The organism is Amycolatopsis iheyensis, assembly GCF_024703995.1.
In the GTDB taxonomy this organism is placed as follows: Bacteria; Actinomycetota; Actinomycetes; order Mycobacteriales; family Pseudonocardiaceae; genus Amycolatopsis; species Amycolatopsis iheyensis.
The window spans coordinates 1-56,501 of sequence record NZ_JAMXQV010000027.1 but is presented as its reverse complement, the minus strand read 5'-3'; the positions used below and the strand labels follow the sequence as shown (position 1 = coordinate 56,501).

Here is a 56,501-nt window from a genome sequence, read left to right as displayed (position 1 = left end):
GAGCCCGGCCGGCTCCGGTTTCCCGGCTTGTACGGGATTTTGCCGGTGCGGCGGCCACGATGGGGGCATGGGGTTCACCGAGGCGCCTGATCCCGGCCGCGCCGGGTCGCTGGCCGAGCTGATCGCGCAGTTGCGGTTGTTGAAGGCGTGGGCGGGCGGTCCGTCGTACGCGCAGATCGCCGAGCGCGTCAACCGGCTCTGGACCGCCGCCGGACGGCCGCCGGGGGAGCGCACCGCGCGCACCACCGTCGCCGACTGCTTCCAGACCCGGCGTGCGCGACCCAACACCGATCTCCTGCTCGCCGTGGTCGAGGCACTGCACCCCGACCCGGCGTACGTCGCGGCCTGGCAGGACGTGCTGCGGGTCGTGCGCGGCCGCACCGAGGCGGCGACCTTCGTGCAGGCGCAGCTCGGCCTGCCCGAAGCCGTCCCGCACTTCACCGGGCGGGCGGCGGAGCTCGCGGCACTGGGCGGCGCCGCGAGCGTGTCCGTGATCGCCGGCATGGCCGGGGTGGGCAAGACCGCGCTGGCCGTGCAGGCCGGCCACCAGCTCCTGCGCACCGGCCGGTTCGAGAACGCGCTTTTCGTGAACCTGCGCGGGTTCCACCCCGACCCCGGCCGGCCGCCGGTGGAGCCGGCCGCGGTGCTCGACTCGTTCCTGCGGCTGCTCGGCGTCCCCGGCCACGCCGTGCCCGCCGACCTGCCGGGCAAGACCCGGGTGTACCAGGAGCGAGCGGCCGGACGGCGGCTGCTGGTCGTCCTCGACAACGCCCGCGACGAAGACCAGGTCCGGCCCCTGCTGCCCGGCGAACGCGGCGGGGCGGTGCTCGTCACCAGCCGGATGGCGCTGACCGGGCTGACCGCGGCGCACGTGCGGCTCGACGCGTTGAGCCCGGACGAAGCGCTGACCTACCTGCGGCGCACGGTCGGTGCGAGGCGGGTCGACCAGGCGCCCGCCGTGGCGCGGCGGATCACCGCCGAGCTCGGCCGGCTGCCGCTGGCGCTGTCGCTGGCCGCGTTGTGGATGACCGCGCCGGACCACCGCTCGTGGCTCTTGGCCGACCACCTGGAACGGCTCGAGCAGCGGCGCGCGAACCTGCGCCTGGACAACGCCGTCGACGCGTCGATCAGCCTGTCCTACGACCAGCTCGGCGAGCCGGAGCGGCGCGCGTTGCGGCTGCTCGCGGTGCACCCGGGCGCGGACTCGGACGCCTACGGCATCGCCGCGCTCACCGGCACCGCGTTGCCCGAGGCGAAGCGGATCGCGGACCGGCTCGTCGCCGCGAGCCTGGTGCGGCGCGGCGAGGCGGGCCGGTTCGAGCTGCACGACCTCATCCGCGCGTTCGCGATGGCGCGGGCGCAGGACGAAGACGCCCCCGCCGACCGGCGGAGCGCGGTGACGCGACTGCTCGGCTACTACGCGTTCGCCGCGGCCACCGCGATGTACCACCACGCGCCCCGCACGCGTGACCACCGCCCGCACGTCACCGACCCCGGCTCGCCGATCCCGCCGCTCACCGACCGGGAGACGGCGACCGCGTGGCTGGACGCCGAACGCGCCAACCTCGTCGGCGCCGGCCTGCAGGGGGTTTCGTCGGGGCACGCCGGGGTGCTGTCGCGGATCCTGTTCCGGTACCTGCAGACCGGCGGCCACACCCGGGAAGCGCTGGCCCTGCACACGTGCGCGACGGAGTCCGCGGACCCGGTCGCCCGCGGGCACGCGCTGGTCAGCCTCGCGGCCACGCACAGCCAGGTCGGCCGCTACGAGGTGGCGACGCGGCACGTCGAAGCGGCACTGGACTGCTTCCGCGGTGCGGAAGACCGCTTCGGCGAGTGCCGGGCGCTCGGCACACTGGGCGCGATCGCCTCCTGGAACGGCGACTTCCTGCGCGCGGCGGAGTTCGTCGGCGAGGCGCTGACGCTGTCGCGCGAGATCGGCGACCGGACGGCCGAACGCACGGCGCTGACCAACCTCGGCTACGTCTACGGCCGGCTGGGCTGGTTCGCGGAGGCGCTGGAGATCCACATGAAGGCGCTGGCCATCGACCAGGAGACGGGCGACCTGTCGGACACCGGCCGAACGCTGCTGAACATCGGCGACACGCACCGGCGCTCCGGCCACCACGCGGAGGCCTGCGGGCATTTTCATCGCGCGAGCGCGATCGCCGAGGAAGCGGGCGACCGGGACCTGCGCCTGGAAGCGTTGCTGTGCCTCGCGGAGGTGTCATCCGAGCTGGGCCGCACGGCCGACGCCCGGACGACGCACGAGTGCGCGCTGGCGATCGCGGCGGAGCTGGGCAGCCTGCACCAGGCGGCCCGCGCGCACATCGGCCTGGCGAGGGCATGGACGGACCTGGCCGACCCGGCCCGCGCCCGCGCCCACTGGCTCGCGGCCCGTGCCCACCACCGCGAGCTGAACCTCCCGGAGTCCCCGGAGATAACGACCGGAATCGAAGCCCCGGCAACAACAGTCGGCTAACGCTCGGCCCGGTCCCAAGCGCCCCAATGTGGCGTTGGGTGCGTTGGGCGCACCGAACGCCACATTGGGTGCGTTGAGCGCACCGAACGCCACATTGGGTGCGTTGAGCGCACCCAACGCCACATTGGGGCGCATCCGCCCGGCCCGCTCGCGCCTGCCTGCCGATCGCGCCCGCTGGTGCGAGCGCCCCGCCCGGCGGTCGGGCGCGCGGTGGCGTCCGGGTTCGTCCGGGATTGCTGCTCCGCACCACATTCGCCCGCGATGCTCGCAGCCGGTGCGGGACCGCCGAAAGCCGTTCCGCACCTTGGACATCCACCGTCGAAGGGAGAAACCATGGGGCGCCTGATCGACCGCGTGCTGGCGCGGATCGTGCTCACCGCCGAGGCCTCCGCCTGCGCGGGCAACTACTTCTGCAACGCCGCGGGCCACCCCGGCTACTGGTACCGGTTCTGCTGCCCGCAGACCGGCTGCGAGTGGTCCAAGGTCCGCAGCACCTGCTGACCCGGCCGGGCGGTGTCCCCCGCGGACACCGCCCGTCACGGAGGGAGTGACATGGAGTACCTGCGGGCCGCCTGCGCGGCGCTGGTCGCCGTCGTGTTCGCCGCCTCGTCGGTGGCGAAGCTGCGGGACTTCCGCGGCTTCGCGCGCTCGGTGCCCGTGCTGGCGCCGATGCCGACGCGCCTGGTCAGGCCGGTTTCGGTGACCGTCGTGGCCGCCGAAGCGGGCATCGCGGTCCTCGTCGCCGTGCCGGCCACCGCGGCGGCCGGCTTCGTCCTCGCGACGGCGTTGCTGCTGGCCTTCTCCGCGGCCATCGGCACGGCGCTGCGCGGCGGGCGGCGAACGCCGTGCCGCTGCTTCGGCGCGGCCGACACCCCCATCGGCCCGCGTCACCTGGCCCGCAACGCCGTGCTTGCCTGCTTCGCCGTCCTCGGCGCGCTCGCGCCGGAGCACCTGCCGTCCGTCGCCGGGGCCGCCGTCGCGGTCACCGCGGGCGTGGTGGTGGCCGTGCTCGTCATCGCGATGGACGACATCGCCGTCGTGTTCGCAAGGAGTTCCTGATGCCCTTCGTCGTCGCCGCCCTGGTGCTGCTCGGCCTGTTGTGCCTGCTGAACCTGCTCCTGACCGTCGGGATCCTGCGCCGCATGCGCGCCCAGGCCCCCACGGCGCCGCCCTTCGCGCTGCGCCCGGGTTCGGCCGTCGGCGAGTTCGCCGCCACCACGCTCGACGGCGAGCCGCTCACCGCCGCGACGCTGTCCGGCACGGTCGCGTTCTTCTCCGCCGACTGCCCGGCCTGCCACGACAGCCTGCCGGACTTCCTCGCCTACGCCCGCGAACAGGGCCGCGACAACGTCTTCGCCGTCTTCGGCGGCGACGACCCGGAGACCGTGCGCGCGCTCGCCGAAGTCGCGCGAGTCGTGCCGGCCGACCTCGACGGCGGCCCGGTCGCCGCCGCGTTCCGCAACACCTGGACGCCCGCGCTGTACGTCGTCGCCGACGGCCGGGTGGTCGCGACCGCGGGCCGGGTGCGCGAGCTGCCCGTCCCCGCCGGGCGGTGACGGTGGCCGAACCCGATCGCCGGATCGGCGCGGACCAGGTGCGTGCCGCCGCCGGGGCGGCCGCGGGGCTGCTGTGGCGGTCCGGCCCGGCGCGGCTGGCCGGGCTCCTGGTGATGACCGCGGCCGCGGCCACCGCGCCGATCGCCACCGCCTGGCTGACGAAGCTGGTCCTGGACCGGCTCGTCGACCGCACCGGCGCGGTCGGCGGCCTCGCCGTGGCGCTGGTGGGCACCGGGCTCGCCGTCGCCGCGTTGCCGGTGGTGGTCCACTACGTCCGCGCGCAGATCGGCCGCGCGGCGAGCACCGTCGCCACCGACGGGCTGTTCGGCGCGCTGGGCCGGCAGGTCGGGTTGCGCACGTTCGAAAACCCCGCCTACCAGGACCGGTTGCGGCTGGCCCAGGAAAGCTGCGGCCGGATGCCGGAGATCGTCGACGGCGTCGGCGGGGTCCTCAGCGGAACGTTGTCGCTGGCCGGGTTCCTCGGCTCGCTGCTCGTGCTGAGCCCGGCGATGACCGGGGTGGTGCTGGCCGCCGCGATCCCCGCGTTGCTCGCCGAGCTGCTGCTGGCCCGGCGCCGCGCCGCGGTGGAGTGGCGCATCGAGCGGTTCACCCGGCGCGAGTTCTTCTACAGCCAGCTGCTCACCGGCATTCCCGCGGCGACCGAGATCCGGTTGTTCGGCATCGGCGCGTTCCTGCGGGCCCGGCTGATGGACGAGCGCCGCAGCGCCAACGACGCCCAGCGCCGCATGGACGAGCGCGAGCTGTGGACCATGGGCGGGCTGACGGCGCTGAGCGCGGCGGTCGCCGGGGTGGGGCTGTGGTGGGCGATCACGTCGGCGCGGGACGGCTCGCTCAGCGCCGGCGACGTGTCGATGTTCGTGGCCGCCGTCGCCGGGGTGCAGGCCGCGCTGGGCACGCTGGCGTCGTCGATCGCCAGTGGCCAGGCCCGGCTGCTGTCGTTCGCGCACTACGTCGCCGTGGTCCGCGCGGAACCCGATCTGCCGACCGGGTCCCTGGCCGCGGCTCCGGCGTTGCGGCAGGGGATCGAGCTGCGGGACGTGTGGTTCCGCTACAGCGACGAGCACCCGTGGGTGCTGCGCGGGGTGGACCTGACGATCCCGCACGGCGCGACGGTCGCGCTCGTCGGCCTCAACGGCGCGGGCAAGAGCACGCTGGTGAAGTTGTTGTGCCGCATGTACGACCCGACCCGCGGCCGGATCCTCTGGGACGGCGTGGACCTGCGCGACCTGCCGCCCGCGTCGGTGCGCGAGCGGATCAGCGCGGTGTTCCAGGACCACATGAACTACGACATGACGGCGGCGGAGAACATCGGCCTCGGCGAGCTCCCGGCGATGACCGACCGCGCCCGGCTGGTGGCGGCCGCGACCCGTGCGGGCGCGCACGACCGGATCGCCGCCCTGCCGCGCGGCTACGACACACCGCTCACGCGCATCTTCGAAATCGGGTCCGAAAACACCTCCGGCACCTCGACCGGCGTGGTGCTTTCGGGCGGGCAGTGGCAGCGCCTGGCGCTGGCCCGCTCGCTGGTCCGCGAGGGCCGGGACCTGATGATCCTCGACGAGCCGAGCTCCGGGCTGGACCCGGAGGCCGAACACGAGGTCCACGACCGCATCCGCGAGCACCGGCGGGGCCGCACGAGCCTGCTGATCTCCCACCGCCTGAGCGCGGTCCGCGACGCCGATCGGATCGCGGTGCTCGAGGAGGGCCGCATCACGGAGCTGGGCACGCACGAAAGTCTTCTCGAAGCCGACGGCGGCTACGCGCGCCTGTTCCGCCTGCAGGCCGACGGTTACCAGGCGGTGCCATGAGACTGCTGGTGTTCGTTGTCGCCTTGCTGGCCTTCGCCGTGCGACGGCTGCTCATTCTGACCACAGTGGACGGTTCGAGCATGACCCCGGCGTTGCGGCCGGGCGACCGGGTCCTGGTCCGCCGCACCCGCCGCGCCCGGCGGGGTCAGGTGGCGTTGCTGCGTTACCCGGCGTTGCCGAGCGGAGCGCCGACGGGGGAGCAGCTGCTGCTGAAGCGAGTGGTGGCCGTCGCGGGCGACCGCGTCCCGCGCGATTGGTCCGATGTGGACGCCGAAGGCCTGGCGGGCCGTCGGGTGCCACCGGGAAACACGGTGGTCCTGGGCGACAACCGCCCGTCGAGCTGGGACTCGCGGCACTACGGGTTCGTGCCGCGGGAGCGGCTGGTCGGCGTGGTGGTGCGGTACGTTTCCCGCGGGCCGAGCCGAGGGGGACCATGTCAGCGCCAGAACACGATCCGGAGCTCTTCGACGAGCTGATGAGCGCGGAACTGCGCCGTCAGCCGGTCAGCGGTTACGCGATCGCGACGCTCGTGGTCGGTCTGCTCGGCGGGTTGTTCGCGCCGTTCCTCGCGATCGTCGCGCTGGACCGGATCCGGAAGCGCCGGGAGCGGGGCCGGGTGCTGGTGATCTGCGGGCTGGTGGCGTTCGCCGGCTGGGCGGGCGTGCTCGGTTACCAGGTCGCGAACGGGACGGCGTGGTGGCAGCAGCGGCCGAGCCAGGACCGGCTGCCCGAAGGGACGGTCCACGGGCTCGACCTCACCGTGGGCGACTGCTTCTGGTCGCCCCCGGCGTCCGGCGCCACCGACGTGCTGCGGACGTCGTGCACCACGCCGCACACCGCCGAGGCGTTCGAAGTGCTCCCGGTGACGGGTGGCCCGATGCCCGACATCGTCGAGGTCTACCAGCGCACACTGGCCCGCTGCGAGGCCGACGCCCGCCCGCTGCCCGACGTCCGCGTCCAGGTCGTGACCCCGACGTCGCAGAGCTGGGCCGAAGGTAAGCACCGCGTGGTCTGCTACTACCGCTTCGCGACCGAGATGACCGAACCCGCGCGGTGAGCGGGTCCGGCCGGTCGCGGCCGGTCAGGTCCGGGGCTCGTCCTCGAGCACGCCGACCTGAGCCGGGTCCTCCGGCGCCGGCATGTGCCGGATGCTGTCGCTGCCCTTGTGGTCGTGGGCGCGTTCGTACCGGGATTCCAGCACCCGCCCCAGCTTGTGCGCGGCTCCGGCGTACGCGTCGTCCACTGTGGTCGCGTGGTGGGTGACGGCGACCGGCTGCTTGCCGCCGGGCCGCGCCTCGATCACGCACTTCTTGTCTTCCGGCTTGCCGCCGGCGTCTTCACTGAGGTGGACCTCCACCCGGGTCACCCAGCCGCCGAACCGGGACAGGCTGCTTTCCAGCTCGGTGGTCACGTAGGTGGCCAGCCGTTCGCCGCCGGGGATGTTGTGGTCGGTGTTGACCTGGATCTGCACGAGCACCCTCCCAATAAGCGATGATCTCCGTCAGTACCACGACACTCGCCGGATCAAACCCGGCGCCGCTAGAGTCGCCCCATGGGGCTGGAAACCTTCGAGCGCATCGACTGGTCCTCGTTCGTCGCGGACCTTTCGGCCGCGGAGGCCGCCCGGATCCGCGCGGCGGCCGAACGGGTCGAAGCGGCGAGGCCGCCCGAGGACACCGGTCAGTGGGACTGGTGGCCCGAGCACGTCGGGATCGACCCGGGCGGCAAGACCACCCAGCTGATCATCGCCGGGACGACCTTGACGCCGTCGAACAACGGCGTCGACTGGCTGGAGCTCGACTTGAGCATCGTCCGCGAGCAGCGGCCACGCCTCACCGTGTCGGCGACGCTGGAGGTGGCGTGCTGGTGCGACCCCGACCACGGCATCCACGTGGTGCACAGCGAAGAACACCTGGTCGGCGCGGCACCGGCGCTGACCGCGGCGATCGAGTCGGCGGCGGCCGCGCTGGAGCGCTGGGCGGCGGGAAGCCGGGACCCGAGCGTCCACCGGGCGACGGCCGGCCTGCCGAACCCGCCGTAACGGCGTCCGGCCGCGCAGCGACTAACCACCACGCCGACGTGCGGGCGAACGGCGCGGGTGGAGGTTCGCGGTGGACGTCGACGACTCGAAGCCGCAAGCGACGGTCGGCAACGCGGTGCACGGTGACGTGCCGGGAACCTTGGTGCAGAGCGGCGCCATCCGCGGTGACGTGCACATCCACCAGCACCGCCCGGCCGACCCTCGCGGAGCGCCGGACCGCCGGGTCCGGGAAGCCGATCCGATCGTGCTGGGGGTGCACCCCGCCATCGACGCGGTCGGCGGCCCCGACGTCCTGCCCGGCTACGTGCTGCGGGACCTGGACTTCGGTCCGGCCGGTCTCCGCACCTTGCTCACGGCCGCGGTCACGACCGACGGCGGCTTCATCGTCCTGGTGGGTGCCCCGGCCTCGGGGAAATCCCGCAGCGCCCACCAGGCTGTTCGCGTGGTGTGTCCCGACTGGTGGATCGTCGATCCCGATCCCGCCGAGCTGTCCGACCCGAGGTTCGCCGACACCATCCGGCCCCGGACGATCGTCTGGCTGGACGATCTCAAGCGGTACCTGCTGGGACCCGGGTCGGTGAGTGGTCCGGACCTGAGCCGGCTCACCGCCGCGGGGCGGGACACCGTGCTGATCAGCACGCTGTCGCGGCAGGACTACACCTCGATGACCGGCCCCCGCGACAAAAGCGACAGCAAGTCCCGTCGGGCCCGGGATGCACTGTCGCGGGCCAGTATCGTGGATATATCCAGGAAGTGGACGGCGGCCGAGCTGGAACGGGCTGGGGACCGCGGTGAGCTCATCCGGTACGCGGTCGGCATGGCGAACGAGAACTACGGTCCGACGGAAATCCTGGCCGCCGCGCCCCAGCTGGCCGATTTCTGGGAACACGACGAGGATCCGTACCCGCGCGCGGTCCTCACCGCGGCGGTCGATGCGGTCCGGCTCGGCCGCACCGCGCCGCTGTCGGCCGAACTGCTGCGGGACGGCGCCATGGACTACTGCGGTGTCGTGGCCCGGGGCCGGGCGCCCGCCGACTGGTTCGAGTCGTCGGTCGCCCGCCTGGTCGAGCCGATCTTCGGCAGCGCGTCGCTCCTGGAGCCCGTCGGCGGCGACCGGATCGGTGACCTCACGGGTTATGCCGTGCACAGCTGGCTCGACCAGTACGCCGTGCACAAGCGCCGACGGGAGCCGATAGCCGCGTCGCTGTGGCACGCCGTGGTGGCCGACGCGCCGCACGCCAAAGATCTCGAACGACTGGCCGAGGAAGCCGACCGGCGCGGGTTCCTGCGGCTGCGCCACGACATCCTGCGTGAGGGCAGCCGCCGCGGCGACGAATCGGCCACGGTGAGCCTGCTGGTCTGGGCGGCCGAGAACGGTGACGACGACGCGTTGCGGCGGCTTCGTGATCTCGCTGACGAAGGTTGGCGGCACGCGGCGGACGGCGTGGTGCTCGCCTTGGCCCGCCGAGGCGGCGAGGACGCGCTGAAGCAAGTGCGTGACTACATCGAAAGCAACGACCAAGAGGGTTACCACGTCGTCCTTTACGTGCACGCGCTGGCCGAGCGGGCCGATGATTTCGCGCTGGCGGAGTTGACCCGCCTGGCCGAAGGCGGCAATGGGTACGCCGGCGTGCACCAGGCACATCTGCTGGCCGAACGGGGGACGAGTGAGGCGATCGCCCGGCTTCGGCAGCTGGCGGCCGAAGACAGCTATGCGGTGTGGCCACTGACGTATTGGCTCGCGCGCAAGGCCGATGACACGGCAGTCGCGGAACTCGCGACCCGGGCTGCCGCGGGCAACGAGGACGCGCGGGTCTTCCTGACGGTGGCGTCGGCTCAGCGGGGTGATCCAGGCGCGATGGACGCACTTCGCGAGGAAGCGTTCGACCCGACGTCGATCGCTTGCGAGGAACTGGCCCGGCTGCTGGCCGCCCGAGGCGACGACGCCGCGCTGGACGAACTGCGCGAACTCGTCCGAGAAGGCTATGACCAAGCCACGAAACACCTGGTCCGTGTGCTGACCGGGCCGGACGCGGTGGCTGAGCTGCGGACGCTCGCGGAGGAACGCGATCCGCACGCCGAGAAACGGCTCGCCGAAATCCTCGCCGCCGACGAGGACGAATTTCGGGCGATGGACGAGCTGGTCCGGGAAGTGCACGCCGGCAACGCCGCCGCGGTCGAACAGCTGTATTCGCACTACGCCGACGGCGATCCGGCTCAGCTCGCGCACCTGCGACGCTACGGTCTGGACCTCGACGGCCGGCCGGCCGGAGCGTGGCCGTTCCGGTTCGATCCGCCGTGAGCGGCAGGCCGTCTCCCCCGGCTGGGGGGAGACGGCCCGCCCGAGCTCAGCCGTGCGCCGCGGCCACCGCGGCCGTGGCCGCCTGGTCAGCCGGCGGCATCAGCTTCGGGTACTCCTTCTGGAACTTCTCGATCATCGTCGCGGTCGGGACGATCCGGTTCGGGTTGCCCTGGCTGGTCGCCTGCTTCTCGCCCCACGCGCCGGCCGCCTTGCGCTGGTCGGGCGTGCCGTGGCTGTGGAAGCAGTCGCCGATCGACGCGTCCAGGTACGTGACCTCCTGCTGCGTGCGGGCGTTCCACGCGTAACCCTTGGCGTGCGCGACGAAGTAGCCGCCGTAGGCGTCGGGGCCCATCTCGGACGACTCGTTGCGCGGGTAGTTGTCGTGGGCGAAGTCGACCTGGTGGCCGTACTCGTGACCGACCACGGACTCGACCGAGACGTCGTCGAACCCGAGGATGTTGACCGTGTCGAGCAGGCCGTCACCGAGCGCCACGCGCTTGCCGCCGAGGCTGCCGGCCGGGGCGGAGAACGCGTTCAGGGTGATCAGCGGGTTGCGGCCGCCCTGCATCCCCGGCACTTCGTAGAGCACCTTGGTGGCGAGCGCGGCGGCGGCCTTCACCTTCGCCGGCGGGAGACCGAGGCTGAAGGTCTGTGCCATCTTCGCCTGGCTGCCGAGGTCGGTGCCCTTCCAGGCGACGAGCTGGATGTTCCAGCTCTCGATGTCCCAGAAGCCGCGCAGCTTGTCGATCGTGTCGGTCGCGCGCGGGGTGTACTGGCCGTCGGTGCCGAAGACCTGCGGGGTCTTGTCGGACGCGACGCCCTGCACGTAGAGCTGGCTGAGCCCCGACAACGCGTCGAGCGCCTGGCCCTCGAGCGGGGTGAGCTGCGACGCGAGCTTGTTCGCGTACGTCAGCAGCGAACCCTCGGTGCAGCCCGGGATCGGGCCGGCCTTGGTCCGCGGGCCGAACTGCGGGACGGGTGACTCGATGAGCCGGTCGACGCCGCGCAGCGCGTCCGCCGGCAGACCGTTGTAGAGGTCGATGACGTCCTGGTACAGCTGGGCGACATCCTGTTCGACGGTGGCCGGTGCGGCCGCCGCGGGCACGGCGGTGGCGAGCACGAGTGCCGCCGCGGTACCTGCTGCCGCGAGTGTTTTGCCGAAGAATCTGGTCCGGTCGGGCAAGGTGGTTCCCCTCTTCTGTTCCGGTTCAAGATCACCGAACACCGCCACAGTAGGGCGGTGGTTGGCGGTCGAACCGGCTCCGGATCACGAACCCCGGAATGGCTCACGTCCTTCGGAGGGTTTTCGCGCTGCGGACATCGGCCGAAAGTACTAGGCGCGCGGTCCCGTCAGGCAGTGCTGCACGAGGGGGCCGAACCGGTCGACCAGTTCGTCGACGGAGGACGACGCGATCGGTTCGATCCGCATGATGTACCGCGCCACCGTCAGGCCGAGGATCTGGACGTTGACCATCGCGGCCCGCAGCGCGGCGTCCGGCGTGCCGAGCAGCGCCGCGAGCCGGTCGGTGATCTCGCGGTCGATGAACTCGCGCAGCAGTGCTTCGGACCGGGCGTCGGTCGGCGCCGACCTGGTCAGCAGCACCAGCGGGGTGCGGCCGGACTTGTCGAGGTTCTCCACCAGGGTCCGGACGACGCGCTCGCCGAGGGTGTCGAGGCCGCCGTCGAAGATCGACTCGATCGCCGGCGGGACGGCGCCGGACATCTCGATCGCGGCGCCGAACAGTCCCTGCTTGGTACCGAAGAAGTAGAACACCATGGCCGGGTCGACCTCCGCCGCGGCGGCGATGGCGCGCACGGTCGTGGCGCGGTAGCCGTGCTCGCCGAACAGCTCGCGCGCGGTCCGGAGGATGCGCTGCTTGCTTTCCGCGCCGGACCGCCAGCGTCCGGGGCGGCCGTGGGTGTCGTCTTCTGCCATGACCACCGCAGCCTAGCAACCCTTACTTCATCAGCTGGTGGAGTTTTGCCGCGAACGTCCGTAGCGTGTTCTTCATCGGGTGGTGAAGAAAGGGCGAGTGAGATGAGAGTGATCGTGATCGGCGCCGGTCTCGGCGGGCTGACGCTGGCCCACGCGCTCCTCGGGGCGGGGATCGACGTCGCGGTGTACGAGCGGGATGCCGGCCGTGCGCAGGGCGTCAGCCTGCACCTCGACGACCGGGGCCTGGAGGCGCTGCGAGCGTGCCTGCCGCCGGCGCACTTCGCGCTAGTCGAGGCCACCGCGGGCGGCCCGCGCGAGCGGACCCTGACGCTGGCGGAAGTGGGGGACGAGCTGGCAGTCGTGGACAGCCGACCGTCCGACGGTCTCGCCGGGCGGGCGCGGCCCGGCCGGCAGGTCCACCGGCCGTTGCTCCGGGCGGTGCTGCTGACGGGGCTGGCCGGCGTCGTCCGGTTCGGGGCGGAGTTCACCCGGTTCGAGCAGCGCGCGGACGGCACGGTCCGGGTGTGTTTCGCCGACGGCGGCACGGACACCGGCGACGTGCTGGTGGGCGCGGACGGCGTCGGTTCGGCGGTGCGCCGCGGGTACCTGCCGGACGTGCGGGTGACGGACACGGGCCGGCGCATGATCATGGGCGCGACCCCGCTGCGAGCGGTGGCCGGCACCGGGGTGCCGGGAATGATCGGCGACAGCCCGGCGGCGGCCCGGGTGCGCGGCACGATGATGGCACTGGGCGTGCTGCGGTTCACCAGACGGCCGATGACCGCGCGGGCGGAGTTGTTGCCCGCGCTGAGTCTCCACGCCGACGTCGAGGACTACGTGATGTGGGCGTTGCCCGGCAGTTCCCTCTCGACGGCCACGGTGTGGCGCCAAGCCCAGGACCTGCCCCCGGCGTTGCGGCTGATCGTGGCCGAGGCGTGGCCGGACGTCACGACCGCACTCCGGATCGGGACGATCCCACCGATGCCGGCGTGGCCGGCCACCCGGGTGACGCTGATCGGCGACGCCATCCACCCGGCCCCGGGATTCGGCGGCAACCTGGCGATGCGGGACGCCCATCGCCTGGGCGCGGCCCTGGCCGAGGCGAACCGCGGCGGGCTCGGCCTGCTGGAGGCGATCGGCGGCTACGAGGAAACGATGCGCCGCACCAGTTTCCCGCCGATCCCGGCGAAGGCGGGCGCATGAGCCTCGACGTGCTGACCCGCAAGTCCCTGTCGGTGTTCGAAGCGGTGGGCGGCTGGCGCACGGTCGCCGAGGGTGTCGCGTCCAGGGTGGTGTTCCTGATCGCGTACCTGCTGACGGGCCGGGTGTGGCCGGCCGCGCTGATCGCGGTCGCCGGAGTGGCGGTCCTGGCGGCAGCACGAGCATGGACCGAACGCCGCTACTGGTCGGCGGCGATCGGACTGGCCATCGTCGGAGGCTCGGCCGTGCTGGCCGGCGCAACCGGCCAGGCGATCAACTTCTACCTGCCGGCGGTGGTCATCCAGGCGGCTCAGGGTGCGGTGTTCCTGCTGTCGATGGTGATCGGGTGGCCGCTGGTGGGAGTGGTGCTGGGCCTGGTGCGCCGAGAACGTTTCGCCTGGCGGCGGGATTCGCAAGCACGGCGGCGCTATCAGCTGTGCACGGCGGTGTTCGTGACGAAGTGCGTGATCGCGACGGCGGTGCAGATGCCGCTGTACGTGGCCGGCCAGACCACGGCGCTCGCCGTTGCGGCGACGCTGCTGGGAGGTGCGCCTTCGGCGGGTGCCTGTCTCTACGTGTGCTGGCGAGTACTCCGCTACAAACCGCAGACTGTTTAGCGCGAACGCGGCACGACGCGCCTACATGTTGGGGCGGGCGGACTACGTCGAGCATCTGGCGGGTATCGTCGGTGCGAAATTCGAGTACGGAGGACAAAGTGCCCGCTCTGACCTTTCCATTGAAATTTGAACGCCGGTTTGATGTCTGGTCTTACGCGATATCCCACAGTGTGTTGCTGTTGCGTTCGGGTCGGACTTCCGCGGCTCCCACCCGGATTGATTTGATGTTTCGGGTCGTGCAGGAGATGCGTCTGCGGCAGTGGATGGACGATGTCGAAATTCAGCTTCTGACAGAGGGGGTCTCGGACAGGTTTGCGGATGTTCAGATCTCTGGAGACAGAGCGCTTTTTGTAATCCTGTCAGCGGGGTCGGTTTGCGGGTTCGTGGTTGCCGGCGCCCTGTACATGTCCGAAGATGATCTCGAATATGGAGAACGTTCGACGATCGACACTTCTGAATTGAAGGATTCTGTCATAAGATCGGGGTATTACTTGTTGGGGTAGGGTACCGATGGGCCGACAAGCGATCGCGACACTTGTGACGGGTTTGCTCGGCGGGTTGATCGTCCCGGTGTTCGCGGCCGTCGCGGGGTGGATGGGCGTCGGCGGGTACAAGATCGGCGGCGTGGCGGCGGCAGCGAGCACGTCAGGACCAGCTGAATGACACACGTACGGCAGTCCCGAGCGATGGAGATACCCCGGGTCGGCCGTGGCAGTGCTCAGGAGCAGGGCGCGACCTGAATCTCGACTCGGTGCCGGAGGTAGTCGTCGGGTGAGGTGCGGGCGATCCGCACGGCCTGGGTCACCAGGTCGTGCATTGCAGCGGGATATATCTCCGGATCCAGTGGCAGGCCCGGCAGGATGCACCGGCGAAGGTCGAGGTCGTCGTCGGTGACGAACCGGCGTAATGCGGTGTGGCGGTACAGCTCGCTGAGCGCTTTCTGCCCGGCACCCGTGGGGGCACGGTGCGTCCAGTACCAGGCGCGGGCGGCGCCCGCAGCGTCGGGAGCGGAGCCGGTGTCGAGGATTGCGATGAGGGCGAGCCGGACGCGATCGCGGCCGTACGCGGCGACGAGGGGGTCGACGAGTTGCCGGTTGAGGCTCGGGTTCGGTTCGTGGATTGCGGCCCGCAGCAACGGTTCGAACCACTCCTCCGGTGCCGGAGCGGCTTCCTTGGCGTGGCGCGTGACGGCTTTGCCGATCTCCCGGCGGGCTTGGTGATGCCAGGCTGTTCGGGCGGCCGGCGGAGGTTCGACACCGATGAGGTCGAGCAGGCTTTGCAGGAGGGCCTCGTACGCCGCTGATCGGTCGACGGTTCGGCCGGGCAACGGCTGGAACGATCTTGGCGGGTCGTCTCCCGACGTCATGAGTGAAAGTCTAGGGGCGGCCGCACGCGGAACTCATTGCCGTCCGGATCCGCCAGTACGACAGTGCCGTCGTCGAGAGCGTCGAGCCGAGTGGCGCCGAGGGAGATCAGCGCGTCGACCGCCGCCCGCTGGTCGCCGTCCGTCGGGAGTAGCTCGAAGCGCTGCTGGTTCAAAGTCTCGGGCGTGCCGTCCCAGGCGTCCCAGGCGAGTTTCGTGCCGCCGCGCGGCGACTGGATCGCGGTCTGCTCGCCCTGGTCCCACACCAGGGGCCAGTCCAGCGCCTTGCTCCAGAACAGACCGGCCTGCCGGGTGCCAGCACAGGTGAGCTCGCCCAGCGGGCCGCACCCGGCGAGGTAGCCGTTGCCGGGCTCGATCACGCAGAACTCGTAGCCCGCCGGGTCGGCCAGGACGACGTGCCCCTCCTCGGGTCGTTGCCCGACGTCGAGGTGGCGGCCACCGAGCCCGAGCGCGGTGGCCACTGTGCGCTGCTGGTCGTCGAGGTCGGTGCTGGTCAGGTGCAGGTGCATCCGGTTGGCGCCGAGCCGTCCGGCGCGGCCCGGTACGAATCGCAGGCCGAGCTGGGTGTCATCGCCCGGTAGGAGCACGCCGCCGGTGACCTCCCGGTCGAGCAGCCCGGCCCAGAAGCGTGCTACTTCGGCCGGCTTGTCCGCCTCGAAGGTCACCGCCAGCAGTCGCGAAGCCATCACCGGAAGGTAGCCACCGCCTCGACGACGCGGCAAGCGGATATGAAACCGACGCTGCCATACCGACCGGATGGTATGTTGACCCGGTGATCGAAACGTCGCGGCGGACCTGGCGAGTGCTCGAGCCCTACCACGGAATGATCTACTTCGCCCCGGAAGCCGTTGCCGCGTACGGGGAACTCGGCCTCACCGGCCGCACCGGCTACTTCGCGTCGAGGTCGGCGGCGCTTGGCGCGGTCCCGACGCCGGTCGTCGTCGCGACCTTCTACAACTTCAACCCGGCCCTGGTCGAAGAGTCGATGGCCGGCGCGTGGTCGGTGACCGACCCGGCCACGGTCATCGCCGCCCGCTACGCCGCGGCCGATCAGGCCCTGCGCGGCACCCTGGGTGACGCGATCACCGCACCCGAGATGCGCCGAGCCGCCGAACTCCTGCGGGCGGCCGCCGAGTCGATCACCGGCGACGTCACCGGCCGTCCCCTGTTCGCCGCGCACGCGGCCCTGCCGTGGCCCACCGAACCCCATCTGGTGCTGTGGCACGCGCAAACCCTGCTCCGCGAGTACCGCGGCGACGCCCACGTGGCCGCCCTGCTGACGGCCGGCCTCAGCGGTATCGAAGCCCTCGTCACCCACGCCGCCTCCGGTGCTGTCCCCGCCGAGACCCTGCGGACGTCCCGGGCGTGGTCCGCGGAGGACTGGAGCCGAGCGGTCACCGGCCTCCGCGAGCGGAACTGGCTGACCGACGACGCGGACCCGACGTTCACCCCCGACGGCGCGGCCCGCCGAGCGGAAATCGAGAAAGCGACCGACGAGAACAGCGTGACTCCCTACGCGCACATCGGCGAGTCCGCGTGTAATGAACTGCAAGATCTGGTGCGGCCGTTCAGCCGGGCGCTCGCCGAGAAACTCATGCCCTGGGCACTCGCGAGGCAGTAGCCTACCTCGACGCGCCGGCCCGAAGCTGGGCTTGCTTGGGGCAAGGTGAGGGTTGTGGACGTTCTTCGTGACGTGGTGTGGCGGCACGCCGCGGGGATGGTGTACCCGGAAGACCTGCCCATGGTCGCGGCGGAGGCGTTGGCCCGAGGTGTCGACTCGCCCGCATTGCGAGAGCTGGCGGGGCTCGGCAAGGGATCGGCCACGACGGAGATCGAGAATCTCTACCGGGACGCCTTGGCCGAGCTGGGCATCACGGCCCCCGGCCGGCGGGAGGCGGTTCGGTGGTGGCTGGGTGAGCTGGCCGAGGAACTGGTCCAGGGCGGGCTCTCGGTCGCCGGGCTCGCGCGCAAGATCGTGCCCGGCGAAGAGTGGATGGCCGAGGATGAGTACCGCTTCGCGGTTCTGGCCTACTACTGGCAGGAGACGGTGGACCTGATCTCGGCACCACAGGCCCGCGCCGCCGAGATCGACTTGCTCGACGCGGCCAGGGCGATCCTGCGCCAAAACAACTCGTCACGAGCGGGCGCGAGAGAGCATCCTTGACACGTGCCCGACGAGACTCGCTATTCATTCCAGCCCAGTAGCGCCGTAATACGGGGGCCGGGCGATGATCCGTCGCTGTCGGACGAGGAGCTGGTCGCCCGTCGGACGGCCTGGTTCGAGGCCTACACCAGCCTGAAGAACGTCTTCGCCCCGCTCGAGGGCGGGCCCTACACGTGTCCCTGCTGCGGCCACCCGACTCTCGGCGAGCGAGGCAGGTACGACATCTGCGACGAATGCTCGTGGGAAGACGACGGGCAGGACGACCACGACAGTGCCGTGGTCCGCGGCGGTCCGAACGGCCCGACCAGCCTCGACGCGGCGCGAGCCAGGTACATCGCCGGCGGCGGTACCCGGTTGCCGCACACTCCGCCCAACCCACCCAGCTGACCACTGAAGGCGGATCACGACCGCGGCTCTGCCGGAAAACGAATGGGCCTTTCGTGCCGGTAGCGGAAGACTGCGTCGATGAGCAAGGAGGCAAGACGCGCTGCGGTGGCGGCGCTGGTCGAGCTTGCGGGAAGCCCTGACCATCGCGACAGGGCGGACGCAGGCCGTGGCCTGGCGAGCTTCGCCGAGCTGCCCGAGGCCCAGGGACCGTTGGTGGGGCTGGTACTCGACGACCGCGATCGCGGTGGTTGCCTCAGCTCGCCACTATCGGCCCCGACCAGCCCACTCCCAGCCGGATCGACTGGATTCACACCGCTGTGGACGACGTGTTCATGGTGTTCTCCCACGAACGGGATGACTCGCAGTATGTCGGTGCGGTGCTTGGCCGACTTCATCCACGCCGCGGTTGGCGGAACGCGTTCTCAGCCAAGGCGTAGAGCGATACACCCGGGATCGGCGAATCGCCCGTGCGCTGCCTGAGGCTCGGCGTTCATGTCGCCATTGTGCGCACGGGCTCCGTCCCGACGCATGCCGATTTCCGCGCGTGCTGAGCGGAGCGCCGTCAGGAACTGCCGACGGCCGAGTTGCCGAGGCACTGGCCCTGGAGTCCGGGCTGCTGCCGGCCGGTCAGCGGAGGGTGGCCAGAAATTCTTTGACGGCAGTGGCGAAGCCCTGGGGGGTCGGTGGTGTGGACGAAATGGTCGCCGTCGAGTTCGGTGAGGTGGGTGTTGGCGCGGCGCGTGACGATCTCCCGGCCTGCCTCGGGGGTGATGACCTGGCTGTTGCGAGCCAGCACGAACAGGGCGGGACAGGCGGTGGAGGTCCAGTCCGCCCAGTGGTCGCCGTGCGTTCCCTGCTCTGAGGCGATGGTGTCTTGCGGGTGGAACGGCAGGCGCCAGTCGCCGTCCGGGGTGGGGCGCAGCTTGTCGCCGAGCATCGGGGCCAGCGGGCCGATGGCGTCCAGGAGCGCTTGCTTCTCGGGAGCCGTGTAGGGCAGTGACAGCACGAACGACAGTGCGCTGGGTCCGTCGTCGAGATCGCAGACCGGGCCCTCGACGTTGACGATCGCCGACACGCGCTGCGGGTGGCGGGCGGCGATCTGGAAGGCGGTGATGCCGCCGCCGGAGTGTCCGAGTGTCACGGCCTGGTCGATGCCCAGGTGGTCCAGCAGGGCGATCGCGTCGGCCACGTAGTCCTCGCGGGTGTAGGAGCCGGCCCGGTCGGAGTCGCCGTGTCCGCGCTGGTCGGGTGCGATGACCCGCCAGTGCGGCGACAGCGCCTGGGCCAGCTGCGCCCAGGTCCGGCCTTCGTAGAGGTGGCCGTGCAGAGCCAGCAGCGGCCGGCCGGTCCCGCCGAAGTCCAGGTAGGACAGGCGGCGGCCGTCGATGTCGAGTTCGCTGCGCGTTCCGGTGATGTCGGTGCTGGTCATGATGGATCCTCCGGCAGCTGTCCGTCTTGATGAACAGCACTTTGTCCGTGTCCGCTGACCATCGGCGCACCAGTCGCTGTCAGCCGCGGTGCCCGCGTGCATCGCCCCGCCCGGCAGGTGCCGGGGACGGAGCTCGGTTGGCACTCTCGGTGTCCGCTTCTCCGGGGCGAAGGCGGCTGCCCAATAGCCGACCTCGGCCACGACGTTCATCCCCACGTGACCGAAGGACGGCCGGCACCATCCCGATCCAGCTGAGCGTGATCGCTGCCGCGGCGGTCACGGCCCCGGGCATGTGGTGTTTGATGATCGCGTGGAGCAGAAGAAGTCCTCCGAGCGGCTGGTGTTCTTCACCGACGCCGTTGTCGCGATCGCCCTGACGTTGCTGGTCCTGCCGCTCACCGACCTGGTGCCCGAGCTGGTCGCGGAGCACAAACCGGCGGTCGAAGCGGTCACACGGAACTGGTCGAAGATCGTCAGCTTCCTGCTCAGCTTCGTCGTGATCGGCCGCTTCTGGGGCGTGCACCACCGGATCTTCGAGCACGTGCGGTCGTACAGCCCCGCGCTGATCCGCGCCAACTTCTGCTGGCTGCTGACGATCGCGCTGCTGCCCTTCCCCACCGAGCTGATCGGCGCGTACCAGTCCGAGCGCTTCACCGTGCTGTTCTACCTGGGGACGCTGTTGGCCAGCAGCCTGTGCCACACGACGATGGTGTCCATCATCCGCCGGGACCCGGACATCCGAGGGGACGCCGAACCGGTGTCGGACGAGGTGTTCTGGAACCACGCGCTGAGCTCGGTCGTGTTCGCGCTCGCGGTCGTGGTGGGGTTCATCAAGCCGCCTTTCGGCTACTACGTCCTGTTGCTGCTGCTGTTCCCGGCGAGGATCGCCTTCTGGCTGCGGGCGCGCCACGCCGACCGGTAGACCGGAAACGCCGATTCGATGCGGATGCTCCGTCGTCACATGGCCGGAGCGGCGCGCGGATGTGGTCTCCGCACTCGGAGTCCTCGCGGCAGAGCGTCCTGCGCTGGACGGCCGGGACACGGGGTTTCCCGACCTCACCAACGCCGTCCACTGGCTGGTGGATGACACTTCTTGGGATTCGCAGGATCCGGCCACGTCCGTCGGGACGATCCTCCGCAACGCCGCCGAAGCCGAAGTGATCCGCGCGCTCGTGGCCGCGGTCGTCGCGGTGTCGGATCGTCAGGGGGCCGAGGCTTCGGACGCCGCGTGGTTCGGTGACAGCGGCTGGCACGACGTCCGGCGCCTCGCCGCCGAGGCGCTGACCTGTCTGGCACGGCCCGCCGATCACTGACCATAGGAGAACCGGAGGTCGGCGAACAGCAGCTGGTTGAGCCGCCGCCGGAGGTGTCCCGTCTTGCTCTCGTCCGGGGCCTCCGCGGGAGTCAGCAACGTGAAGCGCAACAACGTCCCGCCGTCACGCGAGGGGGACAGCGCGAACTGGACCTCGTCATCCGGCCGGCTCGGCCACAGCGACGACCACACCACCCGGCCGGGCTTCTCCGCCGCCAGGACCCGCGGCTCGACTTCGTCGGCCAGCAGAACGAGCCACGAACGGCTTCCCGGCCGATGCGGCTCGACAAGCGAGTCCCAGACGGCGGCCAGGGGTGCGGGCAGGGTGCGCGCCCGCGAACCGATCTCGATCACCCGGGCAGCGTACCCGCGTTAACCGGTTGATCGAACCGACAACGGCCGGGCATGCTCGTCGGGAAACCACACCCCGGAGGACGCCGGTGATCGACGACGCGCTCGCGAGGCGGCTGGTCGACGCGCAGTTCCCGCGCTGGGCCGAGCTTCCGCTGCGACGGCACGCCCCGGCCGGCTCCGATCACGTCATCTACCGGCTGGGCGAGGACCTGTCCGTTCGGCTGCCTCGGCACGCCGGCGCGATCGGGCAGGCGCGGAAGGAAGCCGAATGGCTGCCCCGGCTCGCGCCGCACCTTCCGCTCGCCGTGCCCACCGTGGTGGGCGTGGGGGAGCCGGACTTCGGTTATCCGTGGCCGTGGGCGGTGTCGCGCTGGCTGGGCGGCGAGGTGGCGAGCGTCGAGGCGCTGTCCGGTTCGCACGAGGCCGCCGATGTGCTGGCCGGGTTCCTGTCCGCGCTCCACCGGTTCGACGCCGAACCGGCCGGGGAACTCGCCCGCCACCCACTGTCCACACGAGACACAGCGACGCGAGCCGCGATCGAGGAAGTCGGCGACGCGGCGATGACCGAACTGTGGGAGGCCGCCCTCGACGCGGAATGGGACGGTCCACCGGTCTGGTGCCACGGCGACTTCCACACGGGCAACCTGCTGACGACGCGCGGCCGGCTCAGCGCGGTCATCGACTTCGGCGAGCTGGGGGTCGGCGATCCGGCGTGTGACCTGATCATCGCCTTCACGCTGATGTCGGCCGAGACGCGGGCGACGTTCCGCGCCGCGTTCGGGGCGGACGATCGCTTGTGGACTCGCGGCCGTGGGTGGGCTTTGGCCACAGGCCTGAACGCTTACGTGAACTACGCGGCGGTCGACTGCCGGGTCGCCGCGCAGACGACGCGCCAGATCGCCGAGGCCCTCGCCGGCTGACTCACGGCGCCCTTCGCGGCGAGTGATCGACATCAGTACCCCTCTTGTACCCCTCCTCAACTCGGGCTAACGTGCCACCTCAACAAGTAGCATGCTACTCAAATAGAGTGGCCTGCCAGACCACGACGACGTGGGTTCGGAGGCATGATGTCGCGTGTGCTGCCCAGAGCTGGGAGCCCGATCGAGACCAGCGCGATGCGGAAAGTGACCCGCCGGGTCGTTCCGCTGCTCGTGCTGGGGTACTTCGTCAGCTACCTGGATCGGATCAACATCAGTTTCGCCAAGTTCGGCATGGAGCACGAGTTCGGGATGAGCGCGACCCAGTACGGGTTCGCCGCCGGGATCTTCTTCGTCGGGTACATCCTCGCCGAGGTCCCCAGCAACATGATCCTGGCGAAGGTCGGCGCGCGGGTGTGGCTGGCCCGCATCCTCGTGACCTGGGGCCTGGTCGCCGCCGCGACCGCGCTCGCGCCCAACCTGACCACCGTCTACGCCCTGCGGTTCCTGCTCGGCGTGGCCGAAGCCGGGTTCTTCCCGGGCATTCTGCTCTACCTCACCCAGTGGTACCCGAACACTCGCCGCACCAAGGTGGTCGCGACCGTCATGGTGTCCATTCCGGTCGCCAGCGTCATCGGCAACCCGGTCAACGGCTGGATCCTCGACACCTTCGACGGCGCCTTCGGGATCGACGGCTGGCGCTGGGTCTTCATCCTCGGCGGGATCCCCGCGGTCGTCCTCGGGGTCATCGGCTTCTTCGCGCTCACCGACCGGCCGGAAAAGGCGCGCTGGCTCACCGAGCCCGAACGCGAATGGCTGACCTCGACCCTCGCCGCCGAGGACGCCGAGCGGGCGACGAGCGCGCCTCGCGGGCACTGGGCCGCCTTGAAGGACAAGCGCGTCATCGCCCTGTGCGCCGTCTACTTCTTCGTGCTGTGCGGTGCTTATCCGCTGACGTACTGGATGCCGTCGGTGATCAAGGGCGTCGGCCACGGGCTCAGCAGCACCCAGGTCGGCTGGCTGTCCGCAGTGCCGTTCCTGCTCTCGGCGATCTGCATGTTCGTCACCGGCCGGGTCGTGCGCCCCGGCGGGTCGGCGCGGCCGGTCACCGTCGCGCTGCTCGTCTCCCTCGTGACGTTCATCGGCACCGCGCTCCTGCTCGGCGTCCCCGCCGCCGCGTTCGCCGTGATCACCGTCGCGACCATGGCCGCGCAGACGGCCAAGCCGCTGTTCTGGGCCGTGCCGACCGCGTACCTCGCGGGCGTCGGCGCCGCCAGCGGCCTCGCGCTGATCAATTCGCTGGGCAACGCCGCCGGGTTCGTGAGCCCCTTCGCGGTCGGGTGGATCGAGGACGCTTCGGGTGGCAACACCGGCTTGTCCATGACCGTGATGATCTCGGCCAACGTCGTCGGACTGGCGGTGCTGGCCGGGCTGGCGGTCGCCGCCCGCCGCCGCCGGGCCGCCCGGCTCGTGGCCCCCTAGGCGATATGCTGGCGGGCGCGGCCCGGTGACCCACCGTGCCCGCCAGCATCCCGGAGAGGCCAGTGACGCAGGAGACCCAGGCGGACAGCAAGTCCGAGCAGATCGCCGCCGACATCCGGGACGCGATCCGCGCGGGCAAGCTGACCCAGGGCGTGCTCTACTCCTCGCGCGAGCTGGGGGAGATGTTCGGCGCCTCCCGCACGCCGGTGCGCGAAGCCCTGCTCAAGCTCGCCGACGTCGGTCTCGTGCGCATCGAGCGCAACCGCGGCGCCCGGGTCCTCGGCCAGGACGGCCGCGGCATCGTCGAGCTGTGCAGCCTGCGCCTGCTGCTCGAGCCGCCGGCCTGCCGCAACGCCGCGGCGGTGCTGACCTCGCGCGACGACGAGGCGATGCTGGCCGAGTACCGGATCATGGAGTCACTCGCCGACGCCAGTCCCGAGTACTTCGCCGCCGACGAACGCCTGCACGACCTGATCCTGCGGGCCGGCGGCAACGCCCGGCTCGCCAAGATCGTCAGCGAGCTGCGGCAGACCCTGGCGCTCGACGGCCGGCTCAGCGTGCCGCGCTACCAGCCGGTCGAGACGGCGCTGAAGGACCACCGGGACATCGTCGAGGCGCTGCGCAAGCGGGACGGCGTGGCCGCCGAGCGCGCGATGCGCAAGCACATCTTCCGCTCGGGCGACCTGCTGGTGACGCACAGCAGCGACGACAACCGCGGCCTGGTCGCGGAATGGCGCCGGTGGGTCGAGATCGCCGTCCCGGCCGGGGAGCAGATCGTCCTCTGACCCCGCGAGTGTGCGGGTAGTGATCCGATATATCCACCAGTTGCATGCTACTTGGTATCAGTAGTACGTTACTCGCATCTGGAAGGAGTTCAATGGCTTCGACGACCTACGCGGCTTCGGTCGCCGACGGCATCCGCGCGGCGAAACCCGACCTCATCGGCTACGTCCCGTCCGTCAGCGTCGCCCCGGTGATCACCGATCTGTCCGAACAGGACGGCGGGGCGCGGGTCTTCCCGCTGTCCCGCGAAGAAGAGGCGATCGGGGTGCTCGGCGCGCTGCCACTCGCGGGCGGGTTCGGGGCGATCGTCATGCAGGACAACGGCTTCGGCAACGCGCTGACCGCGCTCACGACGTTCTCGATCGCCTACCACCTGCCGCTGCTGATCGTGGCGAACACCCGCGGCGGCCTCGGCGAGTACAACTCGATGATCCACACCTTCAGCCAGTACGCGCCGGCGCTGCTGGCCCGGATCGGCGTGCCCGTGTTCGAGCTCGACCGGCGCAGCACACCGCAGGACTGGGCGGCCGTGGTCGAGGAAGCCGGCACGCACGCGCGCATGACGTTCCGCCCGGTCGCCGTCCTGGCGCACTTCTGGGCCACCGACGGAAAGGGGGCCTGAAGGATGAAACGCCTCGACGCGCTGACCGTGCTGGCCGAGCTCACCCACGACGTCCCGGTCGTGGTCACCTGCGCCGCGTCCAGCCGGGAGCTGGCCGCGATCGCGGACCGCCCCAACCACCTGTACCTGCTGGACTCGATGGGACTCGCCGGGTCCGTCGCCACCGGTCTCGCCCTGCACCTCGACGACGCGCCCGTTCCCCGCGTCGTCACCATCGAAGGCGACGGCTCGCTGCTGATGAACCCGAACGTGCTCGGCACCGCCGGCTACCTGCGGCCGCGGAAACTGCTGATGGTGTTGCTGGACAACGCCGTCTACGGCGCCACCGCGAACCTCCCGACCCACGCCGGGCGCCTCGACCTCGGCCGGATGGCGGCCGCCGCGGGCTGGACCACCCGGGTGGCGGCCACCGCCGACGAACTGCGCACGGCGTGGACGGAACTGGAAGACGTCGACGGGCCCGCCCTGCTGCACGTGCGCCTCGAACCCGGCAACGCCGTGGACGTGCCGAAGCTGCTGGAGGATCCGGTGATTCTCGGCCGGCGGTTCCAGGACTGGCTGCTCGCCCGCACGGGAACCGGCCGATGATCACCACAGTCAACCCGGCGACCGGCCGTCCTCTTGCGACGTACGAGCACACCAAGCCGGAGGACGTCGAGCGCGTCCTCGGCCGCGCGGCCGCCGCCGTCGCGGAACCGGGCGGCGATCGCGCGAAAGCGTTGCGGCGCCTCGCCGATCTCTTCCGGGCGCGAGCCGCGGAGAACGCTCTGCTGGCCACCACCGAGATGGGCAAGCCGCTGCGCGAGTCCCTCGCCGAGATCGAGAAGTGCGCGTTCGCGTGCGAGCACTACGCGGGCCAGTTACCCGCTTTGCTTGCGCCACAACCGGTCTCGGTCCCGCCGGACACCGCACACCTGCGGGTGACGCCGCTCGGCGTGGTGCTGGCGATCATGCCGTGGAACTACCCGTTCTGGCAGGTCGTCCGCTCGATGGTGCCGGTGGTCGCGATCGGCGGCGCGGTGGTGCTCAAGCACGCCGACAACGTCTCCGGGTGCGCGGGCCGTCCAGGAGCTGTTCGACGAAGCGTTCGGCGAAGGCACGTTGACGTCGGTGCTGCTGCCACCGTCGCGGATCGGGCCGCTCATCGACGACCCGCGCGTCGCGGCCGTCGCGTTCACCGGCAGCAACAAGGTCGGCGCGCTCGTCGGCGCCCGGGCCGGCGCCGCGGTGAAGAAGGCCGTGCTGGAGCTCGGCGGCTCCGACCCGTTCCTGGTGCTGAGCGACGCCGACGTCCCCGCGGCCGCGGCCGCCGCGGTGCGCTCGCGGTTCCTCAACACCGGGCAGAGCTGCATCGCCGCCAAGCGCCTCATCGTCCACCAGGACGTCGCCGACGAGTTCGTCGACGCGGTGGTCGACGGCGCCCGGCGGCTGGTCGTCGGCGACCCGGCCGACGAACGCACCGAGATCGGCCCGATGGCGCGCGCAGACCTCCGCGATGAACTGCGGCACCAGCTGTCCACGGCATTGGCCGGGGGAGCGCGGCTGCTCACCGGCGGCCACCCGGACGAGCGGCCCGGGGCGTGGTTCCCGCCGACCGTCATCGAAGTCCCGGACGCCGATGACGTCACCTTCCGCGAAGAAACCTTCGGGCCGCTCGGCGCGATCCTGCGCGTGCGGACCGACGCCGAGGCGGTCGCGGCGGCGAACGCGAGCCGGTACGGGCTCAGCAGTTCCGTGTGGACCGCCGACCCGGGACGCGCGGCCGACGTCGCCGCCCGGCTCGCCGTGGGGTCGGTGTTCGTCAACCGGATCTCCGAGTCCGACCCCCGGCTGCCCGTCGGCGGGGTGAAAGCCAGCGGCCACGGCCGTGAGCTCGGCACCGCCGGCGCCCTCGAGTTCGCCAACCTGCGCACCATCCGCGCCGCCTGACCACAAAGGACTTCTCCCGTGAAGATCAGCACCATCCGCACCCGCGCCGTCAGCGTCCCGGTGAGCCGGGCGACCCGGATGTCCAACCGCGTCCTCGCCGACCGCCACTACGTCCTGGTCGAGGTCACCGACTCCGACGGCCGCACCGGCCTGGGCTACACCTACGCCGGCACCGCGGGCGGGCCGCTCACCCGCGGGTGCGTCGACGAGCTCCTCGCGCCGGGCTACCTGGGCGCCGACGCCGACGACATCGTCGGCCTGTGGAGCCGGGCCTACCAGGAGACCCTGCTGGCCGGCCGGCGCGGCGCGGTCCTGCGTGCGCTGTCCGCGCTCGACATCGCGGTGTGGGACCTCAAGGCCCAGCGCGCCCGGCAGCCCCTCGCGGTCCTGCTCGGCGGATCGACCGAGCCGTTGCCCGCGTACGCGTCCGGCGGCTACTACCGCGACGGCGACGGCGACTGGGCCGACGCGGTCACCGCCGAGATCGCCTTCAACCGGGGCCAGGGCTTCACCGACCACAAGATCAAGGTCGGCGGCCTGAGCGTCGCCGAGGACGCCCGCCGGGTCGCGGCCGCGGTCGAGGCGATCGACGGCACCGGACGGCTCGCGCTCGACGCCAACAACGCGTACCGCTCGGTGGCCGAGGCGCGCGCGGCGATCGCGGCGTTCGAACGCGCGGCGGGGGACGCCGGCGTCTGGTGGTTCGAGGAACCCCTGGCGCCGGACGCGATCGCCGGGCACGCCGAGCTGGCCCGCCACACCGCCACCCCGGTCGCGACCGGGGAGATCCACCAGACCCGCTGGGAGTTCCGCGGCCTGCTGGAGGCGGGCGCCGCGGCCATCGTCCAAGCCGACGCGGGCGTCGCGGGCGGCGTCACCGAGTGGCTGAGGATCGCGCACACCGCCGACAGCTTCGGCGTGCCGATGGCCCCGCACTGGCACCACAACCTGCACACCCACCTCTGCGCCGCCATCGCCAACACGCTGGTCGTCGAGTACTTCGCCGCGGAGAAAGGCATCTACAACTTCGAGACGCTGCTGACCGAAGACACCCGCCTCCGCTACGCCGACGGCCACGTCCTCGTCCCGGACCGGCCGGGCCTGGGCATCGACCTCGACGAAGCCGCCGTCACGCGGCACGAGCTGCCCCGCTGAGCCGATGGCGGCCCGGCGCGTCCTCGAGCAGGCTCGCCACGACCTGGTGGGCGTGCCACGCCTGGTGCGTCCGCGCCTCGACGGCGGGGCGAGCTTCCGTGAGACCAGCCGGGCGTATGCCCGCTTGGTCAAGGCGAAGCGCCAGGTGCGGCCGTCGCACCCGGCCGCGCCGGTGCTCGCGAGCGCCGTCGCGCACTTCGAGCGCTGGCGCGGCCTGAGTGGCGCGGTGGACGAAGCGAAGCTGTTCGCCGCGCACGCCGAGCTGAGGATGCGCTTGTGCTGGCTCGAACGGGATCTCTCGCACGTGATGGGGTGGCGTCCGCTGGCGGATGAGCCTCCGAAGCTGAGCGAGGGTGAGGAACTCGCGCTGTGGTACCGCACCCAGGGCCCGGCGTTGTGACCTGCCTGGCACGATCACCGGTATGACAACGGAGCCGGCCGCAGCCGCGGTTTCACCGACGCTGACGCCGGTGGCACGTCTGCACGTCGGTTGCGCGATGTGGAACCACAAGGCGTGGCCCGGCCGGTTCTTCCCGCAGGCGCTCCCGGCCAAGGAGCGCCTGCGGGCCTACGCCGGCTGGTGCACGGCGGTCGAGGGCAACACCACGTTCTACGCGACCCCGGCCCGGAGCACGGTCGAGACGTGGGCGCAGCAGACCGGCCCCGGCTTCCGGTTCGTGGTCAAGGTGCCCAAGCTCGTCACGCACGAGCGCCGGTTCGCCGGGGTCGAGGCCGAGATGCGGGCGTTCCTGGACGCCGTCGAGCCCCTCGGTGACCGGGCGGTGCTGTGGACCCAGCTGCCCGGCTCGTTCGGCCCGGCGGACGTCGATGCGCTCGGCCGCTTCCTGCGCCGGCTGCCCGCGGGCCTCCGGCGCGCGGTGGAGGTGCGCCACCCGGAGTTCTTCAGCGACGCCGGTTCGACGTCACTGCTGGAACGGGCGCTCACCGACGCCGGCGCCGAGTGGGTGCCGTTCGACACCACCGTTTTCTTCCAGCGCCCGCCGGCCGGCGAGGCCGAGCAGGACGCCTGGGCGAAGAAACCGCGGCTGCCGCGGCGGACGCGGGCCCTGACCGACCAGCCGATCGTCCGCTACCTGGGCCGCGACTCGGTCGAGGAGACGGTCGAGGGGTGGCGGCCGTGGACCGAGGTGGTCTCCGGCTGGCTAACGGAGGGCCGGACGCCGACGGTGTTCGTGCACACGCCCGACAACGAAGAGGCGCCGGCCCTGGCCCGCCGCTTCCACGACGACGTCCGAGCCCTGACGCCCGGCGTCGAACCGCTGCCCGAGCCGGAGCCGGTCGAGCCCGCGACCCTCTTCTGAGCGCTACAGTGCCGACCATGGTCGACGGTCTGCGCCCGGCCCTGGCCGGATTGGCCGCGAACCCGGCTGCCCCGGTGGACGTGCTGTCGCGGCTCACGGCCGACCGCCACGCGGCGGCGAAGATGGCGTGGCGGCAGCCGAACCTGCCGGACGTCGTGGTGACGCGGCTGCTCGACCTCGGCGACCCGGCCATCGCGCTGGCGCTGGATTCACCACGTCGGTCCCCGGCGTCGCGGCAGCGCGTCGCGGCGCACCCGGACGTCGAAATCCGGTGCGCGCTGAGGAACTTCGTCGACCACACCATCCGGTCCGGTGTCCGGGTGATGCCCGACGAACTCGCCGAGTACGCGGGGCCGGGCGGGCTGGCCGGGCTGGCCGGCCACGAGGACCCGGTGCTCCGCGCGGCGGTCGCCAAGACGTGGGAGGCGATGCCGGTCGCGGTCCGGCGGGCACTGCTGGCCGACCCCGACCCGCGCGTCCGCGCGGCCGCGGCCGGCTACCCGCACCCGCCGGCCCCGGCCGACCTGCACGCCGCACTGATGGCCGACGCCGCCACCCGGCCCGCGGCGGCGGCGTACGCGACGTTGACGGCCGAGTCCCTGCGGGAATGCCTGGCGGGCGACGAGGAGCTGCGCGCCGAAGTCGCGATCAACCCGGCCCTCCCGCCGGAGGCCGTCGACCGGCTGGTGGAAGACCCCAGCCCGGTTGTCCGCGCACGGGTCGTCCTCCGCCAGGACCTGCCGGAGGACCGCCGAAGGCGACTGCACGCCGCGCTCCTCGCCGACTCGTCCGACGTGGTTGCCGTGCTGATGCTGGACCACGACCAGCCGACCTGGCTCCCGGACCGGCCACTGGCCGAGCGCGTCGCCCACCTCGACTCCCCGATCCCGTGCTTCCGGCGCTGCGCGGCGAGATCGCCGGACCTGCCGGCGGCGGTGGTGCGGCGCCTGCACGAGCACGAAGACGTCGAAGTGCGGCGGATCGTCGCCTGGCGGCCCGACACGCCGGGGGAGGTGCTCGAGGGCCTGGTCAGCGAGCACGGTGAGAGCCCGAGGCGCCGGCCGGGCCTGACGAAGCACCCGAACTTCCCGCCGGAGGGTTTCGTGAGGCTGGCGGGAGCCGATGACTCGCGTCGCCGGGCGCTCGCCGCCGAGGGGCCGGACTTGCCTGAGGCTGTGCTGGCGGCGTTGGCCCGGGATCCGGTGGTGTCCGTGCGTGCCGCGGCTGCTCGTCATCGGCGTGTCCCGGTGGCGGCGCTGGAGGTTCTGTTGTCCGACTCCGCCAAGGTGGCCGAGGCGGCGGCCGCCAACCCGGCGTTGCCGGCCGATCGCATGCGCGCGTTGCTCGACGAAGCCGGCCTCTAAGCCGTCTCCTTCTCCGCCGCAACAGCGGAAGTGGAAACGAGCGTCGCGGCGGCAAGGCCGCCCCACAGCACACCCGGCCCACGAGAAGCGAGAGCCGTGATCACCGCCGGTGAGACGGCGAGCCCGAAGCCCGTCGAAAGCTGAAAGCGGGCCAACGCGCGCCCCAGGAGGTGGGGCGGCGCGAGGACCGTCACGAGCGCCGTCGCACTTCCGGCGTAGATGATCTCGCCGAGCGTGCACACCACGGACACGGCCGCGACCGCTGCCGCGCCCCAGCCGGTCGCCGCGAGGAACCCGAGGTACGACGCCGTGAGCACGACGCCGCCGAGGACCAGCGCCGTCCGGCGGGTGAAGCGGGCCAGCAGGACCGTGACCGGTACCTGCAACACGACCACCAGGACCGTGTTGGCCACGAAGACGGCCGCCGACCACACCGGCGACGCGTGCAGCTCGGTCACCAAGACCAGCGGGAGCGCGACTTCGGGCACGTTCAGGCAGAAGACGTAGATCACGTTGGCGGCCAGCAGCGCGCGCAGCCGGGGCGCGGGCCCGTGGGCCGCGACGGCGTCGGACGGCTGCGCGCGCAGCCGGACCGACCACGCCAGCGCGGCCGCGACGAGATAGGCCAGCCCGGTGACGGCGGCCAGTGCCTGCAACGCGCCGGCGCCGCCTGCCAGGCACGCCGTGGCGAGCAACCCGCCCGCGCCCAGGCCGGCGTTGCGCAGCGCGCGGCCGCCCGCGAGCGCGGCGTCGCGTTCGCGGCCGTGGGCGACCGTGGCCACGAGTGCCGCGTGGGCGGCCGGCCACGCCTGGTTGCCGATGCCGAGGAAGAGCGCCGCCGCCGCGAACAAGCCGACGTGGCCCGCGGGCGCGGCGAGCAGCAGCCCGGCCCCCAGCACCCGCACCAGCATCGACGCGGCCACGACCGTGCTGCGCGCGCCCCGGTCCAGCCAGCGCCCCACCGCCGGCATGCAGCCCAGCCCCACGACGATCCCGGCCGTCATCGCGACCCCGGTGGCCGACGCGGACAGCTTCAGCACCAGCACCCCGTACAGCAGCAGGAAGGGCCGCAGCAGACCGGTGCCGAGCGCGTCCACGACCAGTGCGACGGCGTAGCGGGGACCGCCGGAAGCCCGGACGAGGGCACGCGGCCGGATCTTGGTGGGGGTTGCCATGGCGTCCACCGTGCGGGCGGCCGGCCACACGGCCACGTCGATTGACGAACACCGTCAACCGGCGTGGTCGCCGGCCACCCCACCAGCGAGAATGCGGGGATGACGTTGAGGATCGACCTCGGCGGCCGGCCGGAGCAGCTGCGGTTCGCGGCGTCCCCGCTGGCCGAGCTGACCGCGATGCTGCACGTCCTGGCCGAGCCCGGGCACCACCCGCAGCTGGCCGGCTGGGCCGGGGACGTCTGGACCGGGCTGCGGCCGGAGCTGGCCGAACGGCTCCGGGAGGCGGAGTTCCTCTGGCGTTCCTCACGGGCGGACTTCCTGGTCCCGGCCCGCCCGCGGCCGACCCTCGCCGAGGAGCTCGACGACGTCGACCGGATCGACGACGAAAGCTACGTGACCGCGGCGCTCATCACGACGTGCGGCAGCAACCGGGTCCACTTCGCCGCGCCGTCCCCACTCGCCGACGCGACGGCGCGCGAGCGGGCCCTGGACCTCGCCCAGGCCCGCGGCGCGCTCCAAGAGGCCTTCGCGGAACGGCTGCTCGAGGACCCCGCCGCGGTGCGGGCGCGGGTGCGGCAGACGCTCGAGGAGTGCGCCGAGGCGTTCTTCGACGCCGCCTGGACGGGCATCGCCGGCCGGCTCGCCGCAGACCTGCGCCTGAAGAACGACTTGCTGAAGCGCCAAGGCGTCGCGGCGGCCCTCGCGTCGGTCTCGAGCGCCGTCACCCTGACCCCGGACGGCACCTGCATCGTCGTGGACAAGCTGCAGGACAGCGCGACCGCGGCCGACGGCGCCGGCGTCACGTTCGTCCCCAGCGTCTTCGGCCGCCCGCACCTGGTCGCGGTCTACGCGCGCGGGTGGCCGCCGGTGCTGCAGTACCCGGTCGCCGAGGCCGGGCCGGCCGAGCCGGTGTCCCTGGAAACGATCACGCACCGGCTGGAGGCGCTGGCCCACCCGGTCCGGCTGCGGCTCCTGCGCACCCTGGCCCGCGGCCCGCACACCACCGGCGAGCTGGCCCACGCCTGGCAGCTCTCGCCGCCGGAGGTTTCCCGGCACCTGGCGGTCCTGCGCCGCGCGGGCCTGCTCACGTCGCGGCGGGAAGGCCGGTACGTCCGCTACACCGTCAACGTGCCGGATCTGACGGCGCTGGGGACCGACCTGCTGGCGGCCGTGCTGCGCTGAGCAGCGACTCACTCCAGCCAGATCGGGACGACCGAGACCACGAGCAGCGCGGCCAGGACGGTGTTCGCGACGCGCCAGTGGTGGTCTGTGGTGAGCTTGGCGGCGAGCAGCTGTCCGCAGGAGCACCACAGCAGCAGGTTGGGGACGATGACGGCGGCGAAGACACCGCCCAGGATCGCCGCGAGCACCAGCGGGTCGGCGGCGATCGCGGAGTAGCCGGCGACCGCGCTGAGCGCCAGCACCCAGACCTTCGGGTTCAGCCAGCTCACCAGCAACCCGGTGGTGAAGGTGCGGGCGTCCCGCGCGGCCGCCGGTCCGGGGCGGCCGGAGCGCAGGATCCGCACGGCGAGCCACAGCAGGTACGCGGTGCCCAGCGCCCGAAGGACGGTTTGGGTGTGCGGCACCGCGGTGACGACGAAGCCGAGCCCCAGTGCGGCGAGCACGACGAGTGACACGACACCCAGCCCGAGGCCGGCCAGCAACCGCAGGCTGGCGCGCAACCCGAACCGCAGCCCGCTGGTGGTCGCGAGCACGTTGTTCGTGCCGGGGCTGACGACCATGACCACCGCGAACAGCAGCAGCGGCCCGAGCAACTCGGCCATCCGAGGACCTCCGTTCCGTTCGCTTGCCATCGTCGCGAGCGCACGGGTCGCCGGTCCAGCAATCATCGAGCCTTTATTGCCTGATTTACCGCGGATGCGCAATTATCTTGCGCATGGCGTTGGACAGCATCGACAAGGAGATCCTCCGGATCCTGCAGCGCGACGGCCGGCTGTCGAACCGGGACCTCGCGGCCGCGGTGGGCTTGTCGGCGGCCCCGTGCCTGCGTCGCGTCCAGCGGCTGGAGGAGCAGGGCTATATCAGCGGTTACGCGGCCCTCGTCGACCGCGACCTGGTCGGCCGCGGCCTCACGGTCTTCGTCACGGTCCGCCTGGCGCAGCACACCAAGCACGCGATCGAGCGGTTCGAAGCGGAGGTCGGGAAGGACCCGGCGGTGCTGGAGTGCCACTGGACGGCGGGCGAAACCGACTACCTGCTGAAGGTGGCGGTGGCCGACCTGCCCGGTCTGGATCGGTTCCTGCTCGACCGGATGACCCGGATCCCGGGGGTGGCGACCCTGCAGTCGGGGATCGCGATCCGCACGGTCAAGCACACGACCGCGGTCCCCGTCGACTAGGCAAACGTCAAGCCGGGACGACGATGACTTTGCCGTGCACCGCGCCTTCGGCGGCCCGCGCGTGCAACGCCGCCAGCTCGGCCAGCGGCACCCGCTCGGCCACGTCGACCCGCAGCTCGCCCCGGTCGACCTGGGCCACCAGCTTCGCCAGCTGCCCGGCGTCACTGCGCACGAACAAGTCGATCCCGCGCACGCCACGCGCTTCGTCGGTGGGCGCGGGCATCCACACCGTCGTGTTGACGACGACCCCGCCCGGCCGGACCAGGGTGACCAGCGCGGCCAGCTCCGCCGGGTCGACCGGCGCCAGGTTGAGCACGACGTCGACGGGCTCGGTCACCGCCGCGGTGATCGAGGTCGTCGTGTGGTCGACGACCTCGTCGGCGCCGGCCGACTCGACCGCGTCGGCACTGCGCGGGCTCGCCGTCGCGATGACGTGGGCTCCGGCCCCCTTGGCCAGCTGCACCGCGTAGCCGCCGACCGCGCCACCGGCGCCGTTGATCAGCACGCGCTGCCCGGACCGCAGGCCGGCGTGGTCGAACAGCGCCTGGTACGCGGTCAGTCCCACCACCGGCAGCGCGGCGGCGTCGGCCAGCGGGAGGCCCTTCGGCGCGGGCGTGAGGACCTCGGCCGGCGCGAGGACGTACTCCGCGGCCGCGCCGTCGCCGTCCATCGGCAGGAAGCCGACGACCTCGTCGCCGACCTCGAGGCCGCTGACGCCCGCACCGAGCGCGTCGACCGTGCCGGCCACGTCGATGCCGGGGGTGTGCGGCAGCGCGACCGGGATCGGCTCGCGCATGAAGCCGCCGCGAATGTTGCCATCGACGGAGTTGAACGACGTCGCGGCGACGCGCACCCGCACCTGCCCGGCGGCCGGCGCCGGCTGCGCCACGTCCTCGTAGCGCAGGACGCCGGGCTCGCCGTACTCGTGGAAACGCACTGCCTTCATCGGAGTCTCACCTTCACCCAGCTCGATTCGCTTCGAATTCGAAGCAACTGTGGGCCACGCTACAGCTGCTTCGAATTTGAAGCAAGTGTGCTCGGTCACGTTGATCCACTGGGTTCAGGATCGTGGCCGCGGGTGCGCTCAGCCTGGGCCGGTTTGGCCCACCCTGGCGCCGCGGGTCCCCCGAGGCGGGTCGCATTGGCTGAGCCTGGCGCTGCGGGCGGGTTCAGCTTTGGCGGCCTGGCCATGTCCTCCCGGAGGCGGGTCGCGTTGGCCGAGCTTGGCGTAGCGGTGTGCTCCGCTTGGGCCGGCTTGGCCCAGCCTGGCTACGGCCGGCCGCGCGGGCGACCTCCCCGAGCTGGGCCGCATCGGCCGAGTCCGACGCCGCGGGCGGGCTCAGCTTGGTCCGGTCTGGTCCACCCTGAGCACGCCCACCCGGCCGGTCTCCCCGAGCCGGCCCGCGTCGGCCGGGCCCGTGGCCGCGGCGGGGCTCAGCTCGGGCCGGCCTGGCCCACCCTGAGCACACCCGCCCGCCCCGCCGCGCGAACGACCTCCCCGAGCCGCGCCGCGTCGGCCGAGTCCGGTGCCGCGGTGAGGACCACCGCCATCAGGCCGTCGCCGGGTACCTCGAGCAGGGCGCCGTCGAGCGTGATGGCGGTGCCGTCCGGTAGCCGGAACGCGGCCCGGTTCTCCGGGGCGGAGACCGTTTTCGGGGTGCGCCAAAGGATGTCGAAGCGACGGCTGGTGCTCCGCAGCTCGTCGACCAGCTCGGCGAGCGCCGCGTCGGCGGGGTAGCGCAGGGACGCGTCCCGCAGCCGGGTGGCGAGCACCGCCCGGAACCCGGCCTGGTGCTCCTCGCTGCGATCGATCTCCGCGCGTGCGTCGCGGAACGTGCGCCACGCGACGTTCCAGTCCCGGGCGGAACCGGCCGACGCGCCGCCCAGTGCCAGCCACGCGCCGTTGACCGCGATGACGTTCCACGCCGCGTCGGTCAGGAACGCGGGGGAGCTGTCGAACCGCTCCAGGAGCCGCAGCGCCGCCGGCCCGGCTTCGCGCGGCACCTGGCCGTCGACCGCGGCGTACCCGGCGAGGGCGCAGAGCCGCTCGTAGTCCGCCCGTCCGATCCGCAACGCGCGGGCGATGGCGGAGATCACGCCGGCCGACGGGTGCCGCCGGCCCTGCTCCAGCCGCCGGATGTAGTCCGCGGACACCCCGGCGAGCTCGGCGAGCTCCTCCCGGCGCAAGCCGCGGGCCCGCCGCCCGGTGATGCGCAGCCCGCCGGCCGGCAGTCCGGCGGCCGCGGGGTCGGTGTGTTCGCGCAACCAGCGGACCGCACTGCCCAGCTCGGACGAGGACATCGCGCCAGTGTGCCGCACCGGAGCGGCCGCTTCCGCCGCGACCCTTCGAATTCGAAGCAGTAGGCTGCGAGCATGTCCGACACGCCACCGTCACTCGATCCCGTGCAGCTCGGCGCCTACTTCGACCTCATCGAGGTGACCAGCCTGCTGCGGCACGCGGTCGAGCAGCAGCTGCGCGAGGCCGGCGAGCTCAGCTACGTGCAGTTCCAGCTGCTGGCCCGGCTCGGGGACTCGCCGACGGGCAGCCACCGCATGACCGACCTGGCCGACGGCGTCGTCTACAGCCGCAGCGGCCTGACCTACCAGGCCGGGCTGCTCGAAAAGGCGGGCCTGGTCGTGCGCGCTCCTTCGCCGGACGACGAGCGGAGCACCACGGTCACCATCACCGACGCCGGGCGGACGCGGCTCGCCGAAGTGCTGCCCGGCCACATCGAGGTGGTCAGCGGCCTGCTGTTCGAGCCGCTCTCCCGCGACGACGTCGAGGTGCTCGCCGGCCTGCTGGCGCCGGTGCGCGACCACATGCGCTCGACGCCACCCCGGTCCGCGGCGCCCCGCCGCCGCTCCGGCCGGTGAGGCTCACAGCCGGTCGTACTCGTCGCCGTTTTCGTTGAGCAGCAGGTATTCGGGCGAAAGACCGGTCAGGCATTCGCTGAGCGACGCCAGCACGTCCTCGGCGGCGACCGTGCCGAGTTCCAGCTCCGCGGCGACGTCGGCGCGGAGCCGGTCGATCTCGGGTTCGTCTTCTCGCAGCTCGGCATAGGAGGACTCGAAGGAGGCGCGCATCGCGTCGAGGTCGGGGGCGTCCGACACGACGTCGTGCCAGGTGGGCACGCCGACGACGAGCCGGACCGCGGCCGTCAGGTCGGTGGCGATGATCCCGGCGGAGCCTTCGGAATCGGCGTAGAGCACGGGTCCGTTGTCGCAGACGAAGAACGTCCCGCCCGCGGCGTCACCCGCGACCACCCGCAACTCGCCACCCGAGGCCAACCGCACCGGTTCGACGGGATCGAGCCGGGTGAGGTCGAAGTCGAAGACGTCGGCCAGCAGCGCGGCCGCGCGGGCGTTCCTCCGGAGGCGATCCAGCATGGCGAGAAGATAGACCATGCGCCGACGCGGAAAGCGCGTCGTGCCCCGGAGCTCGCGCCCCGGAGCACGACGTGCCTGCGGCGGAGTTCCGCCGCCGACGATCAGCGCGACGCGTCCAGCTGGAGCAGCGTCGTCGCGTCGCCGGGCGGGGTGGCGGCGATGCCGACCTCGGTGTCGGAGTTCGGGTTGATGTCGACCGAAGAGTGCACGCCGGCGTCGGTGGTCAGCTGGGCCTTGAGCTTGTGGCCCGCGGTCGCGGACGTGCCGTCCCCGCGGACCGCGAACACGTTCGGGATCTTCATCGTGAGGTGGCCCTCGGCGGCGGTGACCTCGAAGCAGAGCTTCCCGTTGCCCGCCGCGCCGATCAGGTCGGTGCTGCGGACGATGATCAGCCCGGGCGTTTCCGGGACGGGGCAGCGCTTGTAGAGGATGTGGCCGTCGCCGCTGATCAGCTGCACGTGGTCGCTGGCGAGGATGGCGTCGGCGCCGGGGTAGCTGTAGTCCTCGACGGTGGAGGGCTGTTCGTCCGCCGGAGCGGCGGCGCCGCTGGCCGGGGTGACGGCGACGGCCACCGCACCGGCCGCGATCGTGGCCGTGGCCGCGGCGACAAAGATTGTCTTGTAAGTCCGGTTCATGGGTCCCCTCTCGAAAGGTGATATTCCGACATATCACCCGCTTTGGTTGTCGGCGTCGAAAGACGACCGGCAGCGCGAGATTAGGCATGGATCACGAGAAGCGACATTGTGATGTCGATCACCGCCGATCGGCGGACAGTCACCGCTCGCCTTCGGCCGCCGTCGGGCAATCCGTTCGGGTGACAATCCCCCGCGACCCGGTTAGCGGCCGCCGAGGTGGGCACCCCTCTGGTCCGGGGCCGCGCGGTGAAGGAGGTTCCCGTGTTGCACGACCACGAACGGCGAGCGCTCGAGCGGATCGAGGCCGAGATCGCCGCCACCGATCCCACCTTCGCCGACCGTCTTCGCCGGCCACTGGCCGGCTGGCGGTTCGTCCTCGTGCTGGTCGCGGTCACCGGTGTCTGCGCGCTGGCCGTCGGGATCCTCGCCGACCAAGCCGTCCTGGCGCTCGTGGGCGTCGTGACGATCGGGACGTTCGTCGTCCAGCACTTTTCGCGGCGGACGCACCCCACCGGGGACTGAGACGTCCATCCCGTTGCGCACCGCGGCCGTTCATGGCTGCCGCGGCCGCAGCCGCGCCATGTCGGTGCTGTGACCTGCGAAGAACCCCCTTCCGCGGTGGACCGCACGCCCGAATTCCGGTCACCTCATTGCGACAACCGGAATTTCGTGCCTTTGCCGACCCGTCGCTAGCTTCGCATTCATGGAATCGACTTTCGCCTCCGCCGAAGAAATCCTTGCCGCATTGCGCACCGGTGCGGTGACCTCGGTGGAACTGACCGACGCGGCGATCGCCCGCATCGAGCGTGCGGACGAAGTGGTCAACGCGATCTGCGTGCCCGACTTCGACCGCGCGCGGGCCGCCGCGCACCGGGCCGACCAGGCACGCGCCCGCGGCGAGAACCGGCCGCTGCTCGGCGTTCCGGTGACGGTCAAGGAGTCCTACGACATCGCCGGGCTGCCCACGACGTGGGGCATGCCGGCGCACCGGGACTTCGTGCCGGTGCAGGACGCGGTGCAGGTGTCGCGGCTCAAGGACGCGGGCGCGGTGGTGCTCGGCAAGACCAACGTGCCGTTGGGGCTGCAGGACATCCAGACCTTCAACGAGATCTACGGCACGACCACCAACCCGTGGGACCGCGGCCGCACCCCGGGCGGTTCGTCCGGCGGGTCGGCGGCGGCACTGGCGTCCGGGTTCGGCGCGTTGTCCATCGGCTCCGACATCGGCGGCTCGCTGCGCACCCCCGCGCACTTCTGCGGCGTCTACGCGCACAAGCCGACGCTCGGGCTGGCGGCCAGTCGCGGAATGGTCCCGCCGACCGAGCCGGCGTTGCCGGTCGACCTCGACCTCGCCGTCGTCGGCCCGATGGCGCGCACCGCCGGAGACCTCACGCTCCTGCTGGACGTCATGGCCGGACCGGACCCGCTGACGCACGGGGTGGCGCACCGGGTGAGCCTGCCGCCCGCTCGCCACGACCGGCTCGACGGCTTCCGGGTCCTGGTCCTCGACGACCACCCGTGCCTCCCGACCGGGGCGGCCGTACGGGCGGGCGTGAACCGGGTGGCGGCCGAGCTGGCCGACGGCGGCGCCCGCGTCGAGCGGCACAGCACGTTGCTGCCCGACCTGACGGAAGCGGCGACCCTCTACATGCGACTGCTGATTTCGGGCTCCACCGCACGGTTCCCCACCGAATCGCTGAAGCGGCCCGACGACGCCGACCGGAGCCTCGACGCGGTGCGCCTGCGCGCGATGACGGCCACCCACCACGACTGGCTGGAGGCGAACCGCGGCCGCGAGGCCCACCGCCACGCGTGGCGGCGGTTGTTCGCGGAGTTCGACGTCGTGGTGTGCCCGATCACGCCGACCCCGGCGTTCCCGCACGACCACAACCCGAATCCCATGGCGCGTCACATCGACATCGACGGCGTCGGGTACCCGTATTTCGACCAGCTGGTCTGGGCGGGCCTGGCCACGATGCCGGGCCTGCCCGCCACGGCAATTCCCGCGGGCAGGTCCCCGGAGGGCCTGCCGGTGGGAGTCCAGCTGATCGGCCCGATGTACGAGGACCGCACACCGCTGCGGCTCGCGGAACTGCTGGAGCCACGAATCGGCGGCTTCCGGGCGCCGAAGCAGGCCGGCTAGACACCCCGTGGCGCAAGCGGTTCCGCCGGTGCCATAGTTGACCGATCATCGTTCTGGGGGAGGCATCGATGAACCACCGTCTTCGGGCTGCCGTCGTTCTGGCGCTGGTGCTCGGGCTTTCCGCGTGCCGGCCCGTCCAGGAACCCCAGCTGATCGGATTGGCCGGACCGCGGCCGAACATCCTGGTGGAGAAACCCGGCAGCGAGCCGGTGGCCGCCTACGAGGGCACGCCCGTCTACTACCCGTGCGCGGTGCTCACCGACGACGTCCTGGCCGCCGCCGGGCTGAAGCACACCGCCCACCCTCTCGCCGGCGGCACCCGGCTGAGCCCGGGCGCCGACCGGCCGGAGCTGGCCGGGACGACGTTCGAACAGATCTCCTGCGGCGGCAACGTCGAGCGTGCGGCCGGCCACCGCGACGAACCGGTGGTCACCCTCACGACGCTCAACGTCAAGCTCGCCAGCTCGTTCGCGTGGCACAGCGCGATCGCGCCGCAGCCGGGGACGACCGGAACCGCCAACGGCGTCGAGTACCACCGTCGCCCGGACCAGGGCGACGACGAAGTCACAGTGACCTTCACCCACGGCACGACCGACGCCTTCACCCTCGAACTGCGCCACTTCTCGGCGATCGCGGACGGTGAGCACGCCCTGGGCAAGCTCATCGACGGCATCACCGCGAACATCGCCGCGGGCCCCCGCCCGATGCCCGAGCACAGCTACCCGGAGCCGTACCACCTGACCGCCGCCAAGCCGTGCGACGCCATGCCGCCCGAGGTCTTCACGGCGGTCACGGACCAGCCGACGGACGGCCTCCAGCGGGACTTGTTCGACGTGGACGAGAACTCCGTGGTGAGCCACAACGCGGTCCAGATCACGTGCCAGCGCCAGTCGCTGCTCGACAACAGCGATCGGCCCTCGGCGGGCCTGTCGGTCGAGCAGACGATCTACGCGGAGGGCCCGGCCGTCGCGGTCGGAGCGGTCCAGAACATGTGCGCGTACGAGGGGAACACCAAGGACAGCAGCCCCCTGCCGGCGCCAGTCGGCGACGTGAGCTGCGGCGTAGTGGGTAGCAGCGTGACCGGCGGCGCCATGGTCTATTTCCACGTCGGACGCACGATGGTCCGGGTGAGCCTCAACTCCCACGAGATCACCGGCCCGTGGGCGATCGCCAAGGTGACCGAGGGCGCCAAGCGGATCTACGCGCTGCTCGACCACTGAGCCGGGCACCCGCTCGTCAGAGTGCCGGCTTGCCCGGTTGGTAGAGCCAGGTGCGGAAGAACGAGCCGAGGTCGCGGTGGGTCAGCCGCTCGACGAACTGGGTGAACTGCCGCGTCGACACGTTGTCGTACCGGTGCGCTGCCGGCCACTGCGTGAGCACGTCGAAGAAGGCGCGGTCGCCGATCTTCGTGCGCAGTGCCTGCAGGGCCATCGCGCCGCGGTTGTAGACCAGGTCGTCGAAGATGTGGTCACGTCCCGGGTCGGCGACCGCGCCGCTCCAGTCCTTCTCGTCGGCGTAGGCCTTGGCGAAGGTCTGTTGCACGGGGACGTGGTTGAACTTCTCCTGGTAGAGCCACTCCGAGTAGGTCGCGAAGCCTTCGTTGAGCCAGATGTCGGACCAGTGCACCGGGGTGAGGCTGTCGCCGAACCACTGGTGGCCGAGCTCGTGGGCGAGCAGGTCGCCGTCGACCTCGCTGGTGTCCTGGTCGTAGACCGGCCGGCTCTGCGTCTCGAGGGCGTAACCCACCCCGACGTCGGCGAGGATGCCGCCGGTCGAATCGAACGGGTACGGCCCGTACAGCGACGATTCCCACTGGATGATCTGCGCGGTGGTCTGGTTGAACACCTTGCCCTGGCCGGGTTCGGTGTCGATCGACTTGCCGATCGCGGTGATGTTCGGCAGGCCGCGAGCCGCCACGCCGCGGGTGACGTCGTAGTCGCCGATCGCGAGCATGCTCAGCTCGCTGGCCATCGGCCGGTTCATGGACCAGCGGAACGTGGTCCGGTGGTCGCGGGTGGTGGTGGGCCCGGGTTCACCGTTGGCCAGCACGGTCAGCCCGGTGGGCACGGTGATGGTCTGGCTGTAGGTCGCCTTGTCGTCGGTGGTGTCGTTCACCGGGTAGTAGGTCGCCGCGCCGATCGGCTGGTTGAGCGCGATCGCGCCGTCCTTGGTGGCGACCCAGCCGGACACACCCAGCGCGGGGTCGTCGATCTTCCGCGGGACGCCGGCGTAGGACACCGAGACGACGAACGGGCTGCCCTGCCGCAACCCGTTCGGCGGGGTGATCACCAGCTCCTGGGCGCCGGTGCGGGTGAAGGCCGCGTCTCGGCCATTGACCGAGAGCCGGCTGATCGTCAGCGGCCCCTGGAAGTCCAGGTCGAAGCGCGAGAGGTTCTGGGTGGCCGTGGCGAGGATCGTCGTGGTCGCGTCGATCGCCTTGGTCGCGGGGTCGAACGCCAGCCGGATGTCGTAGTGGCCGACGTCGTAGCCGCCGTTGCCCATGTCCGGGAAGTACGGATCCCCGGCGCCGGGCGCGCCGGGGGAGAACCGCGGCGCGGCCTCCGCCGCCGTACCGGTCGCGGCCACCAAACCGGTGGCCAGCGCACAGGAGACGAGCAACAAGCGGCCACGCATGGGGACCTCCTCGGCCGGCATCGACGCTGAAGAGTAGGTCCGATCCGCCAGGCGGATCAACCCCGTGACCGGTCGTCACAGGCCGTGCTGCTTCGCGATGTCCTTCCCGTGCGGCTGCCACCAGTCCTTCTCCACGCTCCCGCCCTTCGGCACCGCCGGGTTGCAGTGGTAGGTCGTGACCCAGTTGCCGCCACCCCGGCCGTCCGGCTTCCAGTAGGACGTCATGTCGTACTGGACGCCGTCGTCCTTCACGTTCTTGTCGTACTGGACGGACTTGCGGTTGCCGTCGTAGCTTTCGCGGTCCGCCTTGGCGCTGTCGTAGTCCGACTGCGCCTTGTCGCGGTCGGTCTTCGCGGTGTCGAACTCCTGCTTGAGCTTCTTGCCTTCCGCCATGATCCCCGGCTTGTCCTCCGCCGAGGCGTGCTTGTAGGCGGCCGTCTTCGCCTTGAGCTCCGACTCGAGCTCGTCGACCTTTTCCTGGCGCGCGTCGAGATCGCTCTTCTTCGCGTTGACGTTCTGGTCGATCGAGCCGGGGTTCTTCTTTTCGGTGCCGTGTCCGGCGTACTTCGGGTCGTTGGTGTACTTGGCGACTTCCTTGGAGAAGTACTTCTCGTGCCACTTGTCGCCGACGTTGTCCGGGAACTTCGTCCCCGAGCCGCCCGTGTACTTCATGCCGAAGCTCTGGTTGCCCTGCTGGTGCTTGCCCTGGTGGGAGTCGACCTGCACGTCGGTGCCGTCGTGCTTGCCCAGCGAATGCGTGTCGGTCTTGCCGCCGCCGGACCCGCTGGCGTGCGTGTCGTCGGTGTTCTTGCCCTTGCCGCCCTTGCCGCCGCCACCACGCGGGATGTTGCCCGCGTTGTCACCGCCGCCCGGCTGGTCGTTCGTTTTGTCCTTGCCGCCCTTTTTCCCGCAGGCGAGGCCGAGCAGGTCCCGCTCCGCCAGCGGGTTGTCGACGTAGGCGGCCGGGTTGGGCGCCGGGCCGAGGCCGAGCGGGTCCTGGCTCAGGTAGCGGCCGATCGACGGGTCGTAGTAACGGAAGACGTTGTAGTGCAGCCCGGATTCGGCGTCGGCGTACTGCCCCGGGAACCGCAGCGGGGTGGCCGCCGCACCGGTCTCGCGGCCCCACAGGCCCGCGTTCCCGCGCCAGACCGGCGCACCGGCCGCGTCGAGGAGCTCGGTCGGGCGGCCGACCAGGTCGGTGACGATCGCGAAGAACCGGTCCCGCAGCGTCGCCGCGCGCTCGACCTGGACGATCGGCCGGTCGTCACCCGGGTGGTACTCCCAGACCGTGACGTGCCGGGTCTGCGCCGCGTCCACGTGGACCTGCTCCACCAGCAGCGCGCCGCTCCAGGTGAACTCGTAGGACTCGGCGACCACGCGGGCGCCGGTCGCCGAGGTGACGACGCGCTGCTTGGCGATCCGGCGGCCGATCGGGTCGTACCGGTAGGACCACTGGTCACCCTCGGGTGTCGTGACCGCGAGCAGGCGGTCCTGCCCGTCCCACAGGTATCGCCAGACCCGGGCCCCCTCGTGCCGCGCGACCAGCCGGCCCTGCACGTCGTGGTCGAAGGTGACGGCGCCGGCGGCGACCAGCCGGTTGTTCGCGTACCGGCGGGCCCCCGCGCTGGGCACCCGGCCGGGCTCCCTGGTCTCCACCACGTTCCCGGCGGGGTCGTAGCGGTAGGCCTCGCTGCCGGCCGCGCCGTGCACCTCGGTCACCCGCCCGGTGGCGTCGAGCACGAGCCGGGTCGGCCCGGCCACGTCGTCGTCGATCCCGGCGAGCAGCCCGTCCGTCCGGTAGCTGAACCGGCGGTGCCGCGGCGGGCTCCCCACCGCCCGCACCGACTGGCCGACCAGGTTGTCGTCGACGTCGAAGGACTGCGTGAGCGCGACACCGCCCTCGACGGTGCGCGAGATCTCCCGGCCGCCCGCGTCGTGCTCGAAGCGCACGGTGTGCCCGGCGACGGCGAGCGACACCGGCCGCCCGTTGCCGTCGAAGCGCCACACACTGTCCACTCCGGACGGTGTGCGCCGCCGCACGGTGCCGTCGGCGTCGTAGCCGGTGGTCAGCGTCCGGCCGTCGACCGATTCGCTGAGCACGTTGCCTTCGCCGTCGTAGGAGACGCGGAGCTCGACGTCGCCCATGACCGCGGCGGTCATCCGGCCGACCGCGTCGTAGGTGAACCGGGTCGTCCCGACCGGAGACCGGCGTTCGACGACGTTGCCGAGCACGTCGCGGGTGTACTCGGTCTCCTCGCCCGCGCCGTTCACCGACCGGACGAGCCGGCCCGCCCGGTCGTAGCCGAAGCGCAGGGTGCGGCCGTCGAAGTCGGTCTCCTCGATCAGCCGTCCGGACGGGTCGTAGCGGTAGGTCCAGCACTGCCCGAGCGGGTTGGTCACCGTGCTCGGCCGCAGCTCGGTGTCGTAGGTGTAGCTCGTCCGGGCGCCCGCCGCGTCGATCGTCGCGGTGACCAGGTCGAACGGGCCGTACTCGGTCCGCTCGGCCAGCCCCGCGCCGTTGACGTGCTCGACCTCGTTGCCCTCGGCGTCGTAGCCGCGGGTTTCGCGCACCCCGGAAGGCCGCACCCGCAGCCGTTCGTGCCCGTCGGCGGTCCAGCCGAGCGCGACGTTCTGCCCGGACCGGTTGGGCACCGACTTCGGCCGCCCGAACACGTCCCGGTCGACCGGCGGCGGCTCTTCGTCCCCGCGCGTCCAGGCGGCCTGCTCGGAGGTCAGCGGCTTCGCGACGCCGAGGGTCTCGGTGAACGGGTCGGGAGCCTCGTCGCGCGGGTAGAAGCGGGAGAGCACGGTGCCGTCGCCGGCGGTGGCCTCGATCGTCAGCCCGGCGTCGTCGGTGGTGACCCGCAGCACCGAGCCGTCCGGCCGGGTAACCGACTCGAGCCCGCCCCGCTCGTCGTAGGCGAACGACGTCGTGTGCCCGAGCGGATCGGTGCGGGAGAGCAGGCGGTCGTCGCGGTCCCAATCGGAGGTGGTGACCTGGCCCAGCGGGCCGACCTCACGGACGAGCTGGTAGGCGTCGTTGAAGTGGAATTCGCCGGTGTGGCCCAGGGAATCGGTGAAGGTCGTGACGCGCCGCCGCGTGTCGTAGGTGAACGCGGCGTCGTAGAAGCCGCGGTCGCCGACGGTGCGGACGCAGCGGCCTTCGCCGTCGTAGACGTAGCGGAACCAGGTGCCGTTGCGGTCCTGCCAGCCGGTGACGCGGCCCGCGGGGTCGTAGTCGTAGACCTGCGCGCGGCCGGAGACGTTGAACTCGTTCGTCAGGCGCCCCTGCGGGTCGTAGCCGAAGCGCCGGACCAGGACCGGGGACTTCCCGGCCGGGTCGGTCACGTGGACGGCGGTCACGCGCCCGCTTTCGGTCTCCAGCTCCACCCGGTACCCGGCGGAGTGCCGCAGGGTCCGCGGCGCGCCGAGGCCGTCGTAACCGACGTCGACCCGCGCGCCGTCGGCATCGGTGATCGACTGCAGGACGAGCTCGGCGGGGCCGCGTCCGGGCAGCGCGGCGAACCGGAGTTCCCGGCCCCGCAACGGATCGGCCTGGGTGTAGCTGCCGTCGGCGTGCCGGGTCAGCGGGCGCCGTGGCCCGTCCGTGGGCAGCACCGGCACACCCGGCGCGGCCCGCGGGTAGACCAGGGTGGTGCCGTCCGCGGCGTAGCACCGGACGTGCTCGCGGCCCACCGCCAACCGCTGGTCCACAGTGGACACCCAGGACGGACCGAACCACCGGCCGGCGCGGTAGGAGGACACGTGCAGCCGCTCGAGCACCAGCGGCGACGGCAGTTCCAGGTCGAGCTGGTCGATCACGACGTTGCCGCGCGCGATGTCCACCGGGTCGGTCTTGCACTCCCAGGTGTCCTTGCCCCCGCCGCCGTTGTCGGGGCTCTTCTCCGTGGAGCCGGAGTCCTTCGGTGGCGGGCTGTCACCCGTCGAGTGGTTCCCGTTGCCGGTCGAGTGGTCACCCGACGTCGTGGTGGAGTCCTTGCCGCTCCCGCCGCCGTTGCCCTTCTCCGTGGAGCCGCCGCCGTGGCCGCCCGAGTGGTCGCCGCTGGTGGTGGTGGAGTCGCCGCCCTTGCCGTCGGGTGCCTTCGGGTTGCCGTCGATCTTCCCCGGCTTGCGCGGCGGGTCGACCTTCCCGCCCTTGATGCCCTTCAGTCCCTTGGCGGCGTCCTCGAACAGGGTGCCCGCCCGCTTCAGCAGCGGCACCAGGGCCTTGAGCGCCTTGACGAGCTTGGTGGTGAGGCTCGCGATCTTCGACGCGGTCTTCGCGACGGCGGCGACGACCTGCGGCACCACCCAGGCCAGCCCGATGCCGAGGGTGAACACGACCTGCAGCGCCCACGAAATCAGGTGCCCGACCAGCTCGGCGATGATGTCGCGCACCAGGGTGCGGACCGCGCCCACGACCTCACCGGCGGTCTTCACACCGCTACCGGCGCCTTCGCAGCCCTTCTGCGCGGCGGCCAGCAGCCCGGACGTGTCGTCGGCCCGCTTGCGGTAGCTGTCGGCGGCGGGTCCCTGCCAGCTGACGAGGTCGGCCTTGACCGCGTTGGTCAGCTCGGTCGAGACGTCGCCGAGCTCCTTGGCGACGTTGTTCCAGGTCTGCGCCTGCGCCGCGATCTCGTCGGCGTTCCCGGTGAGCGCGTTGAGCGCTTCCTTGAGCGGGCCGACGTGCTCGATCAGCCACCCGACACCGGCGGCGAAGATCGCGCCGAAGGGGTCCATCACCGCGGTCAGCGCGTCGAGCGCGGTGCCGACGGCGCCCATCGCGACCGAGGCCCAGTCGCCGCTCTCGATGGCGTCTTTCAGGCCGATGGCGTCTTCGAGCAGCGGAACACCGGAGTACGACTTGGTCGAATCCTGCACCGGAGCAACCAACGGATTACCCACGGCGACCGACTCCCACGGCAAGGCTGCGCATCCATTTGATCTTAGTGACGCGGTCGAAGGCGGGTGGCGGCACGGCCGCGACTTGCCCGTTCGGCCCCGCCGGGCTTCCCCAACGGCTCAGGCCGGGTAGCCGGTCCGCTCCGTTCGCACACGTCGCCTGACCAGCGATGTTCGTCGTGGGGTGACCTACCCTGAACGCTTTGGGCGCACGTTGGCAAAGACGGGGTGTTGGGGCGAAGCGAAACCCGAGGAGCTTCATGTCGTCAGACGCGGAACTGATCGGTAGGTCGCTGCGCGGAGACACCGATGCCTTCGTGGAAGTGATCAGCCGGCACGAGACCGCGCTCGGGAACTACCTGGCGCGCAGAGTGGGGCGGCAGGCGGCCGAGGACGTGCTCGGCGATGTGTGGGTGGCGGCTTACGAGTCCCGTGCGAAGTACGACCCCGCGTATCCCGAAGCCAGGCCTTGGTTGTACGGCGTCGCGCTGAACATGCTGCGCCGGCATTGGCGGTCCGCGCGGGCCGAGGAGCCGGCGTCGGACCTGACCGGCGTGGCGAGTGACTGGAACCCCTGGCCGGGGGTGGATGTCCGCGTGGACGCACAGGCACTGCTGGGCAGGGCACTGGCTCGGCTCAAACCGGAAGAGCGGGAAGTGCTGGGCCTGGTCGCCTGGGAGGACCTGACCGTCGCCGAGGCCGGGCGGGTGCTCGACATCCCGGCCGGCACCGCCCGCCGCCTGCTGCACCAGGCACGCAAGGCGTTGCGTGAAGCCCCCGAAGTGGTCGCGCTGCTGCAAGTCCCGACAACGTGAAAGACAGCCTCATGGATGAAATGGATCTCATGAAGAATCTGCGTGACGTGCCGTCCCCCGGTCCCGAGGCCTATGACCGTGCCCGCGCGGCACTGCGGACAGCGATGGGGGAACCCGTGGCCACGGTCGTGCGACCGAAGCGCTGGTTCTCCTGGCCCAAGGCCGGCGTCGCCGCGGTAGGCGCGGCAGCCGTCGCGGCGGCCGTGGTGCTGGCTACGACGAGCGGCAGCGTCCCGGCCGGCCCGTCCGACGCGGCCCCGCCGGCGGCCGAGGCACCGCGAGCGGTCGAGACGCCGCTGGTGAAGCTGGCCTCCGCGGTCAAGGCAGCCGGCACGCAGCCGGGCGACGCATCGCTGATCGTCAACACGAAGTTCGGGCTGGACAACAAACCGGACCTCTACTACACCATCTACACCGACAAGGGCGAGCAGTTCACCGGCGACTCGGAGAAGAGCCTGGTGAACGCCGTCGCCAAGGGGCAGGGCGAGCCTGCCACGCCGTACGACGGGAAGGTGCTGGCGGCGGCCCGTCTCGCCGCGAACGGCGACGTCGACAAGGCCAGGATCGCGATGATCACCGCGGGCAACAACGCTCTGGGAGTCGGCCTGAGCCCCGCCGAGGCCGACAAGGCCTGGGCGGACGCCCAAGCGGAGACCGCGGAGATGTTCCGCAAGATCGGCAAGCCGGTTCCCGCCCCCCGGCCGCGTCCGACGGGCAAGGAGCTGGAAAACCTGATCGACAACCACCTGTGGAGCAACACCGAACACGCGCTGTTCGCCAACGCCGCCGACGCGGAGGTCCGCGCGGGCGTGCTGAAGCTGTACGCGACCATCCCGGACATGATCGTCGGCAAGACCACCGTCGACGGCCAGGCCGCGCTGACCCTCACCCCGCCCCCCGCCATCCTGGGCGGCAGCGCGGACGTCCTCACCATCAACGCCGGCAACGGCCTGCCGATCCGTGAGGAGATCAAGTCGGAAACGGGCCAGCGCTGGGTGGTGAACTACCAGTCCTCCCGCGTGACCCTCGCCGACGTGGCCGCGGGCAAGATCTGATTCTTTGTATCGAACTGTCCTGGGCGGGCCGAGATCATCTCGGCCCGCCCAGGACAGTTCTGTCTGTGGGCGGCGGCCTGCGATCACCATGGTCCGCACGACGGGAGACGCCCAGGCCGCCCACAGGGGAAATGATGTGCCGCAGGAGGCTGGGTTCGCCCAGCGAGCGGAACCGAGGAACGGAGAAGGCGCTATGACGGCTGCGGAGGTTAGCGTCGAAGACCTGAGCGCGGGCACAAAAGGCAAACCTCGGTTGCCGTCGCTGACCGGCCTGCGCTTCATCGCGGCTTTTCTCGTGGTGATCAACCACGTCGGCATGACAACGGTGCCCCGGTTCGCCCCGGAGGCCTCGCTGGCCGGCGGCTTCTACTACGGAGCAGGCGCCCTCGGAGTGTCCTTCTTCTTCATCCTCAGTGGCTTCGTGTTGACCTGGGTCAGCCGCGCGAACGACTCCGCCGGCCTGTTCTGGCGCAGGCGCGCGGCCAAGGTCCTGCCGAACTCCGTGGTCACCTGGGTTGCCGCGACGTTACTGGCGCTGGTCACCGGGGCCGGGGTGGCTTGGGGCCATGCGCTGCCCACGTTGTTCCTGGTGCAGAGCTGGATTCCCAACCAGCACATCCTGCTCGACCTCCGCTTGAACACCCCGACATGGTCGCTGGCCTGCGAGTTGCTGTTCTACCTGTGCTTCCCGCTGGTGGCGCGCTGGGTTCGCAAGATCCCCGCACATCGGTTGTGGGCGTGGACGATCGGCATCGTGCTGGCCATTCTGGCGATGCCGCAGCTGGCTCGGTTGCTGCCCGACCAGGAGCTCATCCACGACGTGGCCGGGCCGTGGCTGCCGGGTTGGTCCACGATGTTCTTCCCGCCGGTGCGGATGCTGGAGTTCGTGCTCGGCATCCTGATGGCTCACATCGTCCTGCGGGGGCGCTGGACCGGGTTCGGGCTCGGCAAGGCGATCTCGCTGACCGCCGCCGCCTATGTGCTCACCGTGTTCGTCGGCGAGTACACCGGGCAGGTCGCGGTGACGGCCCTGCCGCTGGCGCTGCTCGTCGCGGCCGCCGCGACAGCCGATGTCCGCAAGGGCCGAACCGTCTTCGGTGGCCGGAAGATGGTCTTCCTCGGCGAGATCTCCTTCTCCCTCTACGTCGTGCACTGGCTGGTCATCGCCTACGGCCCGTTGGACGGCGCGAACCCCGACCTCTGGTCCATCCCGGAAACGGTGCCCCACCTGGCGGTCGCGGCGGTGCTGTCGGTCGGTATTGCCCTGGTCCTCGCCGTAGGGCTCTACCTGGGAGTCGAGAAACCGTTGATGCGCCGATGGAGCAGGCCGGCGCGCGCCTCGGATCGGGACATGCACGACGCCACGCCTGCCAGTCCAGCGAGAACGGATGACGGCCAACCTCGGCAGTAGTGTGGCGTAGCCATAGTCGAAAAGGAGATTTGCATGGGTCGAATAATTGTGTCCATGGCCATTGGCGTGGATGGCTACGCCGAGGGGCGCGGCGCGGACATGAGCGTAATGCCGCTCGACGACACGTTCAACGTCCACAATGCCGAGCGCATCCGCCAGGCGGAAACGCTCCTGTACGGGGCCAAGACGTTCCGGCAGATGGTCGGTTACTGGCCGGGCGTGCCCGAAGAGTCCGGCCACTCGGAGGCGGAGCAGGAGATCGCCGGCTACATGGCCGACGGCAAGCCCGTCTACGCGATTTCCGACTCGCTCACCGAGGAAGACACGAAACCGTGGCGCGACCAGACGACAATCGTGCGTCGAGCCGACGCGCATGCGACGGTCGCGGCTCTGCGAGACCGCGACGGCGACACGGTGATCTTCGGCAGCCGCACGACGTGGGCGGACCTGCTGAAGCACGGCCTGATCGACGAGTTCTACTTGATGATCGGCCCAAAGCTGGTGGCGGGCGACGTCCCGGTGTTCGACGGCGCACCCGTGACCGATCTTCGCCTGGTGGACGTGAAACGCTTCGCTGACTCCGAAAGCGTCGTGCTGCACTACGCGGTCCGTGCCGGCTAACCGCGGTCGGACCGCCGTAGGGCTTCGTCGTCGGTCCGCGTGGTTGCCTCGCACTGAGCGACGGGGTCGTGGTCGCTGACTCCGTCCAGCCACATCGGAGGAGACAGGACTGCGTCGGCGAGACAGCCGAGCTTGTCGCCAATGGCGCGCCATCTGGCCGGCGCCCCAGTTTTGCCCAGCTACCGGCCGGTAGCTGAACTTCCGCAAGGCGAAACTCAAGATTCGGTCGAACGAAAAACCGCCCTACCTGGATCTTCGGATCCGGCGGGCGGTGTTTCGTCACTGTGGAGCTAAGGTGACTCGAACCCCTGACCCCTCACTGCCCGTGTGAGTCGATCATGGCCCTGATCTGCGGCGATGGAGAATCGCCTGGTGAAATGGTGCACCTGGCCGTCGTTGCTTGCAACTGCGTGTTGTTGACTGCGGTCGCAACAAGGGGTGCCTCAGCGGTGCCCCAGTGAAATCAGTGAGAGGAATGGCCGCACTCGTGTCGAACATCTGGCGGATCTGGCAGGCGACCTGAGCTTGGATCCAACCGATCATGATCAGCTCGAGCCGTGTCGTGCAGTCGGAGCAGCCTCAAGAGGAGGGATGTGATCAAGGGGCCTCCTGCGTTGGGATGCCGATGAAGGCGGCTCACCAGGGCGCACGCTCTGCGGCAGGTGCCGTCGTGCCCGGGGCACGACGCGTTTACGTGATTGCGATCGCTCGTGGCAGCGGTACTTCGCCGTTGACGCTGAAGTAGTCGTGCCAAACGGTGCCGGTGCCGAACTTCGTCCCGTCCGATGATGCGGCGAGGACGTCGACGGTGGTGCCGCGTTTGAACAGGCCGATGTCATCCTTGCCGTCGCCAGTGAAGTCGCCGACGCCGGGGATTTCGTCGTTGACACCGAAGTAGTCCTGCCACAGCGTTGCGGTGCCGAACTTGGTGCCGTCGGACAATGCGACGAGGACGTCGCCGCTGGTGCCGCGTTTGAACAGGCCGATGTCGTCTTTGCCGTCGCCGTTGAAGTCGCCGACGGCGGGAGTCTCGTCGTCGACGCCGAAGTAGTCCTGCCACAGCGTTCCGGTGCCGAACTTGGCCCCGTCGGACAAGGCGACGAGAACGTCGCCGGCCGTGCCGCGGGTGAACACGGCGATGTCGTCCTTGCCATCGCCGTTGAAGTCGCCGACGTACGGGAGCTCGCTGTTGATGCCGAAGTAGTCGTGCCAGAGGATGGCGGTGCCGAACTTGGTGCCGTCGGAGAGGGCGACGAGGACGTCGCCGCTGGTGCCGCGTTTGAACAGGGCGATGTCGTCCTTGCCGTCGCCGTTGAAGTCCCCGACCACCGGCAGCTCATCGTTGATGCCGAAGTAGTCGTGCCAGAGGGTGCCGGTGCCGAACTTGGTGCCGTCGGACAGTGCGACGAGGACGTCGCCGGTGGTGCCGCGTTTGAAGACGATGACGTCGGCTTTGCCGTCGCCGTTGAAGTCGCCGCTGAGGGGGAGTTCGGTGGCGATCCCGAAGTACTCGTGCCACTTGTCCGGGGTGCCCTGGAATTTGGTGCCGTCGGATGCGGCGACGATGACGTCTCCGGTGGTGCCGCGGGTGAAGGTCGCGATGTCGGCCTTGCCGTCCCCGGTGAAGTCCGTCCGGATCGCGAGTGACGCAGTGGCGGACGCGACGGTGGACGCTGGCGCAGTTCGCCCGTCGGCAGTGACTGCTAGGACCTGGTAGTAGCGCGTCTGCTTGGCCGGGACTGACGTCTGGGTCAGTGTCGTGGCCGGTGTTGTCCCCGCTAGGTGCGCGGCGTCGAGGGGCACTGGGGTAGTGGTGGAGCTGTACACGCGGTAAGAGGCATTGTCCTGTGAGGCGAGCGCGTTCCAGCTGACGGTGATCGAGTGGCCGGTGGCTTTGGCTGAAGGGGTGAGAACCTGCTGGCGGATCCAATCGACGAGGTCGTCAGCGCGGTCCGCCGTGGTGCCTGCCCGGGTTTCGGTCGTGCCTAGGCAGCCGTGTCCCCAGGTCGTCGTCACGACCCCCGCGAGGTCCGTGCGGCCTGTGCTTTCGCGGAAGACCGGGCCGCCGGCGTCTCCCTTGCACGCGTCAGCGCCCCGGTCTCCGGTCAGCACCAGCTTGGTGGAGCTGGTCGATGCGACGGTGAATCCGCTGGTCCGCAGCTGGTCAGGGGCCCACGTTGAGGTGGTGCGGCCGTAGCCGGCGATGCGGAGCGCATCCTCGGTTGCGGGAGCTGTGGCGGCGAGGGACACCGGGGTGACGTCGGCGATCGGGGTCTCGAGGCGCGCGAGCGTGGTGCTCCGGTCCGCTCGGGCGACGAGATGGGTGACCGTCGTGATGTGGCCGCCGGTGCCGCTGAGTTTCGTTCGGCCGACCGTCACCGTGGTCGGCTTGGCGGGTGTACCGCCTTGCGGGTTCTGCGGGAAGCAGCCGGTCGAGGTGATGATCCATTGCGGGGCGACCAGCGCGCCGGTGCAGGCCGCGGTCTCATTCGACAGTTTGACGGTGAACGAGTAACCGCCGTCTGCGACGCCGGAAGCGTTGGAGATCGCCTCGGCTGGCGCGGAGGTCAACGTGCCGGTTGCGAGGCCGGCGAGCGGCACGAGTATGAGCGCTCTGAGCTTGTGCATGGAGGTTCCTGCTTTCGAAAAGCGAAGATTCATGTGTGATGGGCCACGAAAAGTGTCAGTCGTTTTACTGGGAGGCGTTCAATTGCAGCAGTGTCGTTGCGGCGCCGGGCGGGGTCGTGGCGATTCCGACTTCGGTGTCGGAGTTCGGATCGACGTCCACCGTCGTGTGCGCTCCGGCGCCTGTGGTGAGTTCGGCCTTGAGCTTGTGGCCGGCGGTCGTCGTGGTGCCGTCGCCGCGGATGGCGTAGACGTTCGGGATGCTCATGGTCAGGTGGCCGGCCGCGGCGGTGACCTCGAAGCAGATTTTGCCGTTGCCGAGCGAGCCTATGGTGTCGCTGCTCCGCACGATGATCAAGCCGGGCGCTTCTGCTGCGGGACAAGGTTTGTAGAGAATATGGCCGTCACCGCTGATCAACTGCACGTGGTCGCTGGCCAGGATGGCGTCCGCTCCCGGGTAGCTGTAGTCCTCCACCGCGGAGGGCTGCTCGTCCGCCGCTGAGGCCGCCCTGCCGGACGGGATGACGATGATGCTCACGGTGGCAGCGGCGATCGCCGCTGCCACCGTGACGAGAAATGTCCGGTTCAACCGTTGCATGACTCCCCCTTCAAGAAGGCAGAATTCCGACATATCGCCTAATTTGGATGGCGATGCCGAAGCACTGTGGGTAGCGCGAGGTTAAGCAGCTAATTCAAGGAAAGGCATTGTGATCTCAATCACGTTCTAATGGCGGTTGACGGGTTTCGATGTGCCCGGTAAATGTTCTTCTGCGCGTTTTATGTCGGGGGCGAAATCTTCGCGCCGGTCAATCGAGGGGGACTCAGATGCGTGCGGCAAGACCCGGGTTTCGTGCTGCCCTGACAATTGTGCTGACCGCGACTCTGGTCTCCAATGTGGTCGCGGTGCCACAAGCCGTCGCGGCGGAGCCGAAGGCAGCGAGTGCCGCGGCTGCCGTGAGCGCTACGCGTGATTCGGATCGTGCGAAGGTCCTGCGGTTGTGGCAGTTCGGTGGTCCGGCAACCCGGCGGGATGCCGCAGCGGCCTTGACTGGAACGGACGCAGATGTCACCCGGTTCCTGGCCACCTTGAAGGAGCATGACGCTTCAATCGACCGGACCGTGCAGGTGAGTCGGATGATGTCGGCCGGTGGGCCGGCGACCCGGTCGGCCGGCCAGCAAGCCTTGGACGCGGGCACCGACGACGCGCTGACGGCGTTTCTCGACACGGGTTGGGAAACACCGCACGGGATCGACCTCAGTGTGCGCGTCAGCCAGGTCATGTCGGCCGGAGGCGCGGAAGTCAAGAAGGCCGGGCAAAAGGCGCTCGACGCCGGTACTGACGACGCGCTGAAGACGTTCCTCGATTCCGGGTGGCAGGTTCCGTTCGGGATTGACCAGACGATCAAGGTCAGCCGCGCGAGGTCCGGTGGTGGCCCCGAGGTGAAGCGGGCGGGTCAGCAGGCGCTGGACGTGGGCACCCTCGACGCACTGAACCAGTTCCTGCTCATCGATCTGCCGGTCGCCCAAGCACGGGACGCCGAAACCGCGTCGATCACCCAGCTCGTGGCCACGGCCAAAGCTGCTTCTGAAATGGCAGCGACGCAGACCCAGCAGGCGAAGGACGAATCAGACCGAGCTGTCACCGAGGCCGCGGCTGCACAGAAGGCCGCGCAGGACGCCAAGGATGCGGCCGCGGCGGCGCAGGGAAACGCCAGTGAGGCAACGGATGCCGCGAACCGGGCCGCATACGCCGCTGATCAGGCCGCGATCACCGCGCGCCGGGCGATCGGTGCGGCCAATGCCGCCACGGCTGCCGCGCACACCGCGGCGGTCGCCGCGTCGCGAGCCGCGACCGCCGCCTCCCAAGCCGGCAAGGCCGCCTCCCGTGCCTACGACGCCGCCGCCGCGGCACTGGGCGACAAGACCAAAGCAGCGGATGCCAACGCGGCAGCCCAGACCGCCCGCGACGCCGCGCTGAGCGCGACCACAGCCGCCAACGCCGCACGATCTGCCCGCACGGCCTCACAACAGGCCAAGATCGCCGGGCAGGCGGCCACGGATGCGGCGAATCAGTCGCGCACGGCGGCGCAGGCGGCCACTGATGCCGCCAACGGCCCCGCGGCCGCGGGCGCCGACGCCCGGCAGGCGCAGGCCGCGGCGGCCAGGGCGCGGGCC

The 56,501-nt window shown here is 71.1% G+C and carries 55 protein-coding genes and 1 pseudogene; 39 read left to right on the top strand and 17 right to left on the bottom strand.

The genetic code is table 11. The features are described 5' to 3' along the window. The first annotated feature begins 67 nt into the window (after positions 1-67). From M8542_RS38515 to M8542_RS38485, 7 genes are all read left to right on the top strand, one after another. A complete protein-coding gene (locus tag M8542_RS38515; RefSeq protein ID WP_257925293.1) occupies positions 68-2,479 on the top strand; it encodes a tetratricopeptide repeat protein in 2,412 nt (803 codons plus the stop codon). A gap of 333 nt (positions 2,480-2,812) precedes the next feature. Beyond that, positions 2,813-2,980: a hypothetical protein gene (locus M8542_RS38510; protein ID WP_257925292.1), complete on the top strand. Its 168-nt coding sequence runs from the start codon at positions 2,813-2,815 to the stop codon at positions 2,978-2,980. Between the two features lie 51 nt (positions 2,981-3,031). After that, on the top strand, positions 3,032-3,538 hold the full coding sequence (locus M8542_RS38505) for a MauE/DoxX family redox-associated membrane protein (protein ID WP_257925291.1): 507 nt from the start codon (positions 3,032-3,034) through the stop codon (positions 3,536-3,538). Further along, positions 3,538-4,035 carry a TlpA disulfide reductase family protein gene (locus tag M8542_RS38500; protein ID WP_257925290.1) on the top strand — a complete coding sequence of 166 codons (498 nt, stop codon included), beginning with the start codon at positions 3,538-3,540 and terminating at the stop codon, positions 4,033-4,035. The genes M8542_RS38505 and M8542_RS38500 overlap by 1 nt, the downstream gene beginning before the upstream one ends. 2 nt (positions 4,036-4,037) lie before the next feature. Beyond that, positions 4,038-5,864, top strand: coding sequence for an ABC transporter ATP-binding protein (locus M8542_RS38495; protein ID WP_257925289.1), 1,827 nt, complete (start codon positions 4,038-4,040; stop codon positions 5,862-5,864). Then, positions 5,861-6,340: a S26 family signal peptidase gene (locus M8542_RS38490; RefSeq protein ID WP_257925288.1), complete on the top strand. Its 480-nt coding sequence runs from the start codon at positions 5,861-5,863 to the stop codon at positions 6,338-6,340. Before M8542_RS38495 ends, M8542_RS38490 begins: the two co-directional genes overlap by 4 nt. After that, a complete protein-coding gene (locus tag M8542_RS38485) occupies positions 6,298-6,921 on the top strand; it encodes a septum formation family protein (protein WP_257925287.1) in 624 nt (207 codons plus the stop codon). Before M8542_RS38490 ends, M8542_RS38485 begins: the two co-directional genes overlap by 43 nt. A 24-nt stretch (positions 6,922-6,945) precedes the next feature. Here the strand turns inward: M8542_RS38485 and M8542_RS38480 are convergent, their stop codons facing one another. Continuing rightward, positions 6,946-7,335, bottom strand: a complete 390-nt coding sequence (locus M8542_RS38480; RefSeq protein WP_257925286.1) for an HPF/RaiA family ribosome-associated protein — start codon at positions 7,333-7,335, stop codon at positions 6,946-6,948. Between the two features lie 81 nt (positions 7,336-7,416). Between M8542_RS38480 and M8542_RS38475 the strand changes: the two genes are divergently transcribed. Together M8542_RS38475 and M8542_RS38470 are read left to right on the top strand one after the other, a co-directional pair. After that, on the top strand, positions 7,417-7,905 hold the full coding sequence (locus M8542_RS38475; RefSeq protein ID WP_257925285.1) for a hypothetical protein: 489 nt from the start codon (positions 7,417-7,419) through the stop codon (positions 7,903-7,905). Between the two features lie 70 nt (positions 7,906-7,975). Continuing rightward, entirely contained in the window at positions 7,976-10,207 is a 2,232-nt protein-coding gene (locus M8542_RS38470) for a hypothetical protein (RefSeq protein ID WP_257925284.1), read from the top strand. A gap of 46 nt (positions 10,208-10,253) precedes the next feature. Here M8542_RS38470 and M8542_RS38465 read toward each other — a convergent pair whose 3' ends face one another. Beyond that, a complete protein-coding gene (locus tag M8542_RS38465) occupies positions 10,254-11,390 on the bottom strand; it encodes a hypothetical protein (RefSeq protein ID WP_257925283.1) in 1,137 nt (378 codons plus the stop codon). A 150-nt stretch (positions 11,391-11,540) separates the two neighbouring features. Further along, entirely contained in the window at positions 11,541-12,143 is a 603-nt protein-coding gene (locus M8542_RS38460; RefSeq protein WP_257925282.1) for a TetR/AcrR family transcriptional regulator, read from the bottom strand. A 102-nt stretch (positions 12,144-12,245) separates the two neighbouring features. Between M8542_RS38460 and M8542_RS38455 the strand changes: the two genes are divergently transcribed. The 4 genes from M8542_RS38455 to M8542_RS38440 all read left to right on the top strand — a co-directional run bounded on the left by M8542_RS38455 (position 12,246) and on the right by M8542_RS38440 (position 14,623). Next, positions 12,246-13,346 carry an FAD-dependent oxidoreductase gene (locus tag M8542_RS38455; RefSeq protein WP_257925281.1) on the top strand — a complete coding sequence of 367 codons (1,101 nt, stop codon included), beginning with the start codon at positions 12,246-12,248 and terminating at the stop codon, positions 13,344-13,346. Positions 13,347-13,354: 8 nt separating this feature from the next. Continuing rightward, on the top strand, positions 13,355-13,960 hold the full coding sequence (locus M8542_RS38450; RefSeq protein WP_257925280.1) for a DUF3159 domain-containing protein: 606 nt from the start codon (positions 13,355-13,357) through the stop codon (positions 13,958-13,960). Between the two features lie 98 nt (positions 13,961-14,058). Next, a complete protein-coding gene (locus tag M8542_RS38445) occupies positions 14,059-14,463 on the top strand; it encodes a hypothetical protein (RefSeq protein WP_257925279.1) in 405 nt (134 codons plus the stop codon). 34 nt (positions 14,464-14,497) lie between these two features. Continuing rightward, positions 14,498-14,623, top strand: a complete 126-nt coding sequence (locus tag M8542_RS38440; RefSeq protein WP_257925278.1) for a hypothetical protein — start codon at positions 14,498-14,500, stop codon at positions 14,621-14,623. 55 nt (positions 14,624-14,678) lie between these two features. On the opposite strand, the gene M8542_RS38435 is transcribed toward M8542_RS38440, so the two are convergent. Together M8542_RS38435 and M8542_RS38430 are read right to left on the bottom strand one after the other, a co-directional pair. Further along, entirely contained in the window at positions 14,679-15,326 is a 648-nt protein-coding gene (locus tag M8542_RS38435; RefSeq protein ID WP_257925277.1) for a hypothetical protein, read from the bottom strand. Further along, entirely contained in the window at positions 15,323-16,030 is a 708-nt protein-coding gene (locus M8542_RS38430) for a VOC family protein (protein ID WP_257925276.1), read from the bottom strand. Before M8542_RS38430 ends, M8542_RS38435 begins: the two co-directional genes overlap by 4 nt. A gap of 86 nt (positions 16,031-16,116) precedes the next feature. Between M8542_RS38430 and M8542_RS38425 the strand changes: the two genes are divergently transcribed. The 3 genes from M8542_RS38425 to M8542_RS38415 are packed head-to-tail and all read left to right on the top strand — an operon-like array spanning position 16,117 to position 17,895. Further along, entirely contained in the window at positions 16,117-16,965 is an 849-nt protein-coding gene (locus tag M8542_RS38425; protein ID WP_257925275.1) for an SCO6745 family protein, read from the top strand. Positions 16,966-17,019: 54 nt separating this feature from the next. Further along, entirely contained in the window at positions 17,020-17,508 is a 489-nt protein-coding gene (locus M8542_RS38420) for a hypothetical protein (protein WP_257925274.1), read from the top strand. Between the two features lie 3 nt (positions 17,509-17,511). Beyond that, positions 17,512-17,895: a CPCC family cysteine-rich protein gene (locus M8542_RS38415; protein ID WP_257925273.1), complete on the top strand. Its 384-nt coding sequence runs from the start codon at positions 17,512-17,514 to the stop codon at positions 17,893-17,895. A gap of 562 nt (positions 17,896-18,457) precedes the next feature. Here M8542_RS38415 and M8542_RS38410 read toward each other — a convergent pair. Then, complete coding sequence (locus M8542_RS38410; protein ID WP_257925272.1) at positions 18,458-19,324, bottom strand: alpha/beta fold hydrolase; 867 nt, start codon at positions 19,322-19,324, stop codon at positions 18,458-18,460. Positions 19,325-19,634: 310 nt separating this feature from the next. Here M8542_RS38410 and M8542_RS38405 point away from each other — a divergent pair, with 310 nt between their 5' ends. Continuing rightward, entirely contained in the window at positions 19,635-20,246 is a 612-nt protein-coding gene (locus M8542_RS38405; protein ID WP_257925271.1) for a TMEM175 family protein, read from the top strand. Between the two features lie 13 nt (positions 20,247-20,259). Then, a complete protein-coding gene (locus M8542_RS38400) occupies positions 20,260-20,637 on the top strand; it encodes an SCO4402 family protein (RefSeq protein WP_443642855.1) in 378 nt (125 codons plus the stop codon). Here M8542_RS38400 and M8542_RS38395 read toward each other — a convergent pair. After that, positions 20,631-20,990: an SRPBCC family protein gene (locus M8542_RS38395; RefSeq protein WP_257925269.1), complete on the bottom strand. Its 360-nt coding sequence runs from the start codon at positions 20,988-20,990 to the stop codon at positions 20,631-20,633. The genes M8542_RS38400 and M8542_RS38395 overlap by 7 nt on opposite strands. An 86-nt stretch (positions 20,991-21,076) precedes the next feature. On the opposite strand from M8542_RS38395, the gene M8542_RS38390 reads away from it, so the two are divergent. The 10 genes and pseudogenes from M8542_RS38390 (at position 21,077) to M8542_RS38345 (ending at position 30,564) form a co-directional block, all read left to right on the top strand. After that, a complete protein-coding gene (locus M8542_RS38390; RefSeq protein ID WP_257925268.1) occupies positions 21,077-21,910 on the top strand; it encodes an aminoglycoside phosphotransferase family protein in 834 nt (277 codons plus the stop codon). Positions 21,911-22,105: 195 nt separating this feature from the next. Next, positions 22,106-23,389 (top strand): MFS transporter, encoded by a 1,284-nt coding sequence (locus M8542_RS38385; protein WP_257925267.1) that lies wholly within the window; start codon positions 22,106-22,108, stop codon positions 23,387-23,389. 62 nt (positions 23,390-23,451) lie between these two features. Continuing rightward, positions 23,452-24,174: a GntR family transcriptional regulator gene (locus tag M8542_RS38380; RefSeq protein WP_257925266.1), complete on the top strand. Its 723-nt coding sequence runs from the start codon at positions 23,452-23,454 to the stop codon at positions 24,172-24,174. A gap of 92 nt (positions 24,175-24,266) precedes the next feature. Next, entirely contained in the window at positions 24,267-24,794 is a 528-nt protein-coding gene (locus tag M8542_RS38375; RefSeq protein ID WP_257925265.1) for a thiamine pyrophosphate-binding protein, read from the top strand. 3 nt (positions 24,795-24,797) lie between these two features. Beyond that, positions 24,798-25,382 (top strand): thiamine pyrophosphate-dependent enzyme, encoded by a 585-nt coding sequence (locus M8542_RS38370; protein ID WP_257925264.1) that lies wholly within the window; start codon positions 24,798-24,800, stop codon positions 25,380-25,382. After that, positions 25,379-26,723 (top strand): annotated as a pseudogene (locus tag M8542_RS50705) (aldehyde dehydrogenase family protein). Before M8542_RS38370 ends, M8542_RS50705 begins: the two are co-directional and overlap by 4 nt. 18 nt (positions 26,724-26,741) lie before the next feature. Beyond that, positions 26,742-27,878 carry a mandelate racemase/muconate lactonizing enzyme family protein gene (locus M8542_RS38360; protein ID WP_257925263.1) on the top strand — a complete coding sequence of 379 codons (1,137 nt, stop codon included), beginning with the start codon at positions 26,742-26,744 and terminating at the stop codon, positions 27,876-27,878. A 4-nt stretch (positions 27,879-27,882) separates the two neighbouring features. Further along, positions 27,883-28,278, top strand: coding sequence for a hypothetical protein (locus M8542_RS38355; RefSeq protein WP_257925262.1), 396 nt, complete (start codon positions 27,883-27,885; stop codon positions 28,276-28,278). A 70-nt stretch (positions 28,279-28,348) separates the two neighbouring features. Next, entirely contained in the window at positions 28,349-29,200 is an 852-nt protein-coding gene (locus M8542_RS38350) for a DUF72 domain-containing protein (protein WP_504970536.1), read from the top strand. A gap of 17 nt (positions 29,201-29,217) precedes the next feature. Further along, a complete protein-coding gene (locus M8542_RS38345; protein ID WP_257925261.1) occupies positions 29,218-30,564 on the top strand; it encodes a hypothetical protein in 1,347 nt (448 codons plus the stop codon). On the opposite strand, the gene M8542_RS38340 is transcribed toward M8542_RS38345, so the two are convergent. Further along, the gene (locus M8542_RS38340; RefSeq protein ID WP_257925260.1) at positions 30,561-31,739 is read right to left on the bottom strand and encodes an MFS transporter; all 1,179 of its coding nucleotides are present in this window, start codon (positions 31,737-31,739) and stop codon (positions 30,561-30,563) included. The genes M8542_RS38345 and M8542_RS38340 overlap by 4 nt on opposite strands. A gap of 99 nt (positions 31,740-31,838) precedes the next feature. Between M8542_RS38340 and M8542_RS38335 the strand changes: the two genes are divergently transcribed. Further along, on the top strand, positions 31,839-32,921 hold the full coding sequence (locus tag M8542_RS38335) for a helix-turn-helix domain-containing protein (protein ID WP_257925259.1): 1,083 nt from the start codon (positions 31,839-31,841) through the stop codon (positions 32,919-32,921). A gap of 8 nt (positions 32,922-32,929) precedes the next feature. On the opposite strand, the gene M8542_RS38330 is transcribed toward M8542_RS38335, so the two are convergent. Continuing rightward, positions 32,930-33,523, bottom strand: coding sequence for a LysE family translocator (locus M8542_RS38330; protein ID WP_257925258.1), 594 nt, complete (start codon positions 33,521-33,523; stop codon positions 32,930-32,932). Positions 33,524-33,636: 113 nt separating this feature from the next. Here M8542_RS38330 and M8542_RS38325 point away from each other — a divergent pair, with 113 nt between their 5' ends. Then, positions 33,637-34,098: an Lrp/AsnC family transcriptional regulator gene (locus M8542_RS38325; protein WP_257925257.1), complete on the top strand. Its 462-nt coding sequence runs from the start codon at positions 33,637-33,639 to the stop codon at positions 34,096-34,098. A 7-nt stretch (positions 34,099-34,105) separates the two neighbouring features. Here M8542_RS38325 and M8542_RS38320 read toward each other — a convergent pair whose 3' ends face one another. Further along, positions 34,106-35,044 carry an NADP-dependent oxidoreductase gene (locus M8542_RS38320; protein ID WP_257925256.1) on the bottom strand — a complete coding sequence of 313 codons (939 nt, stop codon included), beginning with the start codon at positions 35,042-35,044 and terminating at the stop codon, positions 34,106-34,108. 488 nt (positions 35,045-35,532) lie between these two features. Beyond that, positions 35,533-36,399, bottom strand: coding sequence for a helix-turn-helix domain-containing protein (locus M8542_RS38315; RefSeq protein ID WP_257925255.1), 867 nt, complete (start codon positions 36,397-36,399; stop codon positions 35,533-35,535). A 72-nt stretch (positions 36,400-36,471) separates the two neighbouring features. Between M8542_RS38315 and M8542_RS38310 the strand changes: the two genes are divergently transcribed. Further along, positions 36,472-36,972 (top strand): MarR family winged helix-turn-helix transcriptional regulator, encoded by a 501-nt coding sequence (locus M8542_RS38310; protein WP_257925253.1) that lies wholly within the window; start codon positions 36,472-36,474, stop codon positions 36,970-36,972. Positions 36,973-36,975: 3 nt separating this feature from the next. On the opposite strand, the gene M8542_RS38305 is transcribed toward M8542_RS38310, so the two are convergent. Together M8542_RS38305 and M8542_RS38300 are read right to left on the bottom strand one after the other, a co-directional pair. After that, positions 36,976-37,485: a hypothetical protein gene (locus M8542_RS38305; protein WP_257925251.1), complete on the bottom strand. Its 510-nt coding sequence runs from the start codon at positions 37,483-37,485 to the stop codon at positions 36,976-36,978. Positions 37,486-37,586: 101 nt separating this feature from the next. Next, complete coding sequence (locus M8542_RS38300) at positions 37,587-38,120, bottom strand: hypothetical protein (RefSeq protein ID WP_257925250.1); 534 nt, start codon at positions 38,118-38,120, stop codon at positions 37,587-37,589. Positions 38,121-38,381: 261 nt separating this feature from the next. Here M8542_RS38300 and M8542_RS38295 point away from each other — a divergent pair, with 261 nt between their 5' ends. The 3 genes from M8542_RS38295 to M8542_RS38285 all read left to right on the top strand — a co-directional run bounded on the left by M8542_RS38295 (position 38,382) and on the right by M8542_RS38285 (position 41,483). After that, a complete protein-coding gene (locus tag M8542_RS38295; RefSeq protein ID WP_257925249.1) occupies positions 38,382-38,642 on the top strand; it encodes a DUF3040 domain-containing protein in 261 nt (86 codons plus the stop codon). A 181-nt stretch (positions 38,643-38,823) separates the two neighbouring features. Beyond that, complete coding sequence (locus tag M8542_RS38290) at positions 38,824-40,263, top strand: amidase (RefSeq protein ID WP_257925248.1); 1,440 nt, start codon at positions 38,824-38,826, stop codon at positions 40,261-40,263. A gap of 68 nt (positions 40,264-40,331) precedes the next feature. Next, positions 40,332-41,483, top strand: coding sequence for a hypothetical protein (locus M8542_RS38285; protein ID WP_257925247.1), 1,152 nt, complete (start codon positions 40,332-40,334; stop codon positions 41,481-41,483). A 16-nt stretch (positions 41,484-41,499) separates the two neighbouring features. Here M8542_RS38285 and M8542_RS38280 read toward each other — a convergent pair whose 3' ends face one another. Together M8542_RS38280 and M8542_RS38275 are read right to left on the bottom strand one after the other, a co-directional pair. Beyond that, positions 41,500-42,897, bottom strand: a complete 1,398-nt coding sequence (locus M8542_RS38280) for a M1 family metallopeptidase (RefSeq protein WP_257925246.1) — start codon at positions 42,895-42,897, stop codon at positions 41,500-41,502. Positions 42,898-42,972: 75 nt separating this feature from the next. Next, complete coding sequence (locus M8542_RS38275) at positions 42,973-47,778, bottom strand: RHS repeat-associated core domain-containing protein (protein ID WP_257925245.1); 4,806 nt, start codon at positions 47,776-47,778, stop codon at positions 42,973-42,975. A 281-nt stretch (positions 47,779-48,059) separates the two neighbouring features. On the opposite strand from M8542_RS38275, the gene M8542_RS38270 reads away from it, so the two are divergent. The 4 genes from M8542_RS38270 to M8542_RS38255 all read left to right on the top strand — a co-directional run bounded on the left by M8542_RS38270 (position 48,060) and on the right by M8542_RS38255 (position 51,701). Then, complete coding sequence (locus M8542_RS38270) at positions 48,060-48,614, top strand: RNA polymerase sigma factor (RefSeq protein WP_257925244.1); 555 nt, start codon at positions 48,060-48,062, stop codon at positions 48,612-48,614. Positions 48,615-48,643: 29 nt separating this feature from the next. Further along, positions 48,644-49,669: a hypothetical protein gene (locus M8542_RS38265; protein ID WP_257925243.1), complete on the top strand. Its 1,026-nt coding sequence runs from the start codon at positions 48,644-48,646 to the stop codon at positions 49,667-49,669. A gap of 193 nt (positions 49,670-49,862) precedes the next feature. Next, positions 49,863-51,080, top strand: coding sequence for an acyltransferase family protein (locus M8542_RS38260; RefSeq protein WP_257925242.1), 1,218 nt, complete (start codon positions 49,863-49,865; stop codon positions 51,078-51,080). Positions 51,081-51,134: 54 nt separating this feature from the next. Further along, positions 51,135-51,701, top strand: coding sequence for a dihydrofolate reductase family protein (locus M8542_RS38255; RefSeq protein WP_257925241.1), 567 nt, complete (start codon positions 51,135-51,137; stop codon positions 51,699-51,701). Between the two features lie 690 nt (positions 51,702-52,391). Here M8542_RS38255 and M8542_RS38250 read toward each other — a convergent pair. Beyond that, positions 52,392-54,329, bottom strand: a complete 1,938-nt coding sequence (locus tag M8542_RS38250; protein ID WP_257925240.1) for an FG-GAP-like repeat-containing protein — start codon at positions 54,327-54,329, stop codon at positions 52,392-52,394. A gap of 64 nt (positions 54,330-54,393) precedes the next feature. Then, complete coding sequence (locus tag M8542_RS38245; protein ID WP_257925239.1) at positions 54,394-54,924, bottom strand: hypothetical protein; 531 nt, start codon at positions 54,922-54,924, stop codon at positions 54,394-54,396. Between the two features lie 269 nt (positions 54,925-55,193). On the opposite strand from M8542_RS38245, the gene M8542_RS38240 reads away from it, so the two are divergent. Next, on the top strand, positions 55,194-56,501 hold a 1,308-nt coding region (locus M8542_RS38240), incomplete at its 3' end, for an ALF repeat-containing protein (RefSeq protein ID WP_257925238.1).

Bases quoted from the DNA above. Each gene is read 5' to 3' on its own strand.
- M8542_RS38260 (WP_257925242.1), top strand. From the start codon at position 49,863: ATGACGGCTGCGGAGGTTAGCGTCGAAGACCTGAGCGCGGGCACAAAA.
- M8542_RS38330 (WP_257925258.1), bottom strand. From the start codon at position 33,523: ATGGCCGAGTTGCTCGGGCCGCTGCTGCTGTTCGCGGTGGTCATGGTC.
- M8542_RS38255 (WP_257925241.1), top strand. From the start codon at position 51,135: ATGGCCATTGGCGTGGATGGCTACGCCGAGGGGCGCGGCGCGGACATG.
- M8542_RS38335 (WP_257925259.1), top strand. From the start codon at position 31,839: ATGACGTTGAGGATCGACCTCGGCGGCCGGCCGGAGCAGCTGCGGTTC.
- M8542_RS38460 (WP_257925282.1), bottom strand. From the start codon at position 12,143: ATGGCAGAAGACGACACCCACGGCCGCCCCGGACGCTGGCGGTCCGGC.
- M8542_RS38280 (WP_257925246.1), bottom strand. From the start codon at position 42,897: ATGCGTGGCCGCTTGTTGCTCGTCTCCTGTGCGCTGGCCACCGGTTTG.
- M8542_RS38265 (WP_257925243.1), top strand. From the start codon at position 48,644: ATGAAGAATCTGCGTGACGTGCCGTCCCCCGGTCCCGAGGCCTATGAC.
- M8542_RS38320 (WP_257925256.1), bottom strand. From the start codon at position 35,044: ATGAAGGCAGTGCGTTTCCACGAGTACGGCGAGCCCGGCGTCCTGCGC.
- M8542_RS38490 (WP_257925288.1), top strand. From the start codon at position 5,861: ATGAGACTGCTGGTGTTCGTTGTCGCCTTGCTGGCCTTCGCCGTGCGA.
- M8542_RS38290 (WP_257925248.1), top strand. From the start codon at position 38,824: ATGGAATCGACTTTCGCCTCCGCCGAAGAAATCCTTGCCGCATTGCGC.
- M8542_RS38305 (WP_257925251.1), bottom strand. From the start codon at position 37,485: ATGCTGGATCGCCTCCGGAGGAACGCCCGCGCGGCCGCGCTGCTGGCC.
- M8542_RS38385 (WP_257925267.1), top strand. From the start codon at position 22,106: ATGCGGAAAGTGACCCGCCGGGTCGTTCCGCTGCTCGTGCTGGGGTAC.
- M8542_RS38455 (WP_257925281.1), top strand. From the start codon at position 12,246: ATGAGAGTGATCGTGATCGGCGCCGGTCTCGGCGGGCTGACGCTGGCC.
- M8542_RS38375 (WP_257925265.1), top strand. From the start codon at position 24,267: ATGGCTTCGACGACCTACGCGGCTTCGGTCGCCGACGGCATCCGCGCG.
- M8542_RS38510 (WP_257925292.1), top strand. From the start codon at position 2,813: ATGGGGCGCCTGATCGACCGCGTGCTGGCGCGGATCGTGCTCACCGCC.
- M8542_RS38310 (WP_257925253.1), top strand. From the start codon at position 36,472: ATGTCCGACACGCCACCGTCACTCGATCCCGTGCAGCTCGGCGCCTAC.
- M8542_RS38315 (WP_257925255.1), bottom strand. From the start codon at position 36,399: ATGTCCTCGTCCGAGCTGGGCAGTGCGGTCCGCTGGTTGCGCGAACAC.
- M8542_RS38325 (WP_257925257.1), top strand. From the start codon at position 33,637: ATGGCGTTGGACAGCATCGACAAGGAGATCCTCCGGATCCTGCAGCGC.
- M8542_RS38300 (WP_257925250.1), bottom strand. From the start codon at position 38,120: ATGAACCGGACTTACAAGACAATCTTTGTCGCCGCGGCCACGGCCACG.
- M8542_RS38505 (WP_257925291.1), top strand. From the start codon at position 3,032: ATGGAGTACCTGCGGGCCGCCTGCGCGGCGCTGGTCGCCGTCGTGTTC.
- M8542_RS38285 (WP_257925247.1), top strand. From the start codon at position 40,332: ATGAACCACCGTCTTCGGGCTGCCGTCGTTCTGGCGCTGGTGCTCGGG.
- M8542_RS38355 (WP_257925262.1), top strand. From the start codon at position 27,883: ATGGCGGCCCGGCGCGTCCTCGAGCAGGCTCGCCACGACCTGGTGGGC.
- M8542_RS38435 (WP_257925277.1), bottom strand. From the start codon at position 15,326: ATGACGTCGGGAGACGACCCGCCAAGATCGTTCCAGCCGTTGCCCGGC.
- M8542_RS38475 (WP_257925285.1), top strand. From the start codon at position 7,417: ATGGGGCTGGAAACCTTCGAGCGCATCGACTGGTCCTCGTTCGTCGCG.
- M8542_RS38340 (WP_257925260.1), bottom strand. From the start codon at position 31,739: ATGGCAACCCCCACCAAGATCCGGCCGCGTGCCCTCGTCCGGGCTTCC.
- M8542_RS38345 (WP_257925261.1), top strand. From the start codon at position 29,218: ATGGTCGACGGTCTGCGCCCGGCCCTGGCCGGATTGGCCGCGAACCCG.
- M8542_RS38250 (WP_257925240.1), bottom strand. From the start codon at position 54,329: ATGCACAAGCTCAGAGCGCTCATACTCGTGCCGCTCGCCGGCCTCGCA.
- M8542_RS38245 (WP_257925239.1), bottom strand. From the start codon at position 54,924: ATGCAACGGTTGAACCGGACATTTCTCGTCACGGTGGCAGCGGCGATC.
- M8542_RS38515 (WP_257925293.1), top strand. From the start codon at position 68: ATGGGGTTCACCGAGGCGCCTGATCCCGGCCGCGCCGGGTCGCTGGCC.
- M8542_RS38485 (WP_257925287.1), top strand. From the start codon at position 6,298: ATGTCAGCGCCAGAACACGATCCGGAGCTCTTCGACGAGCTGATGAGC.
- M8542_RS38270 (WP_257925244.1), top strand. From the start codon at position 48,060: ATGTCGTCAGACGCGGAACTGATCGGTAGGTCGCTGCGCGGAGACACC.
- M8542_RS38370 (WP_257925264.1), top strand. From the start codon at position 24,798: ATGAAACGCCTCGACGCGCTGACCGTGCTGGCCGAGCTCACCCACGAC.
- M8542_RS38410 (WP_257925272.1), bottom strand. From the start codon at position 19,324: ATGACCAGCACCGACATCACCGGAACGCGCAGCGAACTCGACATCGAC.
- M8542_RS38430 (WP_257925276.1), bottom strand. From the start codon at position 16,030: ATGGCTTCGCGACTGCTGGCGGTGACCTTCGAGGCGGACAAGCCGGCC.
- M8542_RS38500 (WP_257925290.1), top strand. From the start codon at position 3,538: ATGCCCTTCGTCGTCGCCGCCCTGGTGCTGCTCGGCCTGTTGTGCCTG.